Below are 57,671 nucleotides of genomic sequence, written 5' to 3'. Positions count from 1 at the left end.
CTGCCCGAGAAGCTGAGGGAAGTGGCGGAAATCCGTCTGATGTATCCCGACATTAATTTGAAGGAAGTCGGAGACCTGCTGAAGGGCCAAGTGACCAAATCGGGGGTAAACCACCGGCTGCGCAAGATTGACGAGATCGCGGAACGAATTCGCAATTCCTGAGCGGAATTTTAACATAGATGTTGCTTTGGAAAAATGTTATAATATTTGCTGAAACCTTTGCCTTTTAGTAATTAACATAGATTAACGATATAGATCTTGGGGGGTATTTAATCCATGGCGAAACGCCCGGTAGTCGTGAAATTAAAGACAGGTCTGCATGCCAGACCGGCGGCGCTGTTTGTTCAGGAAGCGAACAAGTTTTCTTCGGAGATATTTGTGGAGAAGGACGAGAAGAAAGTAAACGCCAAAAGTATTATGGGAATTATGAGCTTGGCGATCTCGACGGGGACAGAAGTTTACATAAGTGCTGAGGGTTCGGACGCAGAGCAAGCTGTAAACGCTTTAGCCGCCTTGGTAAGCAAAGAGGAGCTTGAGAACCAGTAACTGTTCGGACAATGAGGCTTCCAGCAGGAGAGCCCTTATCTGTACATTATGCTGGGGAACCGCTCTTATTGCTGCGAATAAGTTTCAAAGGCCCTGCCTCAGCTGGCTGCTAGCTGCTGTTCGGCGTCGGGGTTGGAAACCGCTTGTAGGGTGTCAGAGGCCCTGTGAGTGGTTTTTTTGTCGCGACCGAACATCCCTGGGAGGCTGCGATATCATTCGCAACTTTTTGCAGGAGTGTGCGTCTATAGTCAGCGTAGAACAAACTTCATGATCACATTTAAAGGAGTGCACGGAATGAATCGCAGAGCAAGGGGAGTATACGGTTTGATTGCGGTTATCCTTCTAGGGCTGCTGCTGCCGGGGAGCAAGGTCCAGGCCTTATCATCATCTACAAGCTACATCATGCTTTATATTGACAAAACCGAGGCGTATATTAATAACCAAAAAATTTCGCTCGATGCTCCGGCTGCCATTTTGAACGGCAGCACCTACGTGCCCGCCAAGTTTCTGGGAGATACTTTCGGGATTAAAGTGGAATGGAATGGAGCGACCCGTCAGATCGAAATGGTTACGCCGGACAACCGGATCATTTTCGACAGTGACAGAAAGACCGTGACCATTAACGAGATTCCAGTGCCTTTTGACAGTGTGGCTTATATTACACCGGGCGGAAGGCTGATGATCAAGCTGACCTGGATGGCCGACTATATGAAGGCCAAGTACACGTGGAACAATGAATTGAGACGTGTGGAGATTTTATATGTGAAGCCGCCGGTCGGCGTGTATAACCCGGATACTAACAACTCCAAGCCGGTGGCTAAATTTATGACGGCCAAGCCCGTTTACCGGATCGGAGAGCCGATCAAATATGTGAATCTCAGTTATGATGCAGATGCCGAAGGGATTGCGGATATGAGTTGGTCCGGTAAGCAGGATGCGTTTTTCGCTCCCGGTTCCTATCCTGTCACACTGACGGTGAAGGACGGGCACGGCAATGTGAGCGATGCTTACACTCGCAATGTGGTTGTGGAGAACACTCCATTCTTGTCCGAACTGGAATATCCGATCTATAAGGGGAAACCGGGAGCCTTTATCAAAACGGATTGGACCCAGCTGTACGGAAATTTCCTGAACCGTCCGCCTATCGCAAAAGTTGCCAAGAGCGACAGCTCCAGAAAGCTGCTGGTCAGCGACAGCCCGGAGGAATTTACGGAGCCCGGAATTCTGTACCAGGATAAGGTGAGCGGAAAAGCCCGATTGTATGCGGATCATGTCAACGGAACGAAAGATAAGATGTCTTTCGCGGTGCTGGTGACGAATACGTCGGATAAACCGGTGAACCTGCAAACGACGAACAAAGGGCAGGTGTATCCTTCGGTTTACGCCAACCTGATTGGCAACGAAGCTTCAGTCGATTTTCTGATGTACAACAATTACGGTGAAAAAATTACGATCTATCCCCAACAGACAATCGTTTACTCGCAAATGCCCGATTTTTATCCGGGCCAGGGAATGAACGCCTTCTTTGATGTCGAGACCGACGGCGAGGTGCAGTATTCGTTTGTGACGGATAAATACATCACGACGGATCTGCTGGCCAGCTGGAAGATGCTGCCCTTTACGGGGCATGTGAGAGGGACGTTCCCATCCTCGGAAATCCAATGGAATATAGACGCTGCGAACATCACTCAAACGATGAGTCTTACGATCGGAGACAATATAAACGATAAATTTATCGAGGGCTTTGACGCTCAGCGGAAAACCCCGTCGGTGAACCAGGGGAATTATGGAGTGGTGTACAAATTACACGCCGATAAACCGCGTAAGATGGCCATTCTGTTCCTGCCCAGAGGAGGGGTGTTCAGCGGTCCGATGAAGATCAACGGCGAATTCGTTAAAGTTCCGGTGTCCGGAGTTATGACCGCATTCGACGGCCTTCAGCTTGTGGGACGGACCACAGGGAAGGAGGATTCGCTCGATATCGAATTTACGCCGCCGGCGGGCTCCGCTTTCCCTGTCGATCTCCTGTTCTATCCTTTGGACGATACAAAATAAACGCAAAAAAGACCTTATTCCTCCTTATGTGAGTGAATAAGGTCTTTTCTTTCATGCGGTTAAGCTATAAGGTCAGGACTTCTCGATGACTTTATCGATCAAGCCGTAGGCCTGCGCTTCCTCAGCGGACATGAAGTAATCGCGGTCGGTGTCTTTGTCGATCCGCTCCAAGGGTTGGCCTGTGCGCTCAGCAAGGATGCGGTTCAGGTGATCACGCATTTTGATAATGCGTTTGGCGCGGATTTCGATGTCCGACGCCTGGCCTTCAGCTCCGCCCAGCGGCTGATGGATCATCACCTCGCTGTTGGGCAGTGCAAAGCGTTTGCCGATGGCTCCGGCAGCCAGCAGGAAAGCACCCATGGAAGCGGCCATACCTACACAAATGGTAGAAACATCGGGCTTGATGAACTGCATGGTGTCAAAAATCGCCATCCCTGCGGTAATCGATCCGCCCGGGGAGTTGATGTAAAGGTGAATATCCTTATCCGGATCCTGCGCCGCGAGGAACAGCATCTGAGCGATGATAGAGTTCGCCACGACATCGTTTACTGGCGTTCCAAGAAAGATAATGCGATCCTTCAGCAGGCGGGAGTAAATGTCATAACCCCGTTCGCCTCTTGCGTCCTGTTCAACAACCATAGGTATAAAGCTCATACATCTTCCTCCTCTACAATATGCCCGCAAAGTGAAACGATGCTTGGAAGCTTGTTCCGTGTACTTTGCGGGAAGCCCCAAAACCTTTAGGAATTCGGTGTTATATTTAGTTTAATTCAGGGTATCTATGTATATCATAACCGAAATCGCAGCAAAGGTCAATAAAGGTCAAACCATGTCGTAAAAAAAACCAGTCTCTCAACTGTCAGTTAGGTAAGTGGCGCGCTCGCGAGGAATCGAACCTCGATCTCAGGCTCCGGAGGCCTACGTCATATCCATTGGACCACGAGCGCACTACAAGCAAGTGAAACTTATTATATGATAAACATGTTTAAAATGCAAGCGTATGGAGGCAGTCAATTAATTCCTATGAATTTATGTCAGACTTCGTAAATTTTTTAGACGGTTTTTTGCATTCATCGTCACAATTGGGTATAATATAGTCAGTTCAGAAATCGCAATCGATGGAAGAACGATAGATCGCGTCTCCGCGGTCGCCTTCTTGACCCGGCTGAACGAAAGTTGTAATATGGAGCCGTACGGCACAATCCCATTATCACTTTTCATGTCTCCAGCGTAGTATATTACGTGAACGGACTTTATTTTTTGCCCGTGTGGGACTTAAAATGTGCAGGCGGGACATTATGTGACCCGAGGCGGCAGAGGTGGGATCATGAGAGAATTATTGGACATTCAGCTCCAGCTCGTGCCGGATCTGATGGATGTCCTCAAGAAACGCTATACGATCCTGCATCATATTCTGCTCTCCGGAGTGGTGGGCCGAAGGACGCTGGCCGTATCTTTGGACCTGACGGAAAGGGTAGCCAGGAGCGAGACCGAGTTTTTAAAGCAAAACGGTCTGTTAGAGGTTGAGCCCTCCGGCATGAGAGTCAGTGATACGGGCAGAACGCTCCTTAGCCGGATGGAGCCGATGATCAAGGACCTGTTTGGGCTAAAGGAGCTCGAACAGCTGATCCGCACCTCTTTCGGACTCACTGAGGTGGTAATTGTCCCGGGGGACTCCGACGGTTCTCCGTACGTCAAGAAAGAGCTGGGCAGAGCCGGCGCAGCGGTGCTGCGAAAGTATATGGGCAGGGATGAAGTGATTGCCGTCACCGGCGGTTCAACAATGGCCCAGGTAGCGGAGCATATGACTTCTTCGACTTCCATGAAAGGCACCTGGTTCGTGCCTGCGAGGGGGGGCCTTGGAGAAAGCCTGGAGTTCCAGGCCAACACGATCGCCTCGACCATGGCGAAGAGGACCGGAGCCAAGTATCGGCTGCTGCACGTGCCTGACCATCTCGGGGAAGAAGCTTATCAATCTCTCATCGGCGACCCTACGATTTTCGAAGTGATTGAAGTGATCAGGGCCGCGCGCATCGTCGTCCACGGAATCGGAGATGCTATGGTCATGGCCAGAAGAAGGAAGGTCGACCAGGCTACGATTGAAAGCCTTATAGAAGAAGGAGCCCATGCGGAAGCGTTTGGTTACTATTTCGACCGGGAGGGGCAGGTCATACATAAGATGCCCACGGTTGGCATGAGGCTCGAGGATATTTCAAGCAAGGATCTTGTGATAGGCGTCGCCGGCGGAAAAAGCAAAGGGGAAGCGATCGCTTCCGTGCTTTTGACAGGGCATGAAGATGTGCTGATCACCGACGAAGCCGCAGCCTTGGAAGTGGTTCGCAGGGTTAATCATGACGGGCTATCAAGCTCGTCTTGAGTATATAAAATAAATAGATTTCTTAGGAGGAAACTACAAATGGTAAAAATTGGTATCAACGGCTTTGGCCGTATCGGCCGCAACGTATTCCGTGCAGCATTGAACAATCCCGATGTGCAGGTAGTAGCTGTCAATGACCTGACTGACGTTAAAACACTGGCTCACCTTTTGAAATATGACACGACTCACGGCCGTTTGGATGCAACTGTAGAAGCTGGGGAAGGCGCATTGACCGTCAACGGAAGAAACATTAAAGTCTTCGCCGAGCGCGATCCGGGAGCTCTTCCTTGGGGCGAGTACGGCGTTGAAATCGTAGTGGAGTCCACTGGTATCTTTACGGCAAAAGATAAAGCTTCCCTGCACCTTAAAGGCGGAGCCAAGAAAGTTATCATTTCCGCGCCTGCGACTGACGAAGATATCACTATCGTTATGGGCGTTAACGAAGATAAATACGATGCGGCCAGCCACACGATCATTTCCAATGCTTCTTGTACGACCAACTGCCTGGCGCCGTTCGCGAAAGTGATCAACGACCAGTTCGGAATCGTAAAAGGCATGATGACTACCGTCCATTCCTATACGAACGACCAGCAGGTGCTTGACCTGCCTCATAAAGACCTTCGCCGCGCCCGCGCAGCAGCCGAGAACATCATCCCTTCCACTACCGGCGCAGCGAAAGCAGTATCCCTGGTGCTTCCCGAGCTGAAAGGCAAATTGAACGGTATGGCTATGCGCGTTCCTACTCCAAACGTATCCGTAACGGATCTGGTTGTGGAAACAAGCAAGAAAGTGACTGTGGACGAAGTGAACGCGGCTCTTAAAGCAGCATCTGAAGGCCCTCTTAAAGGAATCATGAACTTCTCCGACGAGCCTTTGGTATCCAGCGACTACAACGGCGATCCTGCTTCCTCCACCATTGATTCCCTGTGCACTATGGTTGTAGGGGAGAACATGCTGAAAGTCGTATCCTGGTATGACAACGAGTGGGGCTACTCCAACCGCGTTGTCGACCTGGCCAAATTCGTCGCAAGCAAAGGTTTGTAATTCACTTGGCAGGCGCAGCGTCCGGCAGCTTTTCCTGCTCCGCGTCGAGCCGTTAAAGCGAAGGCAGCGATCATAAAGAGGAGAGAGGCTTCTCCTCTTTACCCGTTGCTTTTATGCTTTTCAGAGAAAAGTAGAAGAGTTCAGGGAGGCTTTGGGCATGAACAAGAAAAGTATCCGCGATATCGATGTATCCGGCAAAAGAGTGTTTGTCCGTGTAGATTTTAACGTTCCGTTAGAGAATGGTTCGATTACTGACGATACCAGAATCCGTGAAACGCTTCCCACTATCCGTTTTCTGGTGGATAAAGGCGCAAAGGTCATTCTTGCGAGCCACTTGGGTCGTCCGAAGGGACAAGTTGTGGAGGAGCTCAGGCTGACTCCGGCTGCAGTCCGATTGTCCGAGCTGCTCGGCAAGGAAGTAGCGAAGGCGGATGAGGCTGTCGGCGAGGCTGTGCAAGCGAAAATTGAAGGCATGAAGAACGGCGATGTGCTGCTGCTTGAGAATGTGCGCTTCTACCCCGGAGAAGAGAAGAACGATCCGGAGCTGGCGAAGGCTTTTGCGCAGCTGGCGGATGTCTACGTGAACGACGCGTTTGGAGCGGCTCACCGTGCACACGCTTCGACTGAAGGGATCGCTCACCATCTTCCTGCCGTGTCCGGCCTGCTGATGGAAAAGGAGCTCGATGTCCTGGGCAAAGCGTTAAGGAGCCCGGACCGTCCGTTTACGGCGATCGTCGGCGGAGCAAAAGTGAAGGATAAGATTGACGTTATTAACAATCTGCTCAACCTTGCGGATAACATTATTATCGGCGGCGGTCTGTCGTACACGTTCCTGAAAGCTCAAGGCCTCGAAATCGGCAAATCCCTTGTCGACAACGAGAAGCTGGACCTTGCGCTGGGCTTTATCAAGAAAGCTCAGGACAAAGGCGTAAACTTCCTGCTTCCTGAAGATATCGTCGTTGCCGATGATTTCAGCCCCAATGCGAACACCAGAATCGTCGCAATCAACGAAATTCCGGCCGACTGGGAAGGCGTGGACATCGGACCCAAAACACGCGAGAAATACGCGAAGGTGATTGCGGATTCCAGGCTTGTGGTTTGGAACGGGCCGATGGGCGTCTTCGAAATGGAACCATTCTCTCACGGTACACGTGCCGTTGCGGAAGCTTGCGCGAATACTGCGGCGTATACCGTAATTGGCGGCGGAGACTCGGCTGCTGCGGTAGAAAAGTTCCATATGGGCGATAAAATGGACCATATTTCCACTGGCGGTGGCGCTTCCCTCGAGTTTATGGAAGGGAAAGCATTGCCAGGAGTGGTAGCTCTTAACGATAAGTAATCAAAGGAGTTTGATGCGCTGTGAGAAAACCCATTATTGCGGGTAACTGGAAAATGTTTAAGACCGTTAAAGAAGCTGTGTCCTTCGCTGAGGAAGTGAAAGGAAAAGCCGAAGTGGAAGGTGTTGAATCGGTCATCTGCGCCCCTTTTACAAGCCTTCCGGCTCTGGTTGAAGCTTTCCAAGGCACTCAAATCAAGGTCGGCGCTCAAAATCTCCACTTTGAAGACAGCGGGGCTTACACCGGCGAGGTCAGCGGAGTGATGCTCAAGGAGCTTGGCGTGCATTATGTCATCATCGGACACTCCGAAAGACGCGCTTATTTTGCGGAAACGGATGAGATCGTCAACAAGAAAACCCATGCCGCTTTCAAACACGGCTTGACGCCGATCGTTTGCGTGGGTGAAAAGCTTGAGGAAAGAGAAGCGGGACAAACGAAAGCGGTATGCAAAGTGCAAACTGAGGGCGCTCTGCAAGGATTGAGCAAGGAGCAAGCGGCGCAGTCGGTTATCGCTTACGAGCCGATCTGGGCCATCGGAACGGGCAAATCCTCTACGGCCGAGGATGCGGGCGAAGTGATCGGTTATATCCGTGAAGTCATTGCCGGCCAGTTCGGCCAGGCGACAGCGGATGCGGTTCGTATCCAATACGGCGGCAGCGTGAAGCCGGCCAATGTCAGCGAATATATGCGGCAAAGTGAAATCGACGGGGCCCTGGTAGGGGGAGCGAGCCTTGAGCCGGCTTCTTACATTGCACTCGTCCAGGGGGCGAAGTAAATGGCCAGAACCAAACCGACCGCTTTAATTATCCTGGACGGCTTCGGACTGCGCGGCGATGTTCAGGGCAATGCGGTAGCACAGGCGAACAAGCCGAATTATGACCGCTATTGGAGCACCTATCCTCACACTACGCTTACCGCCTGCGGCGAAGCTGTGGGACTGCCCGAAGGGCAAATGGGAAATTCCGAGGTAGGACACTTGAATATTGGAGCGGGACGTATCGTTTACCAGGACTTGACCAAAATCTCCAAGGATATCCGGGAAGGCGAGTTTTTCCAAAACAGCACGCTGCTGGAGGCTGTCCGTTACGCCAAGGAGAACGGAAAAAAGCTGCACATCTACGCGCTCTTATCCGACGGCGGAGTGCACAGCCATATCAGGCACGTGTTCGCGATGCTTGATTTGTGCAAGAAGGAGCAGTTTGAAGAAGTGTACATCCACGGCTTCCTGGACGGGCGTGACGTCGCTCCGGACAGCGCCAAGATCTATATGCAGCAGCTTTTGGACAAGATACAAGAGGTCGGAATAGGCAAAATCGCCACCATCCAGGGCCGCTACTACGCGATGGACCGTGATAAACGCTGGGAGCGGACAGAGAAGTCTTACCGGGCCATGGTATACGGTGAAGGGCCCAAGTACTTTAACCCGATGACGGCGATCACCGAATCGTACGAGAAATCTGTTTTTGACGAATTCGTTATGCCGACAGTTATCGTTAAAGAAGATGGTGATCCGGTCGGGCTGGTAGAAACCGGCGACGCTGTGGTGTTCATGAACTTCCGTCCGGATCGGGCGATCCAGCTTTCCCAGGTGTTCACCAACGAAGACTTCCACGGCTTCGACCGCGGGCCGAAATGTCCGAAAAATCTTCATTTTGTCTGTTTGACGCTTTTCAGCGAGACGGTAGGAGGATTTGTCGCCTACGCGCCGAAAAACCTAGATAACACCTTGGGCGAAGTGCTGGCGCAGAACGGCTTGAAGCAGCTGCGTACGGCGGAAACCGAGAAATATCCGCACGTGACGTTTTTCTTCAGCGGCGGACGCGATGTGGAGCTGCCGGGAGAAACCCGTCTGCTGATCAATTCTCCGAAAGTCGCTACATACGACCTGAAACCGGAGATGAGCGCTTACGAGCTAGCCGACGCGGTTGTGAAAGAAGTGGAAGCCGACAAGCACGACGTCATCATCCTGAACTTTGCCAATCCCGACATGGTGGGCCACTCTGGCCTTCTCGAGCCGACTATCCGCGCTGTCGAAGCGACAGACGAATGCCTGGGCAAAGTCGTGGAAGCGATCCTCGCCATAGGCGGAGTCGTCTGCATTACGGCGGACCACGGCAACGCAGATATCGTCCGCGATGAGCTTGACCGCCCGATGACGGCCCATACGACGAACCCGGTTCCGTTTATCGTCACCATGGACAATGTGCAGCTGCGCGAAGGCGGCATTCTGGCTGACATCGCTCCTACGATGCTCGATATTCTCGGAGTGTCCAAGCCGGCGGAAATGACGGGCACGAGTTTGATTTCGAAGTAGAAACCGCATCGTAACAATAAAACCTTAAAATTAAAGGAGTGCATATCGATGACAATCATTTCCGATGTTTACGCACGCGAAGTATTAGACTCCCGCGGTAACCCGACAGTTGAGGTGGAAGTATACCTGGAGTCCGGAGCAATGGGACGCGCTATCGTGCCTTCCGGAGCTTCCACAGGCGTCCATGAGGCGGTTGAGCTTCGTGACGGCGACAAATCCCGCTATCTGGGCAAAGGCGTGATGAAAGCAGTAGACAACGTCAACGAAATCATCGCTCCCGAGCTGATCGGCCTGGACGCTATGGACCAAGTGGGCATCGACAGCAAAATGATCGAGCTTGACGGAACTCCTAACAAAGGCAAGCTGGGCGCAAACGCGATCCTCGCTGTTTCCATGGCTGTAGCCCGTGCGGCTGCCGAAGCTTTGGAAGTTCCTTTGTACGTGTACCTCGGCGGATTCAACGCCAAAACGCTGCCGGTGCCTATGATGAACATCATCAACGGCGGAGCCCATGCCGACAACAACGTGGACGTGCAAGAGTTTATGGTCCTTCCTGTCGGCGCTGAAAGCTTCAAGGAAGCTCTTCGCACAGGTGCGGAAATTTTTCACAGCCTGAAATCCGTTCTAAAAGAAAAAGGGTTGAATACGGCTGTAGGAGACGAAGGCGGTTTTGCTCCAAACCTGGGTTCGAATGAAGAGGCCATCCAAACGATCATCACTGCCATTGAGCGCGCAGGCTACAAGCCGGGTGAAGATGTATTCCTCGGTATGGATGTAGCATCAACTGAGTTCTACAAAGACGGCAAGTACCATCTTGAAGGCGAAGGCAAATCCTTCACTTCCGCTGAATTCGTAGACTTCCTGGCTGCCTGGGTCGACAAATATCCGATCCTGACTATCGAAGACGGCTGCTCCGAAGACGATTGGGAAGGCTGGAAGCTGCTGACCGACAAGCTTGGCGGCAAAGTTCAGCTGGTCGGGGACGATTTGTTCGTAACCAATACGGAGCGTCTGTCCAAAGGAATCAACGAAGGCATCGGCAACTCGATCCTGATCAAAGTAAACCAGATCGGCACGCTGACCGAAACGTTCGACGCGATTGAAATGGCTAAGCGCGCAGGCTACACGGCGGTTGTTTCCCACCGTTCCGGAGAAAGCGAAGACAGCACGATCGCCGATATCGCTGTAGCGACAAACGCAGGACAGATCAAAACAGGCGCGCCTTCCCGTACAGACCGCGTAGCGAAGTACAACCAGCTGCTCAGAATCGAAGACGAGCTGGCTTATGTGGCTCAGTATGCGGGCAAGACAGCGTTTTACAACTTGAAAAAATTCAAGTAAGCTTAATATAGAAACTTTTACTCGCGTAGAGAGGGGTTTAAAGTATGAGCAGCTGGGTAAAGACGATTCTTTGGTTAATCGCTTCGGCCTTTTTGACTCATTCCTTTGAGTCCTTCTCTTCTTTTTTTCGCAATCTGGATACGTTGGTCCATGAATTCGGCCATGCGGCGGTCACACTCGCGACTTCGGGCCAGGTGATGTACATTCAATTGTTTTCCAATCACAGCGGAGTCACTTACTCAGCGGTTGAGCGATCGTGGTCGCTTATACCCATTGCTTTGGCGGGATACGTGTCAGCCTCTCTTTTCACCTTGTTTCTTTTTAAAATGTATGCGGCTGACCGGCAGAAATCAGCGCTGCAGATCACTACCCTCATAGCCGTCGTTGCTTTGGCGCTTTTTGTGAGGAACGGATTCGGAATGGTATGGGTCGGAGGATTTATTCTTCTGAATCTGGTAATGCTCGCTTTTTTAGGTAATACCATCCTAAACCTTTATTACCTGCTGCTGGCGTTTTTGACCTTGGAAGAGTCGGTGTTCGGCCCGGTGTCTCTGGTGGTTTATGCCTATCAGGACCCGGGGAAAGCGGGGGACGCAACGAATCTCGCACAGGCTTCAGGCATACCCTCAATCGTATGGGCGGCAGGCTTTACTATATTTGCCCTATGGTGCGCCAAGGCTTCCGTGCAGTCGTTTTCGGGACGGAGAAAAGCGAGAAGAATGAAGCAGCGCGAGTTCCATCCCGGCGCCTGAACAAACCTCGAGGCAGAAGCCGGATATTTTGCGTGAATCCCCAAAACGCATAAGAAAATAGCCATAACCATATATTGACAGACTTCCATCGTTTTAAGTTATACTGAGAGGGCTTACATATAAGCTATAACACGATAAAACGGGAGGGTTTACTCATGTCGAAAATTCCGGTTGGGCTTCAGCTGTATACACTGCGCAATGAAACAAAGGATGATTTTCTGGGAACGCTGCGCCAGGTGGCCGAGATGGGCTACACAGCGGTGGAATTCGCGGGCTACGGGGACATTCCGGCGGTTGCGATGAAGAAGGCGCTGGACGAGCTTGGACTGAAGACGGTTTCCAGCCACGTGGGTTACCATTTATTAAAGGACGAGCTGCACCAGCAGATCGAGTACAGCTTGACGATAGGGGCCCAATACATCGTATGTCCATGGCTTGACGGAAATTTGCTCAAAGATGAAACGGAATTTTCCAATCTGATGGAAACCTTCCGCGCCATAGGGGAAGAGTGCAAGAGAAGCGGACTCGCTTTTGCTTACCACAACCATGCTTTTGAATTCGACAAAGTGGACGGGCAATATATCCTGGACAAAATGTATGACAGCGTGGACGCCGGCCTGATGAAAGCCGAGCTTGACCTCTACTGGGTGCAAAAAGCCGGTGAACAGCCGAAGGAGTACCTGCTTAAGTACAAGGGACGCTGCCCGTTGATCCACGTAAAAGATATGGCAGACGACGAAGAGAAATCCTTTGCCGAAGTGGGTCATGGGATCATCAATTATCCCGCTATTTTCGATATCGCTGAAGAGGCCGGCGTGCAGTACTACATCGTCGAACAGGACGCCTGCAAACGTCCTCCGTTGGAAAGTGTACAGATGAGCATCAATTACCTGAAATCGATCGGCATCGCTTAAAAAAGACTGGAAGCAGAAATCTCGCCTTCAAAAATTGGACGAGGGATTTCTGCGTGAAGTCCATTTATTGTATTTATCCTTCCTCTGTGGTACAATATGAATACTGCTTGTTGTGTAGGAGGAAGTTAACTAATGGTAATTGCCCTAAAAATTGTACTGATCATCGCATCAATCGGACTCATTCTGGCGGTTCTTCTTCAGCCGGGGAAGAGTGCGGGTTTAACAGGAGCCATTTCCGGAGGAGCTGAGCATCTGTTCGGAAAGAAACAGGCCAGAGGCTTCGAGCTTTTCTTGAGCCGTTTGACGATTGCGTTGGCTGCTGTGTTTTTCATAGTGGCTATTCTGGTAGCTTATTTTGTGAAATCAGCTTAACACATAAACGATGAACAGCGGGGGAACAATACTCCTGCTGTTTTTATTTAACGTTAAGGAAAATTAAGCAGGTTAAAGGATTTAAAAAAATGAAAGTTTGTTAGCCAAGAAAGCTTACGTTAAGATCGCGGTTTATTTGGCTGTCCGCAAGGGTAAGAAATGTGATATTCGAAAATGTTACCGCTTTACCGAATCAGCCACTGGGCGCCGTGGGAACGGGAGAGAGAAAGGTTTTTACATATAGTGGAGTGGATCGATTGTGTTCATTTCACCGGCGAAAGCGCGGAAGGCGAATACTTTATAGCGTAAGAGGCAATATCTAGAGAAAAGGACATAAGAGGGGTGATTGGATGGTGACCGAGCAGGAAATTATAGATTTTATGCGGGAAGACGCTTATAAGCCGATGACTTACCAGGAGCTGGAGAAGCAGTTCGGGATCGAAGGCGCGGATGAGTTTAAGCAGTTTTTGCGGCTTTTAAACGAGCTGGAGCAGGACGGCCAAATCATACGGAACCGGAATGAACGCTACGGTGTGCCGGAAAGGATGAATTTGCTCCGCGGCAGGCTGCAGGCGCATTCCAAAGGTTTCGGCTTCCTGCTGCCTGACGATAAAGAGCATCCGGACGTGTATATCAACGCAAATGACATGGGCAGCGCCATGAACGGGGATACGGTGCTGGTACGCATCACGAGCAGAAGCCCGGCTGGAGGCAGGGTTGAGGGGGAAATCGTTCGGGTCATTAAACGTGCGATTACCCGGATCGTGGGAACGTTCCAAAACAACGAAAGCTATGGCTTCGTTATTCCGGATGACAAACGGATCGGGAGGGACTTGTTTGTCCCTAAAAACTCGTTCGGAGGCGCCGTAGACGGGCAGAAAGTGGTTGTGAATATTGTACACTACCCTGACGGCAAAGCGGCCGCAGAAGGCGAGGTAGTAGAGATTCTGGGGCACAAGGATGATCCGGGAGTCGACATCCTGTCCATTATCCGCAAGCATCAGCTGCCCGAATCGTTCCCGGAGGAAGTGCTGGAGGAGGCCGAAAAGGTTCCGGATGAAATCACCGAGGAAGAAATAAAAGCCTCCGGCCGCCGCGATTTGAGAGGCAAACGGATCGTTACCATTGACGGAGAAGACGCAAAAGACCTCGACGACGCTGTCAATGTGGAGAGGCTTGAAAACGGCAACTACCGTCTCGGGGTACATATAGCCGATGTAAGCTTTTATGTGAAGGAAGGCTCCGCATTGGACCGGGAAGCGTATAACCGCGGCTGTTCCGTTTATCTTGTGGACCGTGTCATCCCGATGCTGCCGCACAGGCTGTCCAACGGGATTTGTTCTTTGAATCCAAAAGTGAACCGCTTGACCATGTCGTGCGAGATGGAGTTTGACGAGAACGCCAAATTGGTGCGGCATGATATTTTTACTTCCGTGATCAAGACGGCTGAACGCATGACTTACAACAATGTCCGCAAAATCTTGAACGAAGAAGAGCCGGAGCTGATGGAGCGGTACGCCGCGCTGATCGACGATTTCCGCTTGATGAAGGAGCTGGCGCTGAAGCTGCGCAGCAAGCGGATCAAGCGCGGGGCGATCGATTTTGATTTCCAGGAATCGAAGATCCTGGTCGACGAGGACGGCAAACCTACGGCTATCGTCAAACGGGAGCGTTCCATCGCCGAAATGATCATTGAGGAATTCATGCTGGCGGCGAATGAGACGGTGGCGGAGCATTTTTACCACCTGAAGGTGCCTTTCCTGTACCGCATCCACGAAGACCCGGACGCAGAGAAGCTGATGAATTTCGGTGAGTTTATCACGACCTTCGGCTACGCGTTAAAGGGACGGGGGGCAATTCATCCCAAGGCGCTGCAAACGATTCTGGAGGATATCAAAGGCACGAAGGAAGAGACGGTCATTTCTACCGTGCTGCTGCGCTCAATGAAGCAGGCAAAATATGACGCGCAGAGCCAGGGGCATTTTGGCCTTGCTGCGGAGTTCTACTCCCACTTTACATCGCCGATCCGGCGCTATCCCGATTTGGTCATCCATAGGGTGATCAGGGAAGTGCTCAAGAGCGGCGGGCAGCTCAGCGATAAAAGGCAGGAAGAGCTCGCGGGCCGTATGGAAGATATCGCGCGGCAGTCTTCGGAAAGGGAGCGGGTTGCGGTAGACGCGGAGCGGGAGACGGAAGCTCTTAAAAAGGCCGAATATATGCTTGACAAGATCGGCGAAGAGTTTGAAGGTATCATCTCCAGCGTCACCGGCTTTGGGATCTTTGTGGAGCTTGACAATACCGTGGAGGGCTTAATTCGTCTGAGCGATTTGACGGACGATTATTATAACTATCACGAAGCGCAGCATGCGCTGATCGGCGAACGGACGGCCAAAATGTTCCGCTTGGGCGATGAAGTCAAGGTTCGCGTGGCTAACGTGAACATGGATGAGCATACCATCGATTTTGAGATGGTGGATATGAAGCCGCGTGCCGGCGGCTTTGCCGGCTTAGGCCGCGGCGGTAAGCGCGGCGCGGTGGAGAGCGCGCGCGGGAAGCGCGGGGCAGCGGCGGGGAAGGGCGCCGCTGCCGGCAAGCGCGGCCGCGGTCGGGGCGGCGCAGCCGACGCGGGCGCGAGTCTGAGCGAGCGCCGTGGAGGCCCGGGCGGCAAGCGAGGCGGTGGAAGCGAAGCCGTGCAGGGCCGCGCTGCAGGAGGCGGCTATGGCGTGAGCGGCGCCGGCAGCGGCAAGGCCGGAGCCGGCAAGGCAGGCTCCGGGAAGCGCGGCGGCGCCAAGCCTAGGACCGGCCCCGGAGGGGCGGTCGTTGGCGGTGGGGCCGGCGGCGCCGGCAAGAGCCGCTTCTGGGGCGGGAAGAAGCGGAAAAAATAGCTATAATGGCGCAATCCCTTGATTTCCGCCGTTTCAGTTGATACAATTAGCTGCACAGTATAGTTCGCTGTGCAGCTCTAGTTGTCGCCGCCACTGTAGAAGGAGTGATATTCATGGCGAAGAAGAGTGATGGGAACAAGGTTCTGGCCCAGAACAAGAAAGCTTCCCATGATTATTTTATAGAGGATACGTATGAGTGCGGCATCGTGCTCACCGGCACGGAAATCAAGTCGGTACGCCAGGCAAAAGCCAATCTTTCCGACAGCTTCGCGACCATTCGCAACGGCGAAGCCTTTGTGCACAATATGCACATTTCCCCGTTCGAGCAGGGCAATCGCAGCAACCCGACGGATCCAACGCGGGCCCGCAAGCTTTTGCTGAAAAAGGTAGAGATCAACAAGCTGCTCGGCGCGTCCAAGCAGGAAGGCTACACCTTAGTGCCGTTAAAGGTTTATATCCGTAATGGATTTGCCAAGCTTTTGCTGGGCTTAGGTAAAGGGAAGAAGCAGTACGACAAGCGGGAAACCGCCGCTAAGCGTGATGCTCAGAGAGATATTCAACGCGCTCTGCGCGATAGACAGAAGGTTGCGCGCTAAAGTCTCCCGCTCAGGTATGATTTCCAGCTTCACCATCTGTTTCATCAAGCGGAAAGCCGCGTAATATGATATAATAAGAGTACGCATCAGAGGCACAGCCTCTATGCATCTACCTTGCTCAAATGACCAAGTCATTCATGAGCGCTTTCTAACACGGGGGCGTTATTGGATTCGACGGGGGTAGTTCGAGCATGAGTAGCGGGTAGTGGGGACGCGTCCGCTTCATCAACGCTAAAGCCTATTAAATGGCAACCAACGTACAACTTTAGCAGCAGCTTAATAACCTGACTCGCTAAGCTTCTACCTCGCATCGCCCATGTGCCAGGATAGGGGCTCACTCTAAGTGGGATACGCCGCTCGGTCTCCGCCTGGGGTCGGACGGAAGAAGACAATCAGGCTGACCCAAAGCAGAGCCGGTTACGGGGCGCTGCTCGGGTGACATCAAAACCGTGGCTACACCCGTAGAAGCTTATGTGGCGTTATCTTCGGACAGGGGTTCGACTCCCCTCGTCTCCATACTAAAAACCCGCTCAGTGAGCGGGTTTTTGCCTTTCCTTTTCTTAAATTGTAGACAAAAAATAGACGAGAGTGTTATAAGAGGCGGGTAGCAAAAAATGTTGTAGACAAGTTGTCTACAATAAGGAAACTTGACGAGCGTGGGACAATTCAATTTTTCTATGTGACGTTCTTGGTATATTCTTTTATTATTTGAATCTCAAAAAGTAGATCTTTAAGCAGTATTATGATATAGTTATCTTGAAGATGACGAGTAGAAGGTGTGATATAATAATGAACCAGATTAATGCCAATAATGATGTGCGTATAGATAATTTTCTTCAAGAGGATAGCAATATAGTTCTTCACCAAGGAGACACGTTGCAGTTTCTTAGTGACTTTCCAAGAGAATCCGTAAAACTCATCATTACGTCCCCTCCATATAACGTTGGTAAGGAATACGAGACAAAGACTTCAATTGAAAATTACTTAGAAACACAAAAAGAAGTGATAAAACAACTTGTTGAGATTCTAAGTCCAAACGGAAGTATTTGCTGGCAAGTTGGCAATTATGTTAATAACGGAGAGATATTCCCCCTTGATATATATTATTACAATATATTCAAAGAGCTTGGTCTCTCTCTAAGAAATCGCATTATTTGGCATTTTGGACATGGTCTTCATGCCTCGAAGAGATTCTCTGGAAGGTATGAAACCATACTATGGTTTACAAAATCAAATGATTACACTTTTAATTTAGATTCTGTTCGTATTCCAGCTAAATATCCAGGTAAAAGAGGATATAAGGGTGAAAAAAAGGGGAAGCCTACAGGAAATCCATTAGGTAAAAATCCTGCCGATGTTTGGGAATTTCTCGAAAACGAGTGGGATAAGGAACTCTGGGAAATACCAAACGTAAAGGCAAATCATCCTGAGAAAACGAGTCATCCATGTCAATTCCCAATTGAATTGGTAGAACGATGTGTCTTGGCATTGTCAAATGAGGAGGATTGGGTACTTGACCCTTATGCTGGTGTAGCATCTACATTAATTGCAACTCTACGTCATAATCGTAAAGCTATAGGAATAGAAAAAGAAATCAACTATGTTGAAACTGGCAAAGAACGAATTCAGGCGTTCTTTAATGAAACTCTAAAAATCCGACCTTTAGGGAAAGAGGTATACAAACCAACAGGAAATGAGAAGGTAGCGCAATTCCCAAAAGAGTGGGAAGATTTATTGAGTTCTCAAAGCCATTAATTTATTCAGTAGGGACAGTGCTCCCTACTGTTTTTTTTATAAAAATTTGACTATATTTTTGAAACTATATTAGGGTATTTGTATTTGTGTTGTATAATTAAAAATAAACGTCTTTAAAGAGGATATTTTAACATGAAAATAAAATTGTATTCGCATAACTATGGAGAGCATGCATTAGAACCCGACGTTCTCCAACCAATTTTGGAAGTTGTACAAGGCACTTCTTATGAAATTAAGAAGGGTTGTGGAAGTAATTTACGAGAGGCATTCCTGGAAGAGTTTCGACGTTTTGGTTGGTCCGGTGCAGTTAGAATAGATAAGGATAAGGGGATTACAATCACATCAACCAAAAATGGTGTTGCCCTCTGTTTACAAACCGGCAATATGAGTAGATTTTATGCTGATCTTTTAAAGCTACAAGCAACATACGTAAAGGGTAAAGCGAAGTCGGCAATTTATATAGTCCCGACAAAGATAGCTGCAAGAGTAATAGGAGACAACATTGCACAGTATGAACGTATGACTCGAGAATTGGAAAGTTTTAATAAAGTTATTACAATGCCAATAGTCGTAATTGGATTCGAAGGCGATAATAAGGAGGATTAATCCATATGGAACTAGGCTGGCCATTACCAAAGAGAAGAGTACTAATTCAAGAATTGTTATCCACTCCAACGGAGAAGAAGGTTCAACAAAAGTTCCTAAAGGAAATGCGTCAATTTAGCATGTATCGTGTTCCAATCGATATGCCTAAATATAGATTGGCTAACGGAAGAACTCAAGCTGCACAAGAAGAATACTTATCTAAACATGAAGAATTACCGCAAGATTTTTTTGAAAGGGATTTAGAATCAATAGAAGCTCTAGAAATCCAGCACGATTTACTTAAGCAAATGCTTAAAAACCCGAATGCCGATCTTCGGGAATTCTTTGTGGATAACATTCAAGAAGAACCTTTGATACTATCTCATCTTGGATTCGTGATAAACGGCAATAGACGGTTATGTGCTATGCGGGAAGTGCGAGAAAAACATAAAGATTCGAACCGTGAATTGTATGATCGTTTTCAATACATTGATGTAATAATACTTCCACCTTGTGATGAGAAGGATATTGACGAACTAGAGGCACAGTTACAAATAAAAAAAGATATCAAATCTAACTATACATGGGTAAGTGAAGCATGTATGTTACGTAAAAAGCAGGAAAAATATGGTTATAGTTATGAGGATATTGCAACACTGTACGATCTTAAAGAAAAAGAAGTTGAGGAAAAAATTGACCTTCTTGAACATGTTGATACATTTCTTCGAAGCAGAAATAAAGCCAAGGAATATGACGATGTTGAGAAAAAGGAATTTGCGTTCCAGCAACTGAAAAAAAATAGAGCAAAAATTAAAGATCATATGCAGAAAGAGATTTTTACGAACGTTGCATACTGCATAATTGATACTCCTGCTACTGCTGGTCGTAGATATGAAACGATACCTGAAGTGAATGAGTTTCTTCCACAAATTATTGAAAGATTAGAAAGAGAATTGCATATTGAAGACACCCTTAACGAAGATGATCTTGACTTGTTAGGGGGATATAGAGAGGACTCACGTCTTGAAAACCTTGCCATTCAAATAGCCAACCCGGAAGTTCAAGATACTGTATATCAAGTGGTTATTGATGTAATTCAAGAAGAAAAAGAGAGGGAAAAAGAAAAAAATAATCAGGACTATGTGATGAACAGAGTCCAGAAAGCAAATACGTTATTAACCGAAGCGGTAATGGGCTTTGATGAGAATTCTACAACAAAGGGACTAAAAGAACAATTAGATGCGATAGAGCGTTCAGTACGTAACTTACGGGAGATGTATGAATCACATGCTGGTAATTAACTTTATACCTGAGTCCTATTCAGCAAAGATAAGCTTAGAAGGTGACTTTACGGCTTGGGGTGAAATAAGACGTGTATTTATAGAAAACTCTAAGGATGTAACAGTTAATTCAGCAAACAGTCTTCAATTACCATGGTGGTCTTTTTTGAACTGTAAGGATTTGCTAAGACTAACTCTCCGGAAGTTTAATATCAAACTTTCAGTTGATCCTAATGTTGAGCGGTTATTAAGAGAGTCGAACAGAAAAACTAATGGATACAGAGAAGCAATTGCCTCAAGTCCTATATCAGATAAAGAACTTTTAGATAAGCTATCCGAAGTTGGTTTCAAGAGACCGTTGACTGAACATCAAGTAAGGAATGTTTCAAGATTAGCAGCACTGACAGCTGGGGCGACTTTTTCTGTACCTGGTGCCGGAAAAACCACTGAAGCCTTGGCATTGTTTTTTCTAAAAAGAATTGAGAATGCCAGATTACTAATTGTTGCGCCGAAAAACGCTTTTGCTGCTTGGGAAGAACAAATTAACATTTGTAATCCCAGAGGGCCCCAAATAGTTCGCCTTCGTGGAGGAACAAGGGCGATAGAACACTTACTTTCTCAAGAGCCTGAGGTAATGTTAATCACTTACCAACAGCTTCCAAATGTAATACATATGATAGGTAATTATATAAGTAAATATCCAGCCTTCATGTTCTTGGACGAGAGCCATAGGATTAAACGAGGAAATGACGGTGTGATAGGTAGAGCAATTCTGTCTATTTCCCACATTCCAGACTATAAGCTAATTATGTCAGGTACACCTTTACCAAACTCATCCTTGGATTTAGTGTCACAGTTTAACTTTTTATATCCAGAGATTAGGGTAGATGCTGAAAATATTGTTGATCACATAAGACCTGTATATGTTCGGACAACCAAAGAGGAACTTGGACTCAAAAAACCTAGATTTATACTAACACCTGTTCAAATGAGTGTTGCACAGAGACGTTTGTATGATCTCTTAAGATTTGAAGAAGCTCGACAACTGACTGAATTACACGCTATAGATAGGATTAGACTAAGGGCAATGGGTAGATCTATTATGAGGATGCTGCAAGTTACATCAAATCCTGCTCTTCTAGCCCGAGAAGAATTAAATCATTCTGACGTATTAAAGGATGTTTTAGCTGAAGGAGATAGTCAAAAAATAAAATATATTTGTAAAAGAGTACGACAACTTGCATCTCAAAACAAAAAAACATTAGTATGGTCAACGTTCGTGGAGAATGTAGAACTATTAGCGTTAAGGCTAAGAGATCTTGGAGCTGAATATATTCACGGTGGTGTTGACGCTGGTAGTGAAGATGATCTCGACACTAGGGAAGCAAAAATTAAGCGGTTCCATGACGATGACAAATGCTTTGTATTAATCGCTAACCCTGCAGCCGCATCAGAAGGAATAAGTTTGCATACTGTTTGTCATGACACAATTTATCTCGATAGAAGTTATAACGCGGCACATTTTCTTCAGTCTGTTGATCGAATACATCGTTTAGGTTTACCGCGTAATATAGATACGAATGTGGAAATTGTTTATTGTCCTGAAAGCGTGGATGAGTCAGTTGAAAGAAGGCTTCAGCTCAAAATTAACCGTATGGCGGAAGTGTTGAATGATAGATCTCTCCAAATTGAGCCTGAATATGGGGATGAGGAAACGATGAGCGATGATTTCAATGATGATGATTTATTGGATTTCGTTCATCACTTGAGGGGGCCATACCAGTGAGCTTTTCGGTAGGTCTACTCTATTCAACTCAAGACTTTCTTAATTTATTGTCGGTATCCCCTTTAAAAGCATCTGAATTTCCAAAGGTTTTTAACATATATGGTGTAGCCTCCTCAAAACTTATCTTACAGACAAGCATTCAAACTCAGTGGGTTACACTGGATTTGAATGACAGGCTATTATTAACATCTAAAGGGAAAGAGATACTTCAAGCAAAGAATTATGATGAACGGCTCAGAATTCAAATTTTACATTTGATTATGATAGAAAAACCAACCTGGGCATCAGTTATACACTATGGTAGATCTGAAGCGGTAAAGTATTTTAAGCCGGATGTGTATCAATGTTTTGAAGAAGCTGGGTTACTTAAGGGTATGACAGAGGATATTGTATCATGGTGGGATAAACTAGGATCATATGCTCGTGCTCATGGAAACGAAACTCTTCTTTTGTTTGGTAGAAAAGGAGAACGATTATCAATGGAATATGAAGGACAAAGAGTAGGGGTTCAGCCGACCTGGCAGTCACTTGAATCTAACTTTTCTGGTTACGATATTTTGTCTCAAAAAGGCAAGGATGATAACACTCCACTAATGATTGAAGTAAAGGCAACAAGTGGGCTTAATGAGAAGATTAGTATTCACGTCTCTAAAAATGAATGGGAGGTTGCATCCCAATCAAGCCAAAGGTATATTTTTCATGTTTGGGAAGTGGCAACAAATATGCCTTATAAACTTTATTTATTGGATGCAGACTCGATAAGTCAACACATACCACAGAATAGAGGAACAGGTGAATGGGAGTCAACATTAATAAATTTGGACCGAAAGTGTTTAATACCTGATTATATTGTTGATGCTGAAATGCAACCAAACTAATTGTAAATTTTGCAATGATATAGTTCGCAAAATACAAACCATTAATTATATATTATACATTTGATATCTATGCTGATAGATAGTCCTAAAATACAAAGCCGAACACGAGTAATGGTGTTCGGCTTTTGTTTTATTCGTCCTACTTGTCAGCACAAGAAAATACACTGAAGAGGCTGGTTATAATCTTAATCAAGGGAGTGTTGCGTAATGGCAGCAAATGTTGAAACCATGTTCTATGTAAGAGAAGCACCTTGGCACGGACTTGGACGACGAGTAGAGCAGGCAATTTGTTCAGAAGAAGCTTTAGTGGAAGCTGAATTGGACTGGAAAGTAATTCAGCGGCCTATTCGAACAGATAATCAAGTCGATATCACAGGGTATAAAGCAAACATTCGTGCATCGGACCAACGAGTTTTAGGAGTTGTTACGGATCGCTACAAGATCGTTCAAAATCAGGAGGCTTTTGCTTTCACTGATGAACTATTAGGGGAAGGAGTGAAATATGAAACTGCAGGGAGCTTGCAAAATGGAAAAAAAGTTTGGTTATTAGCAAAACTACCAAATAATTACATAATCGCTGGGGACAGTGTTTCACCTTATTTGGTATTCTCCAACAGCCATGATGGTAGTGGAAGCATCAAAGTTGCAATGACACCTATCCGGATAGTTTGTCAGAATACGCTTAACCTTGCGCTTAACAATGCTCAGAGGATTTGGTCAACTACACATAAAGGGGATATGAAGTCCAAGTTGGAAGAAGCTAAAAAGACACTATTGCTTGCTGAATTTTACATGGACAGGCTAGGAGAAGAAGCTGAGCGATTAAATAAAATAAAACTAACTGATAATAAAATTATGGAATACATCGAAATGCTCATCCCAATGCCCGATAATCCGAGCAAGCTTCAGGAGAAAAATGTCCATCAGCTTCGAGATGGTATGCAATTAAGGTATTTCGAAGCTCCTGACCTCGATCATGTTGGGAAGAATGCGTACCGGTTCGTAAATGCTGTATCGGACTTTGCTACACACTCAAAGCCACTGAGAGAAACAGCGACTTTTAGGGAAAACCAGTTCATGAGAACGATGGAAGGCAACCCGTTAATTGATAAAGCATATGAGCTTGCTCTTGCTGCGGTATAATCTCCTAATCCGATTACCGCGGTATTTTTATGTCGCCATAACTGTCAACTGCAAACGAAAATTACCCAAAACCGGCACTTGAATTTTCCCCAAAAGGTGCAAGTAGAAGGCCCGCGTGAGGCCGGTGAAAATCTATTTAATTTTCTTTTTCCTCATCCGGATCGGGTCGGAAAAATCCGGCTTTTTTCTTCTCTTTGATTCGGTAGCTCTCCCCCTTGATGTTAATCGTGCTGGAGTGATGGAGGAGGCGGTCGAGGATGGCGGTAGCGAGGACCGAGTCCCCAAAGATTTCTCCCCAGGCGCCGTAAGACTTGTTAGAGGTGAGAATGATCGAGCCAGACTCGTAGCGCTCCGCGATGATCTGGAAGAAGAAGTGGGCGGCAGTTTCATCCATCTTCCGGTAGCCGATCTCGTCGATGATCAGCAGATTCGGTTTGGTGAGCGCCCTCATTTTCTGCGTAATCGTGTTATTGAGATGCGCTTGCTGCAAGGTCTGTACCAAATCGTGTGCGGTGGTGAAATACACCGTGTAGCGCCGTTTAATCGCCTCCAGCGCGAGTGCTACGGCCAAATGGGTTTTACCCACACCGGGCGGCCCCAAAAAGACCAGATTCTCTTGGTGCTCGACAAAGCGCAGTGTCGCCAGGTCCCGGATGCGCCGCTCTTCGACCGACGGCTGGAAGCCGAAGTCGAACTGATCGAGCGTTTTGTGGTACGGTAAGTGTGCCATGCGGGTTTTCATGCGGATGAACCGGTCATGCTTAGCGGACAGTTCCTCCTGCAGCAGCCCATCCAGAAACTCCAGATATGTCCGGTTCTGTGCCGCCGCTTCCTCGGCATGGTGGTGCAGAATCTCCGGAATCCGGCTCCACCCGAGTTCTTCGAAAGCCTCTTGTAACCGTTCGGTGACCACCATCATTGGATCACCGCCTCATTCAGAAACGCCTCGTAGACCGACAGATCGCGCACGACCACGTCGGGCAACGCTTGCTGGACTAAGCGCGGCATGGGCAGCTGCTTGGGCTTCCCGACTGCGGAGCGGATGCCTTCGGAATGCTTGCGGTCGAAGACCACCTCATGGTGCCCAGTGGCTTTGTCGTGTTCGGCGATGAGCTTGTCCCCAGCAAAAATTCGGAGGCGGCCATTGCGCTCATCCTGCACCTCCACTGTTTGCCCCACATACCGCCAGGGCACCGAGTAGCGATTCGCCGCATAGGAGATCAGGGAGTCGGCGGACACTTTGCGGGCATGCCGCTCCGCTTCATCGAAGGGGCGCACATTAAACTTCTGCAGAACTTCTTGCTGTAAACGCTGCAGCGGCACTTCATGCGTGGTGCCGTGGATACGGACATTGGCCACCGTATCGAGCCACAAGCGGGCTTGGATGTTCAGATCGGTCAAACCGGTAAAGGTGCGCACGCGCGGCCAAAAGTTTTTGCGTACATACGCGACACCGTTTTCCACTTTCCCTTTGGTGCGTGGACGATACGGCGCACAGCGCCGGAGCAGGAACCCGTGATGAGCGGCAAAACGGGCGAACCGCTCATTCCATACCGGGTGGCCCTGATCGTCCACACCGGTGACAACGGTTTTCATATTATCGTAGAGCACGGTTTCCGGCCTGCCGCCGAAATACTGCATCGCCCGGACATGGCAGCCCATCAGCGTATCCAGTCGTTCGTCTTCCGTAAATTCGAGGTACATCATCCGGGAATAGCCAAGCACCATGACGAAGGCATACAGCCGTTTCGCCTCGCCCTTCCATTCGACTTTGAAATGTCCCCAGTCCACCTGCGCTTGTTTGCCGGGCGGCGTTTCAAAACGTTCGGTCGCTTTGGCGAGCACCGCTGGCCGCAGTGGCTCCATGAACGAACGCAATAGTCGGATCTGGCCCATGTAGCCTTTGGCTTTGATTTCGTCGAACAGTACCGCTGCGTTCAGGCAGCCTTCTTCCATTCGCGAACGGATGTAGTCTTGGAACGGCGCCAGGATGCTCGGTTTCGGCGTTTGCCGCTTGTAAGCTTGCGGACCGTCTTCCCGGAGCCACTTCCCGATGGTCTTCCGGTCACGGCCGAGTTCCTCGGCGATTTGCGTCTTGCTCATTCCTTTTTGTGTCATGTGCTGAATCACGTAAAACTCCCCATTCCTGATCATTGTCTCTCCCCCATAAGGAAGAGTGTCTGCCGATTATGGGGAATTTTCAAGTGCCATTATTGGGGATTTTAGCACTGCCGTTCACAATAACAAAAGGAATCTGCAGAGCTGAACACTAATCTAGTGTTCGGCTTTTTCTAATTCACCAATCTGGAGGACATTAGTTATGAACGAATATCATCCTTCCCAAATCAAATCACTCCTAGCCTATTATATCTGCACATTCCCATCCGAGTGGAGATACAACGTCTTCAAATGAAGACATTGAAATAACAAATCGTCTTGTAGAAGCAGGTAATATTGTTGGAATCCAGCTATTGGACCATGTCATTCTTGGTGGACACCGCTTCTATACATTTAAGGAAAATGGATTAATGTAATTAAGGGAGGGTAAAAGCATGTTAGCATCTCTTAAAGCAAATGTTTTCGTAGAAACAGAAGGGCTTGCACATGATCAATGGCTGAAATACCGGCGCAAAGGGATTGGTGGTTCCGATATCGCAGGGATATGTGGATTATCCAAATGGAAAAGGCCTATACATGTATTTTTAGAGAAAATAGGGCAAGCTCCAATAGAATCGCCAAGTGAAGCTGCTGAATGGGGTAATTTACTTGAACCTTTGATTGCTGATAAATTTGGACGGAATCATACGGAATGGGCTATTACAGAGAAGAAGGTTATCTATTCGCATCCTAAATATGAATGGGCTTTGGGTAATTTGGATCGTATGATTATTTGTCCGGATCGCGGCCGCGGCATCTTAGAAATCAAAACCGCTAGCGAGTATTTAAAACATGAATGGGATGATGGCAATATTCCAGATTATTATTTCGTCCAACTTCAATGGTATATGTTCGTAACAGGATTGGAGTGGGGGTATTTTGCAACATTAATTGGTGGGAATAAATATCGGGAATATGAAGTATATCGTGATGATGAACTCATAGAACAGCTTCAGCGATTAGCTAGTGACTTATGGTACAACCATATCATACCTCGTGAATCACCACCATTTGACGGTTCAGATGCCTCTACAAATTTATTGAATCGCTTATATCCCAATGCAGTAGCATCGAGTATCGAATTAGAGGATGTCGAGTTGATCGAAAGATATTTGGATAAAAAGCAACGAATCAAGGACTTAGAAGAAGAGTTTTCTGAGGTTGAGAACCTAATCAAGGCGATGCTTGGTAATCATGAAGTTGGTCTATGTAGCAGTTACCGAGTGAAGTGGGATAATCGCAGTAGAACCGGAGTGGACAGCAGGTTGTTGAAAGAGCGATATCCGGACGTTTACCAAGAATGTCTTAAGCTTACGAAGTTTCGGCAGCTCAGCGTTAAAAAGGAGGTTAATTCAAATGAGTGATCAAAAGCAATCCTTGTTCGAACGCCTTAATGCCCCTTTTCCATATTCGGAGTATCGCTATGACAGCTTTGGGGATCACTGCTATATCAGTGGTCAAGCTGTTACGGAACGTATAAACAAAGTGCTCGGGGTAGGTTTTTGGAAGTGTCGTGGACTACATGATACGGAGAAAATCATCCATGATCCGAATGGGAAGAACCCTCGAGTTAAAATTTATGTGGAATTCAGCTTCTATAATCAAGAGATAAGAGAATGGATCAACTTCACTGATGTTGGAAGCGAGCAAATCAAGCCAGGCATGAATGAAGGTGACGCAACAAAATCGGCCATAACCGATGGGATGAAAAAGTGTTCCAGCCGAATAGGTGTTGCGAGCGATCTGTACAAGGGATTGATCACATGGGACAAGCAGAAGCAACAGGTAATCGTTCCGGATGTTTATAAAGCTTATTATGAGAAAATGGGATGGGAAAAAGATAAAGAAGCTGATGCACAACAACAATTTGAAAAACAAACGAACAGTAGTAGGAAAAACGATCTAGCACAAAAATTGAAAGGCAAAAGCACTCCAATCCAGACGCAGATCAAATCATTATGGCAGGATTTAGCCGGTAATCTGGAAGGCTTCGATGAATGGTATAAAAAGAAACAAGAGGAGAAGGCTACGGATCAGCAAATCCTAAGTTTGTTGAAAAAGAAGCTTGCTGAAAAGAAAGGTGCGGCAATTGCATAGATTCACTAAAATGAAAACGGCCTCCTAATGGGATGGCCGTTTTGTATTTGAAATAAATTTCACCGGAAATACAGTCTGATAAAAAGTTTTTACAAAATCAAGTTTGGCATCTCTTTGAGATGATGGATGAGGCTAAAAGATGGAGGGCGATCGTTGTATGTTTAAAGAATTTGTTGATTTAGTAGCCTTTATTGTTACAGAGCCAATAAAAGTAGCTAGTGAAATAATTAGTGATCTTAGTGATGCAGTGGATAAAACAATCCGCGCCAAAAGTAGTGGAACCGTTCAAACGAATAACTTCGACAGTTCATATCATGAGCCTGGGTTCGGCACTATCATCTATTGTGAGATATTATTCGGAGGTGCCGAGCATTCAGGAATTTATGTTGGTAATAGAAAAGCTATAGCATTAGATGGTAATGGAGAAGTCGTTCAGGTTAGTCTTGAGGAGTTTACAAATAATCTCACCACGACAAATCAAGACATCTATATTCCTTTTTGCAACATTTCAAATATGCCGGTAAAATTCCCAAGTGCAGCAAACAGGGCTTTGTCTATGATAGGAGAAAAAAGAGATTATCATATACTGCTGGATAACTGCCATCAATTTGTTGCTGGCTGTTTAACCGACAGTTTTGAGAATCCCTTTAATTTCTTATGGATGTTAAAGGATTTAGTAGAGAAAGAGCATGGAGAAAGAATAGTTTGGAAGCAATGGGACTGGAGAAATTAAGTATGGAGAAATAATATTACAAGCTACATTAGTAATTTAACTTATTTTCCGGAAGAGCCTGAATAACCTCTTCTTCTTTTTTTATAAAACTTGATTGCTCAACTGCTTTTTTAATCTTTTTATATGTATTAATCGTAATCCTAAATAATCAATAACGATGAAACAAGAGCAACAATAAAGTAAAATAATGAAAGGTTGGTGTGTAAATGTTTCATGATTATGGAGATATTCTAACGGTTGAAGAAATAATGGAAGCCTTGCAAATTGGACGAAATACGGCTTATCGATTACTTTCTACTGAGCAAATCAAATCGATCAAAGTTGGTAGAAAATATCGCATTCCTCGTGAATTTCTGATTGAGTATATCATTCATAAATTTAGGTGAGGCTTTATGGTAGTTAAAAGTTTGGTTGGTTAGGAAAAAAGGAGATAAATAAGACGTGGATCATAAATTTCAAGATTTGATATTTAGTGCATTTGGCTTTGAATTTGAAGTGAATTCTAATGATGAGATGAATTATAATGTAATATTGGATTCCGTCAGAATAAAAACAAATTTAGTTAAGCCAGACTTCGAATCTGATATTGATAAAGAAACTTTAAAGCAATTGATGTCGGAAACAAAATACGAAATGAATTCAGTATTGACTACCAAACATGAACAACTAGAATTATCAATTTTTTCTGACCTCCTCGGCGTTAATTACCATGAGTTGTTACACTGTATTAAAAAAAGAGCGCTTCACGAAATCTATGACGAGGTCTCACAAATATCCTTTGACGAGATGGAAGTATATAACCATCTAAGACGAAATGAGGATGATTACTATGAGGTTTTTGAGGCTATTGATGAATTAATTCAGTCAGAGTATTTTAAAGATATTAACGACTTTATTCAATTTTATGGAAGTGACTCCATTCTTAATTTATTTTCAGATGATGGGATTAAAAAAATTTTGAGCAAATTTTCATCCGAAAAAGTTTATGCCGAAGAATTTGGAATTGAATATAGTGCCTTTAATGAACAGAATGCAAATGGACTTGAAAAAAATCAACTGGAGATTGCACTGATTAACGCATTATTTAAAAAAGTGTACCCAAAACCTCCAAAGAACTTTGATAAACAGGCTGCGAACATCAAATTATCTAAATTTAATGAGGCAGTGACTAACTGGCACATTACTTCGCGACAATTAGGGTCTTTTTATAGAGTTATTTTCCCCCTATATTTATGGCTTGAAGATTTGACTCTGAACACTCAGCCTGAACGTATTAAAGATTTTAATTCTTATTATGAGCAAATGGTAGATACCACTTTGGCCTTGGTAGATTATTTAAAAGGTATGGGTGAGAATTATAATCCATCTAACGATTTACTTATGTATGAGGAAAAAACTAATGCTTTGTTGTTACTAGAGGTATGTTTGAATAACTACAACTTAAATGGGTGTAATGTTATTGAGGCATCCGATATGAAAGCATTGGCCTTTTTAACTTTATTCAACGATATTGATTTAAAAAGGATGTTAATTCAAGCTTTATTTAATGAAAAAGGCAAAGAGGTTTTCGATGCAGGTTGGACAAATGGCTTAAGTTATTACTTTCTTATTTTCTTCGGATATGTACCCTTCCTAAAGCAATTTATTAAAGCTGAGCTGTTAAACCGAGTGAATGAAGATGTTTATCAAGGTATTCTCGACAGTAAGCCCTTTAGTCTTAGAGAGAAGGAATTGCTTGTTGGTCTATATAATAAAGCATTTATTTATTCTGCGCTTAAGTCGCGAGAAAAGTATTCAGATGAAGGTAGTAGTAGAATGGATATGGAAGAAGAGGAAGATGGGAAAATTCCTTCGTGTTATGACATTTCTAGTTTTCAATCAATGGTCCTTCAGTTCCAAGACACAGAACTTAGAGATAGCACAGTCGCTTTTTTTAAAGAACTATACTCTAAGGTTTATAGTGTGAAAATAGAGTGGAAAAATAAAATGCCACCTGAGTTGATTATGAATTCCTTTCAAAAATACTGTAGAACTAACAGAGAATCTTTAATGGATGATGCTGTTGAAGTGATAACTGGATTTTACTTCGGAATTGCAGATAAATTTCGTGAAGGAATGGGTATTAATTCCTCTACACCGCCTGAAAAGGAGGAAACACAAGGACTGAACGATGTAATCAAAGTCTTTAAAACTTATTTTAAGAGCATAGATAACGAAGAAAAAATTGAAAAAGACTTTCATAAATTTTTTGCTACGGTTAAACCTTTGTTGCATAAGTTTATAGGTAATATTCGAGAATAAATAAATAATGTGAAAAAATGGTAAAGTCCACTCTTGTGTAGAGTGGACTTTACCATTTTTTGATTGGTTTATTCTGTTCTTAGAGGTACTTAGCAACCTCATGTAGGATGCAAAATGAAGCGCAAAAAAACAGAGGAGTTGTAACAAATGGACAGAAGCAAATTTGAACATGAAGTATTGAAACGCATGAAGAAGATGAATAACGGAAACACGGATATTCAATTTCTTTCCTGGGAAAATGGTGAATCAAAGGCCAGCATTGGCAATTGCGAGTTGGAACCATACACTCTATTAGTATTCTATGCAAATGACTTAATGAAACGGTGTTGCGGACGAATTGCAGATCGTAAAGTTGATATGTGCTCTGACGTTTTGTTAGTAGATGCAAAAATGCGGGTCATTATTGATCGTAGGATTGAGAATGGGGAATTTATTTTCGTAGAGAACGGTGATCAATGTAACACTTATACCGCGGAAGTGTCTGAGGCAAATGGGAAGGAATATGGGAAAATATTTGTCCTATATGAAGACAATGAGATCTGCCAACTTATTTTGTTCGATAGCATGCTGCATAAAAAATTTACTGTAATTGTTGTAAAAAATGAAACAAATCGGGAGATGCTGCGAAATATTGCTTTTAGCTACATCATAAACCTTTTCACAGAACTTTCTGAATACGTAAATTGATTTTTTAGGCAAAGGAGTACCACCTATGGAAATCAATAATGAGTTACTTGCGGAATTTTTAAAGAAATATATTGCTGATTCTGATATTGGGGAAAATTTAAGTCATACAACAGCAGAAAAAAGTGCCAAATTCGAAAATACTGACTGTATTGAATGCAATGAGACGATTACAATCACTCGACCCGTAACCCAGCCTTCACCAGGCCTTTTCAGTGAATATCTAATTGATGACGAAAAGGATGGAAGGGAAGGTATAGATGACTCGTTTGCAGTGTCATCTATACCTCCTAAACTATGGTCAGAAGATGTAGCTGAACTTGAAGATAGGCTTATTGCGGAACAGGTGAAGCAGACTTCCGATGTTAAAAGCAACGATAAAAGCAAAAAAACATCAAAGGATGCGAAGGTGCGCTCAAAAGACATCGACTTTATAGTGTATAAGCGTACTTTAGAAAAGCTTGTCCTTAGAAGCTGTGAGCAAAAAGTCTTATCTTATAACAATAGTATGGGTTGTTTTGATGTTTTGAGTGACATTGGCTTACGAACATTGATTCGAAGTGGCTGGCCACCTGAGGTTGAACGACTTCTCACGAAATATAAGGTTGATGACATAGTGGACCGGATAAAGACCGCAGCTGAAATACAAACGTCACCATCCGAGTTTGACTCTTTAAGCGATTTTATTAATTTTGATAATGTGGTGCTTCAAGTATCAAATAATAAAGTTCATAAGCATTCCCCTAAGTTTAAGTTTGCAAGCTATTTAAATGCCAGTTATATAAGCGGTGGTAGTGAAAATAATGCACCTAATTTTTTTCAAATGATAAGTAGAGTTTCAGATAATAACATCGAAAAAATAATGCTAATCCAGGAGATCATGGGGTACATTTTTTCAAACTACTTTAATGCAAAAAAATGGTTTATTTTTGTAGGAAAGCCGAACAGTGGTAAGTCTACTCTGCTTGATCTTATAACTGAGATTGTTGGAAAGAAATACACTAGTGCAGTACCACTTCACAAATTACATGAAAGGTTTGCGGTTGCGAATCTATTTGGTAAAAAGTTAAACGTATCGGGAGAGCTGAACGATAGTGAAATAAAAGATAATAGTATGATAAAGATTTTAACCGGGGGTGGTGATGAAGTAGCCGCGGAGTTTAAAGGTCAGGATTTTTTCTTTTTTACGTGCAAGGCGAAATTGTTGTTTTGCGGAAATGGAGTTCCGCAATTAAGTAGATTAGATAATACAACAGCGTTCTTCGACAGATTAATTTTTGTTTGCTTCAATCATAGTATAAGTGCAGATCAGAGGGACTTAAACCTTAGAGAAAAACTTATCGCTGAAAAAAACTATATTGTTAGCTGGGCCGTCGATGGGTTGAGACGTTTGATAAAAAACAATTTTATATTTACAGAATGCGAGGAATCTAGACTATTCAAGAAACAATTTGTTCAGGAAATGAACAATGTACGTGAATTCATAAATGAGACCTGTTTTATAGATGTTAATAACCCAAATATTAGGGTTCATAAACGCGACATTTTTGCGGCTTATTTGAAGTTTTGCAGGGACAATTGCAAAAGAGCTTTAAGCAGAAAAGAGTTTTTCACCGAGATAACCAATCTTGGGTTTACTGCTTCCAAAAAAACATTTCGAATGAATGGTTCAACCCCATTAGATGGTTATATAGGACTTGAATTAAATAAGGAGTATCAAAAAAATATTTATTAAAAGGTTTAATTATTTGCCTACGTTTTCTACGGCTATAGTAGTTGTCTTGATATGCCTAGTGTTTTATAGAGGCTATAACGTAGATTCAAATGTCTACAGCAGCCAACACCTTTTCTACATCAATTAGGCTTGATAAAAAATCAAGGAGGTAAACATATGCAGCCTATAAATGAATTACTTACTATTGATGAAGCCCGGACGTACCTTCGAGTAGGGAAGAACACGATGTATAGTCTTATTAAGAAACACTCTGATTTCCCGGCTATCCGCTTAGGAAATCAAATACGTATACCATTAAATGCTTTGCTTATATGGACAGAAAATCAATTGAAAATAACAACTAACATTGAATCTATAAGAGTGGAGGAATCAAGGTATGAAGAAAAGCGGTAAATATTTCAACGTCGAGAGGCTTTTCGTTTTAGGAGAATACATTTCATATGACGGTATGTCATTCAAAAGAAACGCAACAAAAGCGGAAAATTATAGCAGTGCGGCCTCAAGATTAGGATATATAGAAGCAAGAAAAAGGTTAAGAGAGATAAGAAAACAAAATAACCTTAAATATAGGATGAAAGAATATAGAATTAAGGAGCGACTACTTTATTCTTGCTAATAATTGTGTTGTTGTTTAGTTTAGGACAGCATAGCATTATTAGCAATAAAAGCATATCGATATTAATTTTGAGTCCGTATTTTAAAGCTTTATGCCTATATATTATATCTCAGTATAGTTATGTGTTGGAGGATGCCATTTGGGTATCCTCCATCTTTAAGAAAGGATGCTGATTATGGCGGGTAGTATTCAAAAGGTCGGGGCCAAGTTTAGAGTTACCTTGGAACTTGGTACTGACAACAACGGGAAAAGAGTTCGTAAGTATTTGACGGCTTCCTCTGAGTCTGAGGCCAAGAAACTCCTTAATGAATTTGAGTACAATCAACAACGAAACTTACTGGTTCAATCGAGCAGTATGTTGCTTTCAGAGTTCTTGAATCATTGGATGGAAAACTATGTGAAGTATAATTGCGAAGAAACCACAGTTTATGGTTACCGTAATATACTTAGACACGTTGATTCTTGCATAGGGCGCATCGAGTTGCAAAAGTTGCAGTCAATGCATATCCAGCAATATTACAAGCATCTCCTGGATGAGAAAGGACTGTCCCCTAATACTGTACACAGGCATCATGCCGTTTTACGTAAGGCAATTGATTTTGCACTTAAGCAGCAATTGGTTTACCGAAATGTTGCTGATGCCGTTTCTCTGCCGCGAAAAAAGAAGTTTACAGGCAAAACGTATACTAGGGAACAGTTAAACATATTGCTAGATAGGGTGAAGGAGACAAAGTTGGAATTGCCAGTATATCTTGCAGGGTATTTAGGCCTGAGAAGGGAAGAAATAACGGGTTTAAAGTGGGGTTGCATAGATTTTGAAGAGCGAATTTTATATGTGCGAGAAGTGAGGACAAGTGCAGGAGACAAGGTTGTAGTCAAAACCCCAAAAACCGAAAAGAGTAGGAGATCACTATACATCGTTGATGAGTTATACGAACTCCTTTTAAAACATAGAGAACATCAAAAAGAGTGTAAGAAACTTCTCGGTGATGAATACGAAGACTCAGGGTATGTATTCGTACGTGATGATGGAAAACCATACCGGGTAAATTCCGTAACGGAACGTTTTAAGGAATTCCTTGAAAAGCAGAACCTGCCTAAAATCCGCCTGCACGATCTGAGGCATACTTTTAGTAGTATTCTCTACGACGAGGGAGTAGATTTAAAAGCGATCTCAGAGGCATTAGGACATTCGGATATAGGTACTACAAATAGAATCTATACCCATTTATTTGATGAAACACATAAAAATACCGTTAGTGCTATGAGCAAAGCCTTAAGAAATATGTAAGTCTCTTCTGCATCTAATCGAGAGAATTGGAGCCTCGCAAGGCTCCTTTAATTTTACTAGTATGCCTCTAGTAATGTTCGCTGTATGTAACGAGCATGCCAAAAAGCATGCTTTTTGGCATGGTTCAAAGTGGTTTGATTTTATGTGCCAAAACATCATTAATTTACTTTTGGCATGTGCCGAGGTAAATATAGATTTTTTGGCACAAATAATCTAGGAGGTAGTATATATGAAGATAGGATACGGACGGGTATCGGCAAGGGATCAAAATCCAGAAAGACAACTTGTGAAGTTTCGGGAGGTGGGGATCGACGAGAGGTATATTTTTGTGGATAAACAAAGTGGCAAGGATTTTAACCGACCACGTTATCAGGCCATGCGTTTGATGATTAGGGAATGCGACTTAGTTTACATCGATGCGCTGGATCGATTGGGACGAGATTATGACGGAATTATAGCTGAGTGGAAATACATTACAAGAGAATTGAAAGCGGATATCGTTTGTTTGGATAACGAAACGTTATTTGATTCCCGGAAGTTTCGGACAATGGGCGACTTCGGAAAGGTAATGGAAGATCAGTTTTTAAGCTTGCTTGCTTATGTTGCTGAGCAGGAGAGGAAAAAGAATCGCCAACGGCAGGCTGAGGGTATCGAGGTTGCGAAGGCAACCGGCATTATATTAGGCCGACCTAGGGTAGAGATTGATGAAGCATTTATTCAGGTTTATAAACAATGGAAATCTGGGGGAATTACAGCCACTAATGCTATGTTCCAGATAGGAATGAAGCATAGAACATTCTATCGACGAGTAAGGGAGTACGAGAAGTTACTATACAATAATTAATACAAGTGGAAGAATTTGTGTGGAGTGCCTTTTATTAAACTATATATTGGTACAAGTTTAATCCTTACATTTCCCCCGAGTGAAATATTGAAATTTAATTTCTGTTTAAGATACACATTTTGGTATAATAATAGATATATATGGCTTATCTTGGAGGATACTATGAATATTAGCTCCCTTCGTATAAAAAATTTTAAGAAGTTCAGTAGTTTTGGTTTAAATTTTCCTGGGGGATTTACTCTTATTATTGGCGAGAATGGGTCAGGCAAGACTTCATTACTCGAAGCTATCTGTGTGGGCTTGGGGGAATTTCTTGCAGGAGTAGATGGAGTCAAACCAAAACGCTCCATTCGCAATGAAGAAGTCAGACTTGAAGTAAGTCGCACTGGACAGGGTAGTATTGAATACCTCCCTCAGTTTTCCATAGAGGTAGATTGCAAAGCGACCCTTGTGACTGCGGTGGAGGGAAATCCTCACGAAGAGTTTCATTGGATACGGTATAAAGAGTCTTTTGATGGCCGCACCCGGAGGCAGGGGGACGATATTTCTCTGATTGCAAGGAAGATTCAGAGAAATCAAGCTAATTCAGAGAACTTGCCGTTGATATCTTACCAATCAGCGGGGAGATTGTTTTCACAAAAGCGGGAAAGATGGGTTAATCCTTTTAAAGAGGAAAAGACATCTCGGTTTGTGGGATATATAGGGTGTCTAGAAGAGGAATCGGATACAAAGCTTATGACTCACTGGTTTCGCCGTATGAAAGGTTTAGAAATGCAGGAGGGAGTTAAGATTGCTGAATATCAAGCAGTCCTATCTGCTGTGGATAGATTTATGACTGAGATGGAAGGTGAACATTGGGGAGGTATCGATTTCGATTTCTTTTTGGAAGAAATAATTATTAGATTGGATGACGAATGGTTACCGATCCGAATGTTGAGTGCTGGTTATCGAGGATTGATAGGAATGGTGACTGATCTTGCTTATCGTAGTTCTGTGCTGAATCCACATTTACTTGAACGAAGTATTACCGAGACAAACGGTATTGTACTCATAGACGAATTAGACCTTCACTTGCATCCAAGGTGGCAATGGCGTGTGATTGATGCATTGCGTGCTACGTTTCCACGTATTCAGTTTATCGCTACTACTCATGCTCCCATATTGATTGCATCTTGTATCCATGGGCATATAGTGAACTTGGGGTCAGATAAGTTGGATAATGCACCATACGGTTGGCGTATAGAGGATGTTCTCCGTGAATGGATGGGTACAGAAGTTCGTGATCCGGAAATTGAGCGTGATATTGATGAGCTAAGGAATTTATTTACCAAAAAGCTTCATCACGAGCTAAACCAGGATGATAAGGATCGGATCAATAATTTAACAATGAAGCTTAATCAGATACTTCCCGAGTCAGATCCAGTAATAACGTTAACTAAGCTAGAATCATTAAAAAGTAACCTATAGGGGAAATATCATGAGGAAAGTGACTAGAGGGGCAGTTCCTGCTGTTCTTACAAGAAATGGAGCACGATGGACTGCAGGGCTTCTTACTATTATTGCTACGAATGGAAGATTTGATAAAGCTGCAAGGAAGTATATAAACCAAAGTCGCTATAACCATCCACATATTAGAACGGCATTGGAAAATATGTACGGTAATTATTGCTGTTACTGCGAGTCTGACTACAGAAAAACTGGATATTCTCGAATTGACCATAGAGAGCCTGCGGCTATATTCCATAACCAAAGTTTTAATTGGCACAATTTGCATCTTAGCTGTGAATTATGTAATGGGGAGAAAGGTGATCAATGGGATGGTACGAATTCAATTCTTGACCCAGTCAACGATGACCCGCAACTGCACCTGCGGCCCAATGTTATATCAGGCGAAATAGAAGCACTTACGGCTAGGGGAACAACCACGATAGATCACACTAAACTCTGCCGTGATTCGATTGTTACGGCTCGAAGACGTATTGCGGATGGCTTTAGGGATTTAATTTTATTAGCGCATCTGCAAAATAATACGGCTTTAAAAAAGAAACTTCTGCAAGATATCAATCAGCAACTCCAACCTGACCCAGTCACCGGGTTGATCGATACAGAATATACGTTATTACTGAAGGAGTTAATCCGCGTTTATGGAGGATATCTTCAATAAAAGTATTGTTTACTGCCAATTTTAATGTTGGAATTTTTGATTGGAATCCAGAACGCAGGGTTGAAAAAGTCAAAAACATGAAATTTGTTGACGTTTCCTCGGCGCATCACAACATCCCAATTAGGGTTACCACAATATAAGATAACATTCACCGTTTTTTTCAAAAACTCCTGTCCAAAATCTGTAGACGAATTGTAGACAAAAGCTTTAAAACAGAAAAATCAATAATAAAATGAATTAATACAAAAAAAACACATTAAACATCACGAACCCTTATAAAATAAGCTTTCTTGGCATTGATTAATTCAATTAAAATCAAAATAAAAAATCGGGGATAACAGTTCAAATCCCCTCGCCTCCATCATGAAAAACCCGACAGCGTGAGGTCGGGTTTTTGCTATGCCTTTTTATCGATGCAATGCTCTCGGATGATCGCAGAGAGTTCTTGAAAGGAATATTTATGATTAACCATATCCACGGTCAGATCTTCGGCAGCTTTTTGGTCCATAACAAAACCGTATCCGTTCAACTGCAGGAAGATTGCAAGAGCAGTAAAAGCAGTTCTCTTGTTAGCATTTTGGAATGGATGATTCTGTCCTAACGATTCAAAAAGAGCGGCGGCTTTTTCGAATAAGGTTGGGTAGACATCTTCGCCAAAGGCCCAAGAGCGGGGACGCAGAATGGCTGATTCCAACAAGCCGCTGTCTTTGACGCCAATGTGTTCTCCAGGACTATATTTTTGGATAACAGCTACATTGATTGCAATAACCTCTTGAACAGACAAATAGCGCAATTCCATTTTAACGGTCCTTAAGGCCTTTTAGAGTAACGTCATATCGTTCCATGACCTGTGAAAGGGTCTCTAAGAAGTCGGGGCCGATACCAGCAGGCATTTCGACTTTATTTGCTTTGCGAATAATGATTTCTCCATCTGATTCTTTTACATCAATATGCACCGTATCGCCAAGTTCAAGACCAATTTGCTTCAATGCTTCGGTCATCGTAATGCCAAGGCTGTTACCGAACTTTGTAACCTTACGCTCCATATGCATCACCTTGCCCATTCTATTCCCTCCTCACTATACTATTCAACTGTTATAACAATTATACATTCAATTTTTAAAATAATAAAGCTTGTTGGTACGGATGCCGCATCAGAGGCCTTGCACCTTTCACATCATAGTCAAAAAAGCTGCAATTATAGTTATCCAAATATTGGGATTGCCATTCCCTGCGCAGATTTGAGAACAGATATCGGCAAGTACCGGATTTACAGACATGGAGAATTAGTCGAGGATGGCACCGATATTGTTACTATTGGGAAGATGATATGGTTGCTTTTCTTCTCGGCTGCAGCTTTACCTTTGAGCATCCTTTAATGAATAACGGGATCTCTATCCGTCATATAAAGCAAAATTGTAATGTGCCTATGTATAAGACCAACATTCCATGTGTGAAAGCCGGAAGATTCGAAGGACCCTCTCGTTGATGTATAATAGACACTATAGATAGTCGAGGATGGCACCTATTCGACTACTGCTAAAACTTTCTACCAATGAACAAAGCGAGGTATTTCCGTTTTGAGTCCCATACTAGTTAAACGTGTATACGATATTGTTGATGTGACGGACGGTAAACGTATTCTGGTTGACAGATTATGGCCAAGAGGGCTGACTAAAAAACAAGCGGCGGTAGATGTATGGTTAAAAGAAATTGCGCCCAGTCATGAATTGAGAAAATGGTTCCATCAGCAGCCAGAGCAGTTCGATGAGTTTAAGCATGCTTACCTGAAGGAATTGCAGCAGGACGTTAATAAAGTGAATGCTTTGAACCAGATTAAAGATTGGGCAGAAACAGAAACGGTGACCCTCGTCTACGCCGCAAAGGATGAACATCGTAATCAATCCATAATCCTGCGGGAATTTATCGAAAATATGTAATTGAGTGCCTGCTTCGTTGAGGACAAGCTATAATTAATGAGCTTGGCCATTCACGCGGCAGGCTCTTTTTTTGCATTATTTAATTCTTGCTTTACAACGTAACAATGTTATGTTACATTGATCGTGTAAAGGAGGCATGCAAGTTGGATGAAGAACTGATCTCCAAAAAAGAACTGTTAGAGCTGACGGGCATCTCATACGGTCAACTATACCGGTGGAAACGCAAAAATCTCGTGCCGGAAGAGTGGTTTATCCGCAAATCGGCCTTTACCGGACAGGAGACGTTTTTTCCTAAAGAGCAGATGCTGGCCAGAATCGATAAAATTGTAAATATGAAAGAGGATTTATCGTTAGATGAATTGGCTGATATGTTTTCCCCTGTGCCGGCGGACCTTTCTATCAATAAAAATGAATTGGTAAAACGCAACATTGTTTCGAAGATTTCCGCAAATTATGTGGAAACTTACTTTGGCGACTCGGATATGTATACTTTTGAACAGACATTGTCCCTTTACATCCTGGATCACTGCCTCCACACAGGCGAGATGAATTTAGATGAAGGAAAATATATGCTTCAGACGTTCATGGACTATTACAAAAAGATCGAAGGAAAGAATTACGATTTGATGATGATCCGCAAGATGGGTGTTGCCGCTTTTTTGCTCGTTTCGACGGGCAGCGAAGTTTATTTTGACAGTGACGTAAAAATCATTCTGCGGGTGAATGTAGCCAAAAGCATCGAAGAACTGAAGATGAAATTAACAGCGGTGTAAAGGAGAGGGGGAGACCGATGGATAAAGAAAGCAGCCGCAATCTGATCTTGTCAGGCATTGGATCTACAAACGGAGGAACATTCCGTACAGCCAAAATTGAGGGAATCGGAAAAGTGGACGGTGATCTCCTTTGTTCGGATTTCATTATTAGTGGTAAGGCGGATGTACATGGAGATATCCAGGCGCAGACTGCAGAGATAAACGGAACAGCTGCTATAGATGGAAACGTGAATGCCCAGCAGCTTCAAATTCATGGAAATATTACCGTAAGAGGGCATTTAATCGGAGAAAATATTCAATTAAACGGAATGGCCTCAGTCCGAGGCAACTGTGAAGCGGAGAGATTCGATGCCAAGGGAAGACTTCAAATGGGTCATTTGAATGCGGGAGCCGTTCGAATTACACTGCATGGGAGCAGCACCATTGCTGAAATCGGCGGGGAGCATATACAAATCCGGAAGCAGCCGGGCATTGATTTTGCCAAATGGTTGAAGGCGCTCCCTCTCCCGTTTGGCAACAGGTTAACAGCCCATATTATCGAAGGCGACAGCGTATACGTGGAATATACGACAGCGGAAGTTGTACGGGGAAATGACGTCGTTATCGGGCCTGGCTGTGAGATAGGTATGGTTGAATACAGGACGAAGTTTGATCAAGACAAAGGGTCAAAAGTGAGGAATCTGGAGCAGATGTAAGACACGGGAGAAGGGAGCCAATATAATGGAGGATTCTACAAAAGGCAAATTGACCAAAGGTAATTTATCGATCACCGGGAGCTCGTCTGCAGCGGGAGGCACTTACGATAAAGTCCATATAGTCGGGGAAGGGACGGTCGACGGCGATGTGGAATGCAGCTGGCTGAAATGCATAGGCACTTTGGATGTAGACGGCAGTATGAAATCCGATCGGCTTCAGGTAATGGGAACTTGTTCATTCTCAAAAGATGTGCAGACGGAGTTTATGAAAGTCTCAGGTACCGTGAGCGTAGGCGGCGACGTGAGATTGAAGGAACTGCGCTGCTCGGGAACTATTGAAACGCAGGGTAATCTGTACGGCGAACATCTGAAGTTGAATGGGCAGCTGAGTACGCTAGGCGACTGTGAAGCTGAAATTTTTACGGCCAAGGCGATATTTGAAATCGGAGGACTGCTGAACGCGGGACAATTGGACATCAAGCTGTACGGGGATTGCCGGGCTAAAGAAATCGGCGGCGAGAAAATAAGGATCAACAGAGGAAGCGTACTCCATTTTTTCAGTTTCTTTTTCAAACCGTCTGCTCGTGCCAGTCTATCCGCTTCTATTATTGAGGGAGATGAAATTTTCCTAGAGCATACGCAAGCTGAAGTGGTCCGGGGCAATCATGTTATCATTGGGCCTGGATGCGATATTGAGCTGGTGGAATATAAAGAATATTTTAAACAATCGAGAAATGCTATCGTACACGACAGCCGTAAGGTATGATTTGTCATGTAGAAAAAGATTAAGGAGAGGAATCACGTAAATGAATACCAAACAAAGTAATTTGAAGCTGGTGTTAGCCGGTCTGCTGCTGGGCATTTTAATGGCGTCGATGGATAATACTATTGTCGCTACCGCTATGGGAACTATAGTCGGGGAGCTTGGAGGACTCGACAAGTTTGTATGGGTCACCTCCGCTTATATGGTGGCTGAAATGGCGGGAATGCCGATTTTTGGCAAGCTGTCGGATATGTTCGGACGTAAAAAGTTTTTTATATTCGGCTTGATTGTGTTTCTATTTGGATCCATTTTGTGCGGTACGGCCCAAAGTATTGTCCAGCTCAGCATTTACCGGGCAATCCAGGGCATCGGCGGAGGGGCGCTTATTCCGATCGCATTCACGATTATGTTTGACACGGTTCCGGTGGAACAGCGGGGTAAATTGGGCGGTTTATTCGGTGCGGTGTTCGGCTTATCGAGTATTTTCGGTCCGCTGCTGGGCGCCTATATTACCGACTATATCAGCTGGCACTGGGTGTTTTATGTGAATATTCCGCTAGGCTTGTTTTCTCTTGTATTTATAGCATTTTTCTATAGGGAATCCCTTGTCCACGCTCAGCAAAAAATTGACTGGTGGGGCGCGGTTACGCTGCTGGGCGCTGTGGTCAGCCTCTTGTTCGCTTTGGAGCTTGGCGGGAATAAATACGACTGGAAATCGGGGGTTATCCTGGGCCTGCTCGCTGCATTTGCTGTTTTGTTCGTCGCTTTTATTATGATTGAGAGAAAAGTGACAGAGCCGATCATCTCGTTTCCCATGTTTAAAAACCGTTTATTTACCACAAGCAACGCACTAGGACTACTGAGCGGTATGGCGTTTATTACGGCGTCCGTGTATATCCCGATTTACATTCAAGGGGTGCTTGGCGGTACGGCAACCAACTCCGGGCTTGTGCTGCTGCCGATGATGTTGGGTTCTGTCGTTTCGGCTACCGGCGGCGGTTTCCTGATGAGCAAATGGAGCTACCGTCAAATCATGGTACTTTTCGCAGTTATTCTCGCGGCGGGCATGGTGCTGCTCACGACATTAAAGCCGGATTCAAGCCGATTGTTGGTTACCCTCTATATGATCGTGACAGGACTTGGCATCGGAGCAACTTTCTCTGTGTTAAGCAATGCGGCCATTCATCATTTTGATCCGTCGCAGCGCGGCTCTGTGAACTCTACCGTTGCCTTTATCCGCTCGCTTGGCATGACGCTTGGCATCACCGTTTTCGGGATCATTCAGCGCAACGAATTTACTTCCAAGCTGAAGGATGTTTTTGCCGGGATGGGAAAAGGGCAGGGACAAATGCCTGACAACCCGGCGTTCAAAGATCCGCGGGTACTGCTGGCGCCTGAAGCGCGTGCACACATTCCTGCATCTGTTTTGGATAAAATAACGGCAGTGCTCTCCTCATCCATCACCCATACGTTTATGTGGGCTCTCATTCCTACAGCCTTAGCCTTTATCGCAGCGGTGATCATGACCAATGAAAGACTGAGTTCATCGGTAGAGCACCAGCAGGCGGCGGTTAGCAAATAAGTGATTTGAATTTGTAAAAAAGTGGCCACCTGGTTTGTAAAAGTCAGGTGGCCCTAAGTATAAAAGCAGACTCAGCACTGATCATGTTTTAACAACATCGAAGTTATCCCCAATCAGCAGCCGAGGCATTAGGGGCCGTCGGCTGCAACGCTTTTATCAGCAAGATACTCAAAAAAACCCCCGGCTTCTAGTAAGTGCCGGGGTTCCTATCATCTAACGATCAGTCTTCTCTTTCGCCAAACGTTCTCCGTTCAGGACGCTCTTGAATGGGGGTAATGTCAACGCCGACCTTATCGGCCAAATCGGGGTATTCGGTGGCAAACCAGCTGTCCCAGCCGCGGTTTTCATCCCGGTCGTTACGCCAGTTATCCAGTTCTTCGGCTACGTCTTCTTTTCCTATCTCCCGCAGCTTGCCGATCACTTCCATCTTCTTTTCCGGTCCTTTATTTGCCATTGTTCACTCACCCTTTCGGTATGATGTCACAGTTATTACTTGGACAAATTCTTCCGCCCGAAAACATGAATGTCGCATTTTGTGATTGATGGCCTGCAGTACAGCATGCGTATCCAATGGCTCTATTGGGTTATATATAGTAAGGGAGAACAATTACGGATATCAAACAGCAGCAAAGTTAATATCAGATTAAGGAGATGGATGTAATGAGGGAAATCATCAAAGAAGGCAATGGTTTTGTAATGAGAGAAAACGGAGAGGCGATCGCCGAAGTCACGTATATGCCTGTTGAAGGAGAGGTGCTGATTCTCGACCACACCTATGTATCGCCGCAGCTGCGGGGTCAAAAGGTGGCTGAGGAATTGGTACGCCGGGTGGTCGAGCACGCAAGGGAAACGCACAAGATGGTCGTACCCTCTTGTTCGTATGCTCATGCACAGTTCAGAAGGCATAAGGAGTATCAGGATGTTTGGCAGCGGGATCAAGAGGAGTAAATATGCCAATAATTAATGGAAATTATACTTTATAGTAAAATGGATTTCAACGGGAAATGAGGGACAGGATATTCGATATTTGGAAATGTCGCCGCTCGGGGATTGTGCTGTTATGGTAAAGCTGGGTGAGCGGGTCGACCTGGAGACACATAAGAAAGTAAGGATTTTGTCGGGGTATTTGGAGAAATATCCTTTCGAAGGCATGGTGGAGTATGCTCCGGCTTTTACCTCAGTCACGGTCTTTTTCGATTCGATGCAATTATTTATGAAAAATAATATCGGGCAAAATACGGACGACATTTCTTACCCTTACGAAATCGCCGTGAAAATGCTCGAGGAAATTATAGAGCGGCTGGATGAATCGGTTGCGGATAAGCCGCGGGTAATTGAAATACCGGTTTGCTACGGCGGCGAATTCGGAGTGGATTTGGATTACGTAGCTTTAATAAACGGGCTGACGGTCGATGAGGCGATCAAAATACATGCTTCCGGCGAATATTTGGTGTATATGGTCGGATTCGCTCCCGGGTTTCCATATTTAGGGGGAATGTCCATGCGTATTGCAGCTCCCCGAAAACAGACCCCCCGATTGGCCATCCCTGCCGGAACGGTAGGCATCGCGGGAGAACAGACGGGGGTGTATCCGATTGAAACGCCGGGCGGCTGGCAGTTGATCGGCAGAACGCCTGTATCGCTGTTTTTGCCCAAGCAGTGGCCTCCATCCCTGATAGAAGCGGGGAATATCGTGCGCTTCTATCCAATTACCCGGAAGGAATATGAGCGGTGGAAGGAGTAGGAGGATGACAATTTCTGTAGAGAAACCAGGCTTGCTTAGCACGATGCAGGATCTGGGAAGGTACGGAGCCCAAAAGTACGGTGTGATTGCAAGCGGCGCAATGGATGCTTTTGCCCATAAATCAGCTAACATTTTGCTCGGAAACCCGGAAACGGAAGCAACTCTTGAGATCACGGTGCTTGGGCCTAGTCTTCAGTTCGACTCCGCCTCGTTGATAGCCATTTGCGGCGCGAACATGTCTCCGACGGTGAACGGCATCCCGGTTCCCATGTGGAGACCGGTGCTTATAAATGAAGGCGAGAGTTTGAAATTCGGCGCTTCCCGCGAAGGATGCCGCTGCTATTTGGCGATAGCCGGAGGGTTCAATGTGCCTCTCGAGATGAACAGCTACTCCACATATTTAAGGGCTGGCATAGGAGGATTAAACGGACGGGCACTCAGGGAAGGGGATCGGCTCTCGGCCAAAACGCCGTCCTCCCTTGGGAAGCGGATCACTGCAAAACTTTTGTCTTTGATCGGACAGGAGACGTTTGCGGCGACTTCCTGGTTTGTGTCTTATGAAATGATGCCGCCATACCGGCCGAATCCTACGGTTAGAGTCATTGAAGGACCCCAGTTCAGCTGGTATGATCAAGAGACTGTGTCTGACTTTCTGTCCAAGGAGTTCAAGGTACAATCTCAGTCCGACCGAATGGGGTACAGGCTTCAAGGGCCTCCGCTTACATTGGTAAAAAGAAGGGAATTGCTGTCCGAGCCGGTTACTTTTGGTACCGTGCAGGTTCCCCCGGACGGCAATCCGATCGTTCTGATGACGGACCGGCAAACAACCGGAGGGTATCCCAAAATCGCTCAAGTCATATCGGCGGATCTGCCCGTTCTGGCCCAGGCTCAAATCGGGAGCAGCGTGCACTTCCAGCTTGTGAGCCTGCGGGACGCCCAGGAGGAGAACCTCATCATGAACCTGGATTTGAATTTCTTGTACAAGAGCGTTCAAATGCGATGTATTTAACGAGGAGGCGCTGCTATGGGATATGTGGATATCAATTGCGACATGGGAGAAAGCTTTGGCACTTATAATCTGGGCAGGGACGCGGAAATATTAGCTTATGTGACCTCGGCCAATATCGCTTGCGGATTCCATGCCGGAGACCCGGCTACAATGAGGAAGACCGTGAGACTTGCGCTTGATAACGGAGTAGGAATCGGCGCACACCCGGGTCTGCAAGATCTGATCGGCTTCGGCCGCAGGGAAATGCAGATTTCGCCCAAAGAAGCCTATGAAATGGTGGTTTACCAGATCGGCTCGCTGTGGGGATTTGTCCGCTCTGAAGGCGGCCGCATGCAGCATGTGAAAGCACATGGGGCCCTTTACAATATGGCGGCCAAAAATTATGCGTTGGCGGAAGCCATTGCGGAAGCGGTATACAAGGTGGATCCCGAATTAATTCTGTTCGGTCTTGCCGGAAGCGAATTGGTGAAAGCCTCTGAGAAGGCCGGTCTTAAAACCGCAAGCGAAGTGTTCTCGGATAGATCCTATCAATCGGACGGCTCGCTGACGTTAAGGCGACAGCCCGATTCGCTGATCACGGAGGATGAGGCTGCGGTGAAACAGGTCATTCGAATGGTCAACGAAGGAAAAGTGCTGTCAAGGCAAAATGCGGATGTTTCCATCAAAGCGGATACCGTCTGTATACATGGTGATGGAGTACATGCGCTGGAGTTTGCCAAAACTATCGTTAAGTCATTGACAGATGCCGGAATCACAGTGCAATCGATCGGAAAAACATTGAACCTATAAATCCGCAAAAGAGTCGGGAGTAAGTGGCATGAATTCTTTGCATTGTCGAATACATAAATAGAAGAGGCCTTTTTGCGAATAATAACATGGGGCCATTATCCGCAAGAGGATGATGGCCCCATTGGTTGAGAAATAATGCCAAAAAAAATGTCACGAAGCTTGGCTTTTATCGTACTCCGTTTTTTACCGATTATCCAAACGAAGGTTTACGAATGAAAGTCCTGCCCTGAACGGACTTCTTTGACATAGCCGGCGCGAATGACAAAGTCGCCAAAATGCTCGCCTTCCTGCCGTTCGTTCGCATAGTGAGTAAGAATTGGCTGCAGTGACTCCAGAATCTCCGCTTCGCCAATGTTTTCCTTATACAGCTTGTTCAGACGGTTTCCGGTAAAACCGCCCCCCAAATACATGTTGTATTTGCCGGGCGCCTTGCCGATAAACGCGAGTTCCGCCAAGGCCGGTCGGGCACATCCATTCGGACAACCTGTCATGCGAATGACGATCTCCTCGTCGCGCAAGCCGGCCTCTGCGAGCATCGGCTCCATCTTGGCCAGCAGCGTGGGAAAATAACGCTCCGACTCGGCCATCGCGAGCCCGCAGGTTGGGAGAGACACGCAGGCCATGGAATTCCTCCGCAATGCGGAAGAATGGATCCCATCGGCGAGTCCGAACGCCTTGACCAGCTCTTCAATCTTTTCCTTATTCCGGCTGCTTACGCTGCCGATGATCAGGTTCTGGTTCGGAGTGAGCCGGAAATCCCCCGTATGCACCTTGGCAATTTCCCTAAGACCCGTCATCAGAAGGTAGTCGTTCTCGTCTTTGATCCGGCCGTTCTGGATAAAGAGGGTCAAATGCCAGTCTTCATTGCTGCTCTTCACCCAGCCATAGCGATCTCCGTTATGGTCAAAATGGTAAGGGCGAGCACTTTCAAGCTTCCACCCCAGGCGATCGGTCAGTTCATTGATGAACCAATCGATGCCGCGGTCGTCGATCGTGTATTTAAAACGTGCATGCTTCCGGACCGTACGGTCGCCGTAATCCCGTTGAATCGTGACCGTCTTCTCCGCCACCTCGATGACCTGCTGCGGTGAGCAGAATCCGATCACTTGGCCCACCTGGGGATATGTCTTCGGATCGCCGTGCGTCATCCCCATTCCGCCGCCTACCGTGACGTTGAAGCCCTGCAGGCGCCCTTCTTCGACAATCGCGATGAAACCCAGATCCTGCGAGAATACGTCTACGTCGTTGGAGGGGGGAACGGCCATACCGATCTTAAACTTTCGCGGCAAATAGACAGGACCGTAGATCGGCTCTTGTTCTATCCCGCTGTCCCTGCTGTCTGCCACCTTCTCGCCGTCAAGCCAGATCTCGTGGTATGCCTGGGTCCGCGGATCAAGGTGATTGCTGACCCTGCAGGCCCACTCGTACACCTCGGAATGAACCTCAGACTGGTACGGATTGGGATTACACATGACATTGCGGTTCACGTCACCGCAAGCGGCCAGCGTGCTTAACAGCGCCTCGTTCACTTCTTGAATTGTCTTCTTCATGTTCCACTTGAGTACTCCATGCAGCTGGAACGACTGACGGGTCGTGAGACGAATCGTTCCGTTGGCATATTTCTGTGCAATACGATCCATCATCAACCATTGCTCCGGCGTGACGACCCCGCCAGCCGCACGCACGCGCAGCATGAACTGATAGGCCGGTTCCAGCTTTTGCTTTTGCCGTTCGTTGCGCAGATCCCTATCGTCCTGCATGTAGCTTCCGTGAAATTTCATCAAGCGATTATCGTCCTCGGGTATCGACCCGGTGATTCTGTCTTCAAGCGTTTCCGCAAGGCTCCCCCGCAGGTAATTGCTTCGGCGTTTGATATCCTCTACATCGCTGTGCGGCGCACTATGTGGTGAAAGTAAATTATTTTCTGACATTGGCCTTTCTCCTCTCGCGATCTTTGGGATTCGGACTCAGTAAACATCCCGCTGATAACGTTTCTGCTGTTGCATACGGGTCAAATATTCGGCGGCTTCCTCCGGGCTGAGACCCCCCTCTTGTTCGAGGATCGTTGCCAGGGCTGCATGGACGTCATGTGCCATCTTCTTCTCGTCGCCGCAGACGTACACCGAGGCTCCTTCTTGCAGCCACTGGTAAACTTCCCGGCTCTTTTCAAGCATCCGGTGCTGCACGTACACTTTCTTATCTGTATCGCGGGAGAACGCGACATCCATCCGGGTCAGCACGCCATCCTTGAGCCAGCGCTGCCACTCAATCTGATAAAGGAAATCTGTTGAGAAATGCTGATCGCCATAGAAAAGCCATGTTTTTCCTTCGGTTCCGCTCTCTTCCCGCTCAGCGAGGAAGGCCCTGAACGGTGCGACGCCCGTGCCGGGTCCAATCATAATGATCGGAGTATCCGGGCTCTCCGGAAGCTTGAAATTCGGGTTGTGTTGAATATAGACCGGCAACGTTGAACCCGGCTCAACGCGTTCCGCCAGATGGACGGAACAGACGCCGTACCGGTTCCGACCGTAGGCCTGGTAACGCACCGCGCGGACGGTGACATGCACCTCATCCGGGGTAGCTTTCGCACTGCTGGAGATCGAGTACAGGCGAGCAGGCATTTTCCTTAGGATAGATACGAATTCGCCCGCAGGTACACCCTTAAGGGAGTAATCCTGCACCAAATCCAACAGATCCCGCTTATTGAGATACTCTCTAAGCTCCTGTTCGCGTCCCGTCTGCAGCAGCTCTTGCAGCCCGTTGCCCGAAGTAAGCTTCGCTGCTTGTTCCAACAAAGGCTTCGTCAATACGGTGATCTCATAATGGCGAAGCAGCGCATCCCGCAGTGGCTGCTTGTCCCCATTCTTGTTGATGGGAACCAGCTCATCCGCTTTCCAGCCCATCGTTTGAATCAATTCGTCGGCTAGGCGAGGGTGGTTCTCCGGATAGATGCCCAAGCTGTCACCCGGTTCATACTGAAGATTGGATCCCTCGAGGGATATTTCGATGTGGCGAGTTTCCCGGTCCGAACCGCGGCCGTTTAAATTCAAATTCTCCAAAACCTCGGCCTGGAAAGGATTCGTCCTGGAGTATTCCGATTCCGTCCCGCTCTCCACCGCCGAGACGGCTCCGCTTGCGATTGCCGGGACCGCCGACGCCTCGCTTAGGGATCTCAACACATGATTCATCCATTCCGCAGCAGGCTCATCAAAATCCACGTCACAGTCGACACGCGGGGTAAGCCGCTTACCGCCCAGCTCTTCCAGGCGCTTGTCGAAATCCTTGCCCGTTTGGCAGTAAAGTTCGTAGGATGTATCTCCCAGCGCGAGCACAGAGAACCGCAGGTCCTCCAATTGAGGCGCTCGCTTGCTATGAAGAAACTCATAGAAAGAAACGGCGTTATCCGGCGGTTCGCCTTCCCCGTGGGTGCTCACAAGTATAAGCAGGTTTTGGACCTTCTTTAAGTTGTTCGGCTTGAAGTCGCTCATTGAGGAGAGCGCTACCTGAAACCCTTGCTCTTCCAGCTTTTTGGTGAGCTTCTTCGCGAGCCCGTTGGAGTTTCCCGTCTGGGATCCGAAAAGCACAGTCACTTCCTTGGAGGCAGTCGGCACGTTCGATGTTGAAGCATTTATCGGAGCTGCGCCTGAATTCCCCGCAGCTGCCGCTCCGTGAGGAGCAGTAAGATACCCGCTCAGCCAAATACGTTGTACCTCCGTTAGCTTAGGCAGAAGGCGATTGAGCAGTTCTACCTGCTCCTGATTAAAAGGGCTGTTTGTTACTTGAAGTTCCAACAATATCCACCTCGCGCTCGCGCAGTATGCAATGATATTAATTTCTAGTATACTAAATGATTTTTACTCTCTTGAAAGTATCACAGCAGACAGCACGGGTCAATTAGAATGGTCTTATTAAATCGATCAGTTAAATTGATAAAGCTATTAAACGCGTATGCCTGCATACCTTTTCTCGAGCGAAGGAGTTGGACCGATGAGCAAAATAAAGGAGTATTGATAATAATAATCATTATTGGCAATGATAAATATCAAACAATGAAAAAGCAGCCTTTGCAGGCTGCCTGTGATGTTAAATCTTAGGTTCGAACGTCTTGCAGTCCGTTTCTTCCGAATTGTTGGCTTGCTTTCCTCGATGACTGACCACGTAGATCGAGGAAGCGTTGCACTTATTCCCTGCTGCCCAATACTTGCACGAGTTGACTTCGCATAACACATCTTGCGCCATTTTTTTAACACCTCCTATCTGATTAGGATAGGCGATGTGTCTGGCATCTATACGTGAGCCAAAAGGAAAGGCAGCGGCCATAAGGCCGGTGCTTTTTTGCCGCGAGAACGTGGGAGATAGCAGGTCATCGGAGGTGATTACCGCCCTGGTGTAAACCTGTAAGGAGAGGATTCCAATAAGCACAATCATGTTCCTTGAACGGTGTTCAACTGAATCGATATTCTGGATAGAATTAATCGGAAACCTGTTAAAAGAACCGGAAAATCAGCCTTCCGCTTTTTCAGATGCTGGCTCCTCAGTTAGCAGGGAACGATTGTTTAGCATATAAGTGACACCCGTCGCGGGCAGAAGCTGAACGCCGCTCTTAGGCAGCAGACGCTCCGGATAGAAGCTGTGCAGAGGAATAAGCACCCCAGGATCAAGGAAATCAACCGCCCATTTCAGATGACGCGCGAGAGCGTGGCCCGTAACCCGGTGGGACCGGAACTCCATGCCGAGCATCTCTACAAACTGCAGAAGACGCTCATAGGACGGATCGTATGAACCGAGCGGCGTTCCGTCCGAATGGATGAACAGGCCGCCCTCCGCATGCAGGTCGAGCAGTTCAAGCAGATTGCGGTAGTCGTTCTGCACCAAATAGCGGACCGGTTCCCGGTTTATTTCTTCCGCAGTGATGCACGTAAACTGCTCAATGACAGCCTCCTGCCAAACGGTCAGCAGGCCGCTTTCGATTTGGCGGCGAAAAGCCGCGGAGGCATAGACGAGTGCATCCTGTCTTTCACCATGCCTGAGAAGCATGTAGGCCGTTTCCGGTTCGACAACGAGAGTGCGGCCGGCTTCCTGCGCCGCCTGTGCCATACTGCCGACACGACCGATGTTGCGGTGGTACAAGTTAAATACCGCGAGTCCGTTTGTTTCGCGCAGGTCGGCGGCAATAAGGGCCGGCAGCGTAAGCTCGGTCGCCATTTCTTCAGGGATTGCAAGATCACCGGTCAATTCCCCCATGGAGCCGTCCGCCGCGGGCTCCCAAAGCATTGTGCCCTCAATGATCAGCGCGTCGATACCCATCTCCTTGGCCGCGGCGAGGCTCGCCTTTGTCAGCTCCGGAGAAAAACCGTGGAAGCGCAGATCGCCGGTATACAGCAGGCTGCCGTCCGGTGTGCGGATGTGAAACCCGGATGCTCCCGGAATATCGTGGTCCATCGGAAGCACGGTGACCTCGATTTCACCAACGCGGACCGTTTCATTCATTTCCACTGACCGGTAATCCCGCATGCCCGGGACGCCTTCGCCGATTTCGGCAAGCGTGGTATAAAGCCGGCGTGACTCAGCCGACATATAGACCGGTATGGAAGGAGCAATGAGTCCGATCATCGACATGTGATCCAGGTGAAGATGGGAAATGAAAACAGCGGTTTCCAGATCGAATTGTTCCGCAGGAACAAGATTCGGATCGCCGGTTAGCTCATCCTTCGAATAGAGACCGTCAATCGCAGGCAAAATGCCGAGTTTGACGTAGTCGCGTACAAGCGATTGCTCACGCAAACGAACTTCTTTGTCCGCAGCCGGCGATCCGCCGAGGAACGCTGTCCCGAAGTCGAACACAATGCGGGAGCTCCCGTGCTCGATCGTAACGACGGTTCCGCCGATCGTTCGAAGGCCGGCCCAGAAACGGATTTGGGTTTGATTTGTCATCGCAGCGCAATCCCCCTTTTTAAGTAAGTGAAAAGAAAGAGGCAGGGCCAGAGGGGCTGCCTTCCGGCCGCCTCCTGTATGGCCATGCCCTTTTGTTATCTACATTTATTTTTGAGTCTTACCTTTCTCCAGAGCCGCATTCGACGCTTTTTCCGCGTCAGCCAGACCCTGCTCGACGGACTTTTGGTTGTGGAACACAGCATCGACTTCTTTCATGATTTCGTTCTTCATCGTTGTGGTTCCTGCTACACGAGGGTAGAAGAAGCCAGCGTCAAGCTGTTTTGCCGCAACGCCCTGCTTAGGGTTTTTCGCGACAAAGTCTTTATATTCCGGGCTGTCATTCGCGGATGTGCGAACCGGCAGGTATCCTGTCTTCATAGCCCAATATGCGGTGTTGTCTTTGTTGATGAGGAACTTGATATATTCCCAAGCGGCCAGCTTTTGTTCGTCAGTTACACCGCCGGAGAAGACGGAAACGTTAGTGCCTTGAATGACCGCTGCGGCTTTTTTGTCTTTCGGCAGCACAGCAACGTCCCAATCAAATTTGCCTCCGACCGCTTTGTCGACGAAAGTCAAGCCTGCGGAGGAACCGATGTACATCGCAACGTCGCCTCTGCCGAACGGATCCGACATGAACTTGTCTTCTCCGGCCGTGCGTCCCGTGCCATCCTTGATAAATCCGGAGAGGAAGTCGAGCGCCTTTTTGCCTTCAGGGGAATTGAATTTTGCTTTCAGGTTTTTCTCGTCGACGAATTCGCCGCCTGCCTGCATTACAAAGCTCTGCAGATCCATACCGATGGAGTTTTCAAAGCCCATGCCGATCGTCTTGCCCTGCGTCAGCTTCTTGGCAGCGTCTTTCAATTCATCCCAGGTTGCAGGGACTTTCAGTCCGGCTTTCTCAAGAAGCGTTTTGTTGTAGAACAGGACATTCGTGCTCTTGTTGAAAGGCAGGCTGTAATATTTGCCGTCCCATTGATTGTCATCCCGGAAAACCTTGGAGATGTCGTTCAAATCTTCTTTGGCCATGCCATATTTGCTGTCGTTGATGTAAGGCGTCATGTCCACGACCAGCTCGTTGTTGATAAAGTCCGTGTTCCAGTCCTCATAAGTTTGCGCGAGTGTAGGAGATTTGCCGGCTTTCGCGGCGGCAGTCAGCTTTTGCTGAAGATCGGGGTAATTGCCTTGCGCGACCAGTTTGACCTTGATGTTGGGATTTTTCTGTGTAAAATCGTCCGTAATCTTCTTCAGCGCCGCTTCCTGGGCGCCCGTCATCGCGTGCCAAAACTCGATCTCGACCTGTTTTCCTTCAATACTGGTTGTAATTCCTTTCTGTGCAGGCGCGGAACCGCCCTGAGCGGATGGCTTGGGACTGCACGCAGCAGCTGAAAGTACAACCGTACCCGTCAAAGCTAACGCTAACCATTTTTTCATTGTAAGATTCCCTCCAAAAGTATAAGAACTTTGATTTATATGCAACCCGTAAAAGGAAACGGGTACGCCTATCCTTTCAAACCGCCGCGCGATATGCCTTCAATCAGATAGCGCTCGAACAGGAAGTAGAGCAGCAGCATTGGCAGCACGATCATTGCCGAAGCTGCCATAAGCAGCTCGTAATCGGTACCCGCCTCGGTGGTAAACGTCGTCAGGCCGACGGGCAGTGTGCGCATTTCCTTCGCGTTGGTCACAATAAGCGGCCATAGAAACGCGTTCCAGCTGCCAATCGCCTTGAATAAAGCAATCGTGACCAAGGCTGGCTTGGCGAGCGGAACCATGATGTGCCATAAGTATTTGAAATCGCCGCTCCCGTCGATGCGCGCCGCGTAATACAGCTGGTCAGGGATGCTTAAAAAATACTGTCTCAGCAGAAAAATCGCGAACATGCTTGCGAGCCACGGAACGATAAGCGCTTCATAGCGGTCGATCCATCCGAGCTGTGACAGCGTCACGTAATTCGGTATGAGAAGAACCTCTCCCGGAACCATCATAGTGCCCAGCAGGATCGTAAACAGCATATCGCGTCCGTAAAAACGAAGCCGGGAAAAAGCGAAAGCGGCCAGAATCGTCGTAATAATTTCTCCGGCTGTCGTTGCGACGGTAACGATGACGCTGTTCAACAAATATTGCGAGAATGACGCCATCTGCCAAGCCTTCACGTAGTTGGACCAGTTGGGCATGGAAGGAATCCATTTCGGCGGCATGATCATGACCTCGGATGGCGACTTCAGCGATGTCGAGATCATCCACACAAATGGCAGTACCATCACAATGCCGCCGGCGGCGAGGAGCGCGTATAGTACCCATGAGATCCATTTATTCGTCATGAAGTGTGCTCCTCTCTTAATAGTGGACTCGTTTACGCCCGATCCAGAGCTGGATCAGAGTAAATACGAACGTGACGAAGAACAGAGCGTAGGCTGCTGCCGCTGCGATACCGTACTGATATTCCCCGTTGAATTTTTGATAAATGTAATAAACGATCGTCAGAGCGCTTTGGGCCGGACCCGGCCGTGCACCGAACAGCGAATAGATCTCGTCGAAGATTTTGAATGAAGCGATCATCGAGATAATGGTTATAAAGAACGTAGTCGGCGACAGCAGCGGCACCGTGATATGCCAGAAGCGGCGCCATTTGGGCGCACCGTCGATGCGGGCCGCGTGAATGTACTGCTGGTTAATATTTTGCAGTCCCGCAAGGAACAGCACCACGTTATAGCCAAGGCCCTTCCATACGCTTAACAGGATCAGAGAGGGCATCGCCCAATTGGGATCGTTCAGCCAGTTCACCGGTGAAATGCCGGCAGCGCTGAGAAAATAGTTCATCAAACCGTAATCGTGATGGAAGATCCATCGCCATACGATCGAAACGGCCACCATAGAAGACACGAAAGGCAGGAAGTAGAGCGTCCGGAAGAACGTTTTTCCTTTTCCGATAGCGTTCAGCATAAGGGCAACCACGAGAGAGATCGCGATCGTCAGCGGAACAGCGCCAAGCACAAAAATAAACGTGTTTTTCATCGCGCGCCAAAAATCCGGATCGTGCATGATGAACACATAGTTGTCAATGCCCCGTGCCTTCACGATATTTTTGTAATAGTTGTACTTGGTGTAAAAGCTGACATCGAACGACTTGAGAATCGGATAAATGTGAAAAACGGCCAAAACCGCGAATGCGGGCAGCAGATAAAGAAAAGCCTTCAACGTGCCGGACCATGTCGGTTTCTGGTTCACTTGCCCTCTTCCTCCCTGCCTGCTCCGACTGGCAATCGGATGCCGCTGTCAGCGTCGAACAGATGGAGCCTGGAGGAGCGAAAAGCGATACCAACGGCTTCGCCCTGCTGAATTTCCGTGTCGCTCGGGAGAATCATGCGAATGGTGTGATCTCCCGATTTGACGCGGACCCAGCAGTCTTTTCCGGCCAGCTCAATGTACGTGACCTCACCAGTCAGTACGGGGCTGTCTGCATCGGCGAGTGAGCAGTCCTCCGGCCTGACGCCAACCAGAACATGCTGCCCGTCCCGAAGCTCCGTGTCCCCGGCGGGCAAGCTGACCGGCATCAGAGTACCGCTCACTTGAATCGAGCTGCTGGCGTTATCGTAGACACCGGATAGCAAATTCATCTTCGGCATCCCGATGAACTCCGAAACGAACCGGTTGGCCGGCGCGCGGTAAATGTCATACGGGGCCGCATACTGCTGTAGCTTGCCTTGATCCATGAGCAGGATGCGGTCGGCGATGCTCATCGCCTCCTCCTGATCATGGGTAACGAACACGGTGGTGATGCCCACTTCGCGCTGAATGCGGCGGATTTCTTCGCGCATCTCCAGACGAAGACGGGCGTCCAGGTTGGAAAGAGGCTCGTC

56 protein-coding genes, 1 tRNA gene, 1 other RNA gene and 2 pseudogenes (2 of these 60 only partly in view) are annotated in these 57,671 nt (G+C 46.5%); 45 read left to right on the top strand and 15 right to left on the bottom strand.

The window, feature by feature from the left end; translation table 11 throughout:
• The 3 genes from whiA to ACZ5N7_RS13375 form a co-directional block, all read left to right on the top strand.
• Nucleotides 1–162 carry the end of a DNA-binding protein WhiA gene (gene whiA / locus ACZ5N7_RS13385; RefSeq protein WP_464654823.1) on the top strand. 768 nt of this gene lie to the left of the window's left edge, so the window shows 162 of its 930 coding nt (coding positions 769–930); the start codon falls outside the window, past its left edge; the stop codon is at nt 160–162.
• Between the two features lie 114 nt (nt 163–276).
• Nucleotides 277–546 (top strand): HPr family phosphocarrier protein, encoded by a 270-nt coding sequence (locus tag ACZ5N7_RS13380; RefSeq protein ID WP_464654822.1) that lies wholly within the window; start codon nt 277–279, stop codon nt 544–546.
• Nucleotides 547–840: 294 nt separating this feature from the next.
• Nucleotides 841–2,601, top strand: coding sequence for a copper amine oxidase N-terminal domain-containing protein (locus ACZ5N7_RS13375; protein WP_464654820.1), 1,761 nt, complete (start codon nt 841–843; stop codon nt 2,599–2,601).
• A 72-nt stretch (nt 2,602–2,673) separates the two neighbouring features.
• Here the strand turns inward: ACZ5N7_RS13375 and clpP are convergent, their stop codons facing one another.
• Nucleotides 2,674–3,255 (bottom strand): ATP-dependent Clp endopeptidase proteolytic subunit ClpP, encoded by a 582-nt coding sequence (clpP, locus tag ACZ5N7_RS13370; RefSeq protein ID WP_464654818.1) that lies wholly within the window; start codon nt 3,253–3,255, stop codon nt 2,674–2,676.
• A 218-nt stretch (nt 3,256–3,473) separates the two neighbouring features.
• Nucleotides 3,474–3,548 (bottom strand) — tRNA-Arg (locus tag ACZ5N7_RS13365).
• 380 nt (nt 3,549–3,928) lie between these two features.
• Here ACZ5N7_RS13365 and ACZ5N7_RS13360 point away from each other — a divergent pair.
• The 18 genes from ACZ5N7_RS13360 (at nt 3,929) to ACZ5N7_RS13275 (ending at nt 23,960) form a co-directional block, all read left to right on the top strand.
• Complete coding sequence (locus ACZ5N7_RS13360; RefSeq protein WP_464654817.1) at nt 3,929–4,978, top strand: sugar-binding transcriptional regulator; 1,050 nt, start codon at nt 3,929–3,931, stop codon at nt 4,976–4,978.
• Nucleotides 4,979–5,017: 39 nt separating this feature from the next.
• Nucleotides 5,018–6,022: a type I glyceraldehyde-3-phosphate dehydrogenase gene (gene gap / locus ACZ5N7_RS13355; protein ID WP_464654815.1), complete on the top strand. Its 1,005-nt coding sequence runs from the start codon at nt 5,018–5,020 to the stop codon at nt 6,020–6,022.
• Nucleotides 6,023–6,179: 157 nt separating this feature from the next.
• Entirely contained in the window at nt 6,180–7,361 is a 1,182-nt protein-coding gene (locus tag ACZ5N7_RS13350; RefSeq protein WP_464654813.1) for a phosphoglycerate kinase, read from the top strand.
• A gap of 20 nt (nt 7,362–7,381) precedes the next feature.
• Nucleotides 7,382–8,134, top strand: a complete 753-nt coding sequence (gene tpiA / locus ACZ5N7_RS13345) for a triose-phosphate isomerase (RefSeq protein WP_464654812.1) — start codon at nt 7,382–7,384, stop codon at nt 8,132–8,134.
• Entirely contained in the window at nt 8,135–9,673 is a 1,539-nt protein-coding gene (gene gpmI, locus ACZ5N7_RS13340) for a 2,3-bisphosphoglycerate-independent phosphoglycerate mutase (RefSeq protein ID WP_464654810.1), read from the top strand.
• A gap of 48 nt (nt 9,674–9,721) precedes the next feature.
• Complete coding sequence (gene eno / locus ACZ5N7_RS13335) at nt 9,722–11,014, top strand: phosphopyruvate hydratase (RefSeq protein WP_464654808.1); 1,293 nt, start codon at nt 9,722–9,724, stop codon at nt 11,012–11,014.
• Nucleotides 11,015–11,058: 44 nt separating this feature from the next.
• Nucleotides 11,059–11,766 carry a M50 family metallopeptidase gene (locus ACZ5N7_RS13330; RefSeq protein ID WP_464654806.1) on the top strand — a complete coding sequence of 236 codons (708 nt, stop codon included), beginning with the start codon at nt 11,059–11,061 and terminating at the stop codon, nt 11,764–11,766.
• 155 nt (nt 11,767–11,921) lie between these two features.
• Entirely contained in the window at nt 11,922–12,680 is a 759-nt protein-coding gene (locus ACZ5N7_RS13325; RefSeq protein ID WP_464654804.1) for a sugar phosphate isomerase/epimerase family protein, read from the top strand.
• Between the two features lie 132 nt (nt 12,681–12,812).
• Nucleotides 12,813–13,052 (top strand): preprotein translocase subunit SecG, encoded by a 240-nt coding sequence (gene secG, locus ACZ5N7_RS13320; RefSeq protein WP_464654802.1) that lies wholly within the window; start codon nt 12,813–12,815, stop codon nt 13,050–13,052.
• Between the two features lie 350 nt (nt 13,053–13,402).
• Nucleotides 13,403–15,937 carry a ribonuclease R gene (gene rnr, locus ACZ5N7_RS13315; RefSeq protein WP_464654800.1) on the top strand — a complete coding sequence of 845 codons (2,535 nt, stop codon included), beginning with the start codon at nt 13,403–13,405 and terminating at the stop codon, nt 15,935–15,937.
• A gap of 113 nt (nt 15,938–16,050) precedes the next feature.
• Entirely contained in the window at nt 16,051–16,533 is a 483-nt protein-coding gene (smpB, locus tag ACZ5N7_RS13310) for an SsrA-binding protein SmpB (RefSeq protein WP_464654799.1), read from the top strand.
• A gap of 155 nt (nt 16,534–16,688) precedes the next feature.
• Nucleotides 16,689–17,052, top strand: a transfer-messenger RNA (tmRNA) gene (gene ssrA, locus ACZ5N7_RS13305).
• Between the two features lie 270 nt (nt 17,053–17,322).
• The gene (locus ACZ5N7_RS13300; RefSeq protein ID WP_464654798.1) at nt 17,323–18,288 is read left to right on the top strand and encodes a DNA-methyltransferase; all 966 of its coding nucleotides are present in this window, start codon (nt 17,323–17,325) and stop codon (nt 18,286–18,288) included.
• Nucleotides 18,289–18,420: 132 nt separating this feature from the next.
• Nucleotides 18,421–18,894, top strand: a complete 474-nt coding sequence (locus tag ACZ5N7_RS13295; protein WP_464654796.1) for a BglII/BstYI family type II restriction endonuclease — start codon at nt 18,421–18,423, stop codon at nt 18,892–18,894.
• Nucleotides 18,895–18,899: 5 nt separating this feature from the next.
• Nucleotides 18,900–20,174 (top strand): hypothetical protein, encoded by a 1,275-nt coding sequence (locus ACZ5N7_RS13290; protein WP_464654795.1) that lies wholly within the window; start codon nt 18,900–18,902, stop codon nt 20,172–20,174.
• Entirely contained in the window at nt 20,161–21,939 is a 1,779-nt protein-coding gene (locus tag ACZ5N7_RS13285; RefSeq protein ID WP_464654794.1) for a DEAD/DEAH box helicase, read from the top strand. The genes ACZ5N7_RS13290 and ACZ5N7_RS13285 overlap by 14 nt, the downstream gene beginning before the upstream one ends.
• Nucleotides 21,936–22,817: a protein NO VEIN domain-containing protein gene (locus ACZ5N7_RS13280; RefSeq protein WP_464654792.1), complete on the top strand. Its 882-nt coding sequence runs from the start codon at nt 21,936–21,938 to the stop codon at nt 22,815–22,817. The genes ACZ5N7_RS13285 and ACZ5N7_RS13280 overlap by 4 nt, the downstream gene beginning before the upstream one ends.
• A 207-nt stretch (nt 22,818–23,024) precedes the next feature.
• A complete protein-coding gene (locus tag ACZ5N7_RS13275) occupies nt 23,025–23,960 on the top strand; it encodes a DUF932 domain-containing protein (RefSeq protein WP_464654791.1) in 936 nt (311 codons plus the stop codon).
• Between the two features lie 136 nt (nt 23,961–24,096).
• On the opposite strand, the gene istB is transcribed toward ACZ5N7_RS13275, so the two are convergent.
• Both istB and istA read right to left on the bottom strand, forming a co-directional pair.
• Nucleotides 24,097–24,876 (bottom strand): IS21-like element helper ATPase IstB, encoded by a 780-nt coding sequence (istB, locus tag ACZ5N7_RS13270; RefSeq protein WP_464659088.1) that lies wholly within the window; start codon nt 24,874–24,876, stop codon nt 24,097–24,099.
• On the bottom strand, nt 24,876–26,114 hold the full coding sequence (gene istA / locus ACZ5N7_RS13265; protein ID WP_464654789.1) for an IS21 family transposase: 1,239 nt from the start codon (nt 26,112–26,114) through the stop codon (nt 24,876–24,878). Before istA ends, istB begins: the two co-directional genes overlap by 1 nt.
• Nucleotides 26,115–26,323: 209 nt before the next feature.
• On the opposite strand from istA, the pseudogene ACZ5N7_RS13260 reads away from it, so the two are divergent.
• The 14 genes and pseudogenes from ACZ5N7_RS13260 to ACZ5N7_RS13195 all read left to right on the top strand — a co-directional run.
• Nucleotides 26,324–26,494, top strand: a pseudogene (locus tag ACZ5N7_RS13260) (JAB domain-containing protein); the annotation flags it as partial.
• An 18-nt stretch (nt 26,495–26,512) separates the two neighbouring features.
• On the top strand, nt 26,513–27,481 hold the full coding sequence (locus ACZ5N7_RS13255) for a YqaJ viral recombinase family nuclease (protein WP_464654787.1): 969 nt from the start codon (nt 26,513–26,515) through the stop codon (nt 27,479–27,481).
• Entirely contained in the window at nt 27,474–28,214 is a 741-nt protein-coding gene (locus ACZ5N7_RS13250) for a Rad52/Rad22 family DNA repair protein (RefSeq protein WP_464654785.1), read from the top strand. Before ACZ5N7_RS13255 ends, ACZ5N7_RS13250 begins: the two co-directional genes overlap by 8 nt.
• 157 nt (nt 28,215–28,371) lie before the next feature.
• Nucleotides 28,372–28,947 (top strand): C40 family peptidase, encoded by a 576-nt coding sequence (locus ACZ5N7_RS13245; RefSeq protein ID WP_464654783.1) that lies wholly within the window; start codon nt 28,372–28,374, stop codon nt 28,945–28,947.
• A 206-nt stretch (nt 28,948–29,153) separates the two neighbouring features.
• A complete protein-coding gene (locus ACZ5N7_RS13240) occupies nt 29,154–29,333 on the top strand; it encodes a helix-turn-helix domain-containing protein (RefSeq protein ID WP_464654782.1) in 180 nt (59 codons plus the stop codon).
• 55 nt (nt 29,334–29,388) lie between these two features.
• On the top strand, nt 29,389–31,248 hold the full coding sequence (locus tag ACZ5N7_RS13235) for a hypothetical protein (protein ID WP_464654780.1): 1,860 nt from the start codon (nt 29,389–29,391) through the stop codon (nt 31,246–31,248).
• 147 nt (nt 31,249–31,395) lie between these two features.
• A complete protein-coding gene (locus ACZ5N7_RS13230; RefSeq protein ID WP_464654778.1) occupies nt 31,396–31,935 on the top strand; it encodes a hypothetical protein in 540 nt (179 codons plus the stop codon).
• Nucleotides 31,936–31,960: 25 nt separating this feature from the next.
• Entirely contained in the window at nt 31,961–33,667 is a 1,707-nt protein-coding gene (locus ACZ5N7_RS13225) for a DNA primase family protein (RefSeq protein ID WP_464654777.1), read from the top strand.
• A 156-nt stretch (nt 33,668–33,823) separates the two neighbouring features.
• Entirely contained in the window at nt 33,824–34,060 is a 237-nt protein-coding gene (locus ACZ5N7_RS13220; protein ID WP_464654776.1) for a helix-turn-helix domain-containing protein, read from the top strand.
• Complete coding sequence (locus ACZ5N7_RS13215) at nt 34,044–34,283, top strand: hypothetical protein (RefSeq protein ID WP_464654774.1); 240 nt, start codon at nt 34,044–34,046, stop codon at nt 34,281–34,283. The genes ACZ5N7_RS13220 and ACZ5N7_RS13215 overlap by 17 nt, the downstream gene beginning before the upstream one ends.
• Before the next feature lie 175 nt (nt 34,284–34,458).
• Entirely contained in the window at nt 34,459–35,574 is a 1,116-nt protein-coding gene (locus ACZ5N7_RS13210; protein ID WP_464654773.1) for a site-specific integrase, read from the top strand.
• 229 nt (nt 35,575–35,803) lie between these two features.
• Nucleotides 35,804–36,418: a recombinase family protein gene (locus ACZ5N7_RS13205; protein ID WP_464654771.1), complete on the top strand. Its 615-nt coding sequence runs from the start codon at nt 35,804–35,806 to the stop codon at nt 36,416–36,418.
• Between the two features lie 162 nt (nt 36,419–36,580).
• Nucleotides 36,581–37,885: an AAA family ATPase gene (locus ACZ5N7_RS13200; protein WP_464654769.1), complete on the top strand. Its 1,305-nt coding sequence runs from the start codon at nt 36,581–36,583 to the stop codon at nt 37,883–37,885.
• Between the two features lie 10 nt (nt 37,886–37,895).
• On the top strand, nt 37,896–38,582 hold the full coding sequence (locus ACZ5N7_RS13195) for an HNH endonuclease family protein (RefSeq protein WP_464654767.1): 687 nt from the start codon (nt 37,896–37,898) through the stop codon (nt 38,580–38,582).
• Nucleotides 38,583–38,979: 397 nt separating this feature from the next.
• On the opposite strand, the gene ACZ5N7_RS13190 is transcribed toward ACZ5N7_RS13195, so the two are convergent.
• Together ACZ5N7_RS13190 and ACZ5N7_RS13185 are read right to left on the bottom strand one after the other, a co-directional pair.
• The gene (locus tag ACZ5N7_RS13190) at nt 38,980–39,381 is read right to left on the bottom strand and encodes a type II toxin-antitoxin system death-on-curing family toxin (protein ID WP_464654766.1); all 402 of its coding nucleotides are present in this window, start codon (nt 39,379–39,381) and stop codon (nt 38,980–38,982) included.
• A 1-nt stretch (nt 39,382) separates the two neighbouring features.
• Nucleotides 39,383–39,646, bottom strand: a complete 264-nt coding sequence (locus ACZ5N7_RS13185; protein ID WP_464654765.1) for an AbrB/MazE/SpoVT family DNA-binding domain-containing protein — start codon at nt 39,644–39,646, stop codon at nt 39,383–39,385.
• Nucleotides 39,647–39,811: 165 nt separating this feature from the next.
• Between ACZ5N7_RS13185 and ACZ5N7_RS13180 the strand changes: the two are divergent.
• From ACZ5N7_RS13180 to ACZ5N7_RS13155, 6 genes and pseudogenes are all read left to right on the top strand, one after another.
• Nucleotides 39,812–40,062: pseudogene (locus ACZ5N7_RS13180) on the top strand (D-glutamate cyclase family protein); the annotation flags it as partial.
• Nucleotides 40,063–40,162: 100 nt separating this feature from the next.
• Nucleotides 40,163–40,522 (top strand): DUF488 domain-containing protein, encoded by a 360-nt coding sequence (locus tag ACZ5N7_RS13175; RefSeq protein ID WP_464654764.1) that lies wholly within the window; start codon nt 40,163–40,165, stop codon nt 40,520–40,522.
• Nucleotides 40,523–40,665: 143 nt separating this feature from the next.
• On the top strand, nt 40,666–41,295 hold the full coding sequence (locus ACZ5N7_RS13170) for a YhbD family protein (RefSeq protein WP_464654763.1): 630 nt from the start codon (nt 40,666–40,668) through the stop codon (nt 41,293–41,295).
• A gap of 17 nt (nt 41,296–41,312) precedes the next feature.
• Entirely contained in the window at nt 41,313–41,990 is a 678-nt protein-coding gene (locus ACZ5N7_RS13165; RefSeq protein ID WP_464654762.1) for a bactofilin family protein, read from the top strand.
• Nucleotides 41,991–42,015: 25 nt separating this feature from the next.
• Nucleotides 42,016–42,756, top strand: coding sequence for a hypothetical protein (locus ACZ5N7_RS13160; RefSeq protein WP_464654761.1), 741 nt, complete (start codon nt 42,016–42,018; stop codon nt 42,754–42,756).
• 40 nt (nt 42,757–42,796) lie between these two features.
• Complete coding sequence (locus ACZ5N7_RS13155) at nt 42,797–44,335, top strand: MDR family MFS transporter (protein ID WP_464654760.1); 1,539 nt, start codon at nt 42,797–42,799, stop codon at nt 44,333–44,335.
• Nucleotides 44,336–44,555: 220 nt separating this feature from the next.
• Here the strand turns inward: ACZ5N7_RS13155 and ACZ5N7_RS13150 are convergent, their stop codons facing one another.
• Nucleotides 44,556–44,789, bottom strand: a complete 234-nt coding sequence (locus ACZ5N7_RS13150; protein WP_464654759.1) for a hypothetical protein — start codon at nt 44,787–44,789, stop codon at nt 44,556–44,558.
• A gap of 206 nt (nt 44,790–44,995) precedes the next feature.
• Here ACZ5N7_RS13150 and ACZ5N7_RS13145 point away from each other — a divergent pair, with 206 nt between their 5' ends.
• The 4 genes from ACZ5N7_RS13145 (at nt 44,996) to ACZ5N7_RS13130 (ending at nt 47,877) form a co-directional block, all read left to right on the top strand.
• Nucleotides 44,996–45,283, top strand: a complete 288-nt coding sequence (locus tag ACZ5N7_RS13145; RefSeq protein WP_464654758.1) for a GNAT family N-acetyltransferase — start codon at nt 44,996–44,998, stop codon at nt 45,281–45,283.
• Between the two features lie 85 nt (nt 45,284–45,368).
• Complete coding sequence (gene pxpB / locus ACZ5N7_RS13140; RefSeq protein ID WP_464659269.1) at nt 45,369–46,079, top strand: 5-oxoprolinase subunit PxpB; 711 nt, start codon at nt 45,369–45,371, stop codon at nt 46,077–46,079.
• 4 nt (nt 46,080–46,083) lie between these two features.
• A complete protein-coding gene (locus ACZ5N7_RS13135) occupies nt 46,084–47,088 on the top strand; it encodes a 5-oxoprolinase subunit C family protein (protein ID WP_464654757.1) in 1,005 nt (334 codons plus the stop codon).
• A 15-nt stretch (nt 47,089–47,103) separates the two neighbouring features.
• Complete coding sequence (locus ACZ5N7_RS13130; protein ID WP_464654756.1) at nt 47,104–47,877, top strand: LamB/YcsF family protein; 774 nt, start codon at nt 47,104–47,106, stop codon at nt 47,875–47,877.
• 206 nt (nt 47,878–48,083) lie between these two features.
• On the opposite strand, the gene cysI is transcribed toward ACZ5N7_RS13130, so the two are convergent.
• From cysI to ACZ5N7_RS13090, 8 genes are all read right to left on the bottom strand, one after another.
• On the bottom strand, nt 48,084–49,808 hold the full coding sequence (gene cysI, locus ACZ5N7_RS13125) for an assimilatory sulfite reductase (NADPH) hemoprotein subunit (RefSeq protein ID WP_464654755.1): 1,725 nt from the start codon (nt 49,806–49,808) through the stop codon (nt 48,084–48,086).
• A gap of 36 nt (nt 49,809–49,844) precedes the next feature.
• Entirely contained in the window at nt 49,845–51,668 is a 1,824-nt protein-coding gene (locus ACZ5N7_RS13120) for an assimilatory sulfite reductase (NADPH) flavoprotein subunit (RefSeq protein WP_464654754.1), read from the bottom strand.
• 292 nt (nt 51,669–51,960) lie between these two features.
• Nucleotides 51,961–52,116, bottom strand: coding sequence for a DUF1540 domain-containing protein (locus ACZ5N7_RS13115; RefSeq protein ID WP_464654753.1), 156 nt, complete (start codon nt 52,114–52,116; stop codon nt 51,961–51,963).
• A 264-nt stretch (nt 52,117–52,380) separates the two neighbouring features.
• Entirely contained in the window at nt 52,381–53,811 is a 1,431-nt protein-coding gene (locus ACZ5N7_RS13110) for an MBL fold metallo-hydrolase (protein ID WP_464654752.1), read from the bottom strand.
• 105 nt (nt 53,812–53,916) lie between these two features.
• Nucleotides 53,917–55,242, bottom strand: a complete 1,326-nt coding sequence (locus tag ACZ5N7_RS13105) for an ABC transporter substrate-binding protein (protein ID WP_464654751.1) — start codon at nt 55,240–55,242, stop codon at nt 53,917–53,919.
• A 68-nt stretch (nt 55,243–55,310) separates the two neighbouring features.
• Nucleotides 55,311–56,132 (bottom strand): carbohydrate ABC transporter permease, encoded by an 822-nt coding sequence (locus tag ACZ5N7_RS13100; protein WP_464654750.1) that lies wholly within the window; start codon nt 56,130–56,132, stop codon nt 55,311–55,313.
• Nucleotides 56,133–56,148: 16 nt separating this feature from the next.
• Nucleotides 56,149–57,039: a carbohydrate ABC transporter permease gene (locus tag ACZ5N7_RS13095; RefSeq protein ID WP_464654749.1), complete on the bottom strand. Its 891-nt coding sequence runs from the start codon at nt 57,037–57,039 to the stop codon at nt 56,149–56,151.
• Nucleotides 57,036–57,671, bottom strand: the 3' portion of a protein-coding gene (locus ACZ5N7_RS13090; protein ID WP_464654747.1) for an ABC transporter ATP-binding protein. 441 nt of this gene lie beyond the right edge of the window; the window shows 636 of its 1,077 coding nt (coding positions 442–1,077); its start codon lies off the right edge, out of view — the gene reads right to left on this strand; it ends in the stop codon at nt 57,036–57,038. Before ACZ5N7_RS13090 ends, ACZ5N7_RS13095 begins: the two co-directional genes overlap by 4 nt.

It is taken from the genome of Paenibacillus sp. JCM 18996 (genome assembly GCF_055392555.1).
This window is presented reverse-complemented; position numbering and strand designations above follow the sequence as displayed.

Excerpts from the sequence above, each read along its gene's own strand:
- istB (WP_464659088.1), bottom strand. The coding sequence starts at position 24,876 with ATGGTGGTCACCGAACGGTTACAAGAGGCTTTCGAAGAACTCGGGTGG.
- ACZ5N7_RS13275 (WP_464654791.1), top strand. The coding sequence starts at position 23,025 with ATGGCAGCAAATGTTGAAACCATGTTCTATGTAAGAGAAGCACCTTGG.
- smpB (WP_464654799.1), top strand. The coding sequence starts at position 16,051 with ATGGCGAAGAAGAGTGATGGGAACAAGGTTCTGGCCCAGAACAAGAAA.
- ACZ5N7_RS13230 (WP_464654778.1), top strand. The coding sequence starts at position 31,396 with ATGGACAGAAGCAAATTTGAACATGAAGTATTGAAACGCATGAAGAAG.
- ACZ5N7_RS13145 (WP_464654758.1), top strand. The coding sequence starts at position 44,996 with ATGAGGGAAATCATCAAAGAAGGCAATGGTTTTGTAATGAGAGAAAAC.
- ACZ5N7_RS13245 (WP_464654783.1), top strand. The coding sequence starts at position 28,372 with ATGTTTAAAGAATTTGTTGATTTAGTAGCCTTTATTGTTACAGAGCCA.
- ACZ5N7_RS13130 (WP_464654756.1), top strand. The coding sequence starts at position 47,104 with ATGGGATATGTGGATATCAATTGCGACATGGGAGAAAGCTTTGGCACT.
- ACZ5N7_RS13205 (WP_464654771.1), top strand. The coding sequence starts at position 35,804 with ATGAAGATAGGATACGGACGGGTATCGGCAAGGGATCAAAATCCAGAA.
- ACZ5N7_RS13220 (WP_464654776.1), top strand. The coding sequence starts at position 33,824 with ATGCAGCCTATAAATGAATTACTTACTATTGATGAAGCCCGGACGTAC.
- secG (WP_464654802.1), top strand. The coding sequence starts at position 12,813 with ATGGTAATTGCCCTAAAAATTGTACTGATCATCGCATCAATCGGACTC.
- rnr (WP_464654800.1), top strand. The coding sequence starts at position 13,403 with ATGGTGACCGAGCAGGAAATTATAGATTTTATGCGGGAAGACGCTTAT.
- ACZ5N7_RS13325 (WP_464654804.1), top strand. The coding sequence starts at position 11,922 with ATGTCGAAAATTCCGGTTGGGCTTCAGCTGTATACACTGCGCAATGAA.
- ACZ5N7_RS13135 (WP_464654757.1), top strand. The coding sequence starts at position 46,084 with ATGACAATTTCTGTAGAGAAACCAGGCTTGCTTAGCACGATGCAGGAT.
- ACZ5N7_RS13105 (WP_464654751.1), bottom strand. The coding sequence starts at position 55,242 with ATGAAAAAATGGTTAGCGTTAGCTTTGACGGGTACGGTTGTACTTTCA.
- clpP (WP_464654818.1), bottom strand. The coding sequence starts at position 3,255 with ATGAGCTTTATACCTATGGTTGTTGAACAGGACGCAAGAGGCGAACGG.
- ACZ5N7_RS13195 (WP_464654767.1), top strand. The coding sequence starts at position 37,896 with ATGAGGAAAGTGACTAGAGGGGCAGTTCCTGCTGTTCTTACAAGAAAT.
- ACZ5N7_RS13285 (WP_464654794.1), top strand. The coding sequence starts at position 20,161 with ATGCTGGTAATTAACTTTATACCTGAGTCCTATTCAGCAAAGATAAGC.
- ACZ5N7_RS13155 (WP_464654760.1), top strand. The coding sequence starts at position 42,797 with ATGAATACCAAACAAAGTAATTTGAAGCTGGTGTTAGCCGGTCTGCTG.
- ACZ5N7_RS13150 (WP_464654759.1), bottom strand. The coding sequence starts at position 44,789 with ATGGCAAATAAAGGACCGGAAAAGAAGATGGAAGTGATCGGCAAGCTG.
- ACZ5N7_RS13380 (WP_464654822.1), top strand. The coding sequence starts at position 277 with ATGGCGAAACGCCCGGTAGTCGTGAAATTAAAGACAGGTCTGCATGCC.
- pxpB (WP_464659269.1), top strand. The coding sequence starts at position 45,369 with ATGTCGCCGCTCGGGGATTGTGCTGTTATGGTAAAGCTGGGTGAGCGG.
- ACZ5N7_RS13110 (WP_464654752.1), bottom strand. The coding sequence starts at position 53,811 with ATGACAAATCAAACCCAAATCCGTTTCTGGGCCGGCCTTCGAACGATC.
- ACZ5N7_RS13225 (WP_464654777.1), top strand. The coding sequence starts at position 31,961 with ATGGAAATCAATAATGAGTTACTTGCGGAATTTTTAAAGAAATATATT.
- ACZ5N7_RS13215 (WP_464654774.1), top strand. The coding sequence starts at position 34,044 with ATGAAGAAAAGCGGTAAATATTTCAACGTCGAGAGGCTTTTCGTTTTA.
- ACZ5N7_RS13295 (WP_464654796.1), top strand. The coding sequence starts at position 18,421 with ATGAAAATAAAATTGTATTCGCATAACTATGGAGAGCATGCATTAGAA.
- ACZ5N7_RS13290 (WP_464654795.1), top strand. The coding sequence starts at position 18,900 with ATGGAACTAGGCTGGCCATTACCAAAGAGAAGAGTACTAATTCAAGAA.
- ACZ5N7_RS13350 (WP_464654813.1), top strand. The coding sequence starts at position 6,180 with ATGAACAAGAAAAGTATCCGCGATATCGATGTATCCGGCAAAAGAGTG.
- ACZ5N7_RS13375 (WP_464654820.1), top strand. The coding sequence starts at position 841 with ATGAATCGCAGAGCAAGGGGAGTATACGGTTTGATTGCGGTTATCCTT.
- ACZ5N7_RS13300 (WP_464654798.1), top strand. The coding sequence starts at position 17,323 with ATGAACCAGATTAATGCCAATAATGATGTGCGTATAGATAATTTTCTT.
- ACZ5N7_RS13165 (WP_464654762.1), top strand. The coding sequence starts at position 41,313 with ATGGATAAAGAAAGCAGCCGCAATCTGATCTTGTCAGGCATTGGATCT.
- ACZ5N7_RS13255 (WP_464654787.1), top strand. The coding sequence starts at position 26,513 with ATGTTAGCATCTCTTAAAGCAAATGTTTTCGTAGAAACAGAAGGGCTT.
- ACZ5N7_RS13115 (WP_464654753.1), bottom strand. The coding sequence starts at position 52,116 with ATGGCGCAAGATGTGTTATGCGAAGTCAACTCGTGCAAGTATTGGGCA.
- ACZ5N7_RS13250 (WP_464654785.1), top strand. The coding sequence starts at position 27,474 with ATGAGTGATCAAAAGCAATCCTTGTTCGAACGCCTTAATGCCCCTTTT.
- ACZ5N7_RS13240 (WP_464654782.1), top strand. The coding sequence starts at position 29,154 with ATGTTTCATGATTATGGAGATATTCTAACGGTTGAAGAAATAATGGAA.
- eno (WP_464654808.1), top strand. The coding sequence starts at position 9,722 with ATGACAATCATTTCCGATGTTTACGCACGCGAAGTATTAGACTCCCGC.
- ACZ5N7_RS13200 (WP_464654769.1), top strand. The coding sequence starts at position 36,581 with ATGAATATTAGCTCCCTTCGTATAAAAAATTTTAAGAAGTTCAGTAGT.
- cysI (WP_464654755.1), bottom strand. The coding sequence starts at position 49,808 with ATGTCAGAAAATAATTTACTTTCACCACATAGTGCGCCGCACAGCGAT.
- ACZ5N7_RS13100 (WP_464654750.1), bottom strand. The coding sequence starts at position 56,132 with ATGACGAATAAATGGATCTCATGGGTACTATACGCGCTCCTCGCCGCC.
- ACZ5N7_RS13185 (WP_464654765.1), bottom strand. The coding sequence starts at position 39,646 with ATGGGCAAGGTGATGCATATGGAGCGTAAGGTTACAAAGTTCGGTAAC.
- ACZ5N7_RS13160 (WP_464654761.1), top strand. The coding sequence starts at position 42,016 with ATGGAGGATTCTACAAAAGGCAAATTGACCAAAGGTAATTTATCGATC.
- ACZ5N7_RS13190 (WP_464654766.1), bottom strand. The coding sequence starts at position 39,381 with ATGGAATTGCGCTATTTGTCTGTTCAAGAGGTTATTGCAATCAATGTA.
- ACZ5N7_RS13360 (WP_464654817.1), top strand. The coding sequence starts at position 3,929 with ATGAGAGAATTATTGGACATTCAGCTCCAGCTCGTGCCGGATCTGATG.
- ACZ5N7_RS13210 (WP_464654773.1), top strand. The coding sequence starts at position 34,459 with ATGGCGGGTAGTATTCAAAAGGTCGGGGCCAAGTTTAGAGTTACCTTG.
- gpmI (WP_464654810.1), top strand. The coding sequence starts at position 8,135 with ATGGCCAGAACCAAACCGACCGCTTTAATTATCCTGGACGGCTTCGGA.
- ACZ5N7_RS13330 (WP_464654806.1), top strand. The coding sequence starts at position 11,059 with ATGAGCAGCTGGGTAAAGACGATTCTTTGGTTAATCGCTTCGGCCTTT.
- gap (WP_464654815.1), top strand. The coding sequence starts at position 5,018 with ATGGTAAAAATTGGTATCAACGGCTTTGGCCGTATCGGCCGCAACGTA.
- istA (WP_464654789.1), bottom strand. The coding sequence starts at position 26,114 with ATGATCAGGAATGGGGAGTTTTACGTGATTCAGCACATGACACAAAAA.